Annotated in this window: 59 protein-coding genes and 2 pseudogenes (2 of these 61 cut by a window edge); 26 read left to right on the top strand and 35 right to left on the bottom strand. The window is 49.6% G+C overall.

All coding sequences use genetic code 11. The annotated features are described in order from the left end of the window. On the bottom strand, positions 1 to 2,063 hold the 5' portion of the coding sequence (locus tag QMZ65_RS01275; RefSeq protein WP_283215243.1) for a YdbH family protein. The gene continues 556 nt to the left of window position 1, outside the view; 2,063 of the gene's 2,619 nt are visible here — the first part of the coding sequence; its start codon is at positions 2,061 to 2,063; its stop codon lies beyond the left edge, outside the window. A gap of 165 nt (positions 2,064 to 2,228) precedes the next feature. Between QMZ65_RS01275 and QMZ65_RS01280 the strand changes: the two genes are divergently transcribed. Next, positions 2,229 to 3,221 (top strand): 2-hydroxyacid dehydrogenase, encoded by a 993-nt coding sequence (locus QMZ65_RS01280; RefSeq protein WP_034821521.1) that lies wholly within the window; start codon positions 2,229 to 2,231, stop codon positions 3,219 to 3,221. Positions 3,222 to 3,237: 16 nt separating this feature from the next. On the opposite strand, the gene QMZ65_RS01285 is transcribed toward QMZ65_RS01280, so the two are convergent. After that, positions 3,238 to 3,510: a putative hemolysin gene (locus QMZ65_RS01285; protein WP_283215244.1), complete on the bottom strand. Its 273-nt coding sequence runs from the start codon at positions 3,508 to 3,510 to the stop codon at positions 3,238 to 3,240. A gap of 188 nt (positions 3,511 to 3,698) precedes the next feature. On the opposite strand from QMZ65_RS01285, the gene QMZ65_RS01290 reads away from it, so the two are divergent. Next, on the top strand, positions 3,699 to 4,355 hold the full coding sequence (locus tag QMZ65_RS01290) for an MgtC/SapB family protein (RefSeq protein ID WP_034821327.1): 657 nt from the start codon (positions 3,699 to 3,701) through the stop codon (positions 4,353 to 4,355). A gap of 136 nt (positions 4,356 to 4,491) precedes the next feature. Then, on the top strand, positions 4,492 to 8,019 hold the full coding sequence (nifJ, locus tag QMZ65_RS01295) for a pyruvate:ferredoxin (flavodoxin) oxidoreductase (protein WP_283215245.1): 3,528 nt from the start codon (positions 4,492 to 4,494) through the stop codon (positions 8,017 to 8,019). A gap of 37 nt (positions 8,020 to 8,056) precedes the next feature. Here the strand turns inward: nifJ and QMZ65_RS01300 are convergent, their stop codons facing one another. Next, entirely contained in the window at positions 8,057 to 8,257 is a 201-nt protein-coding gene (locus tag QMZ65_RS01300) for a DUF2767 family protein (RefSeq protein WP_034821329.1), read from the bottom strand. A gap of 615 nt (positions 8,258 to 8,872) precedes the next feature. Here QMZ65_RS01300 and QMZ65_RS01305 point away from each other — a divergent pair. Further along, complete coding sequence (locus QMZ65_RS01305) at positions 8,873 to 9,265, top strand: YgiW/YdeI family stress tolerance OB fold protein (protein ID WP_097117058.1); 393 nt, start codon at positions 8,873 to 8,875, stop codon at positions 9,263 to 9,265. A 482-nt stretch (positions 9,266 to 9,747) separates the two neighbouring features. Here the strand turns inward: QMZ65_RS01305 and QMZ65_RS01310 are convergent, their stop codons facing one another. From QMZ65_RS01310 to umuD, 3 genes are all read right to left on the bottom strand, one after another. Next, complete coding sequence (locus QMZ65_RS01310; protein ID WP_176505720.1) at positions 9,748 to 9,912, bottom strand: hypothetical protein; 165 nt, start codon at positions 9,910 to 9,912, stop codon at positions 9,748 to 9,750. Between the two features lie 1,239 nt (positions 9,913 to 11,151). Beyond that, positions 11,152 to 12,414 (bottom strand): translesion error-prone DNA polymerase V subunit UmuC, encoded by a 1,263-nt coding sequence (umuC, locus tag QMZ65_RS01315; RefSeq protein ID WP_160832981.1) that lies wholly within the window; start codon positions 12,412 to 12,414, stop codon positions 11,152 to 11,154. Further along, a complete protein-coding gene (umuD, locus tag QMZ65_RS01320) occupies positions 12,414 to 12,836 on the bottom strand; it encodes a translesion error-prone DNA polymerase V autoproteolytic subunit (protein ID WP_097117057.1) in 423 nt (140 codons plus the stop codon). The genes umuC and umuD overlap by 1 nt, the downstream gene beginning before the upstream one ends. A gap of 100 nt (positions 12,837 to 12,936) precedes the next feature. On the opposite strand from umuD, the gene QMZ65_RS01325 reads away from it, so the two are divergent. The 4 genes from QMZ65_RS01325 (at position 12,937) to QMZ65_RS01340 (ending at position 15,593) form a co-directional block, all read left to right on the top strand. Further along, on the top strand, positions 12,937 to 13,290 hold the full coding sequence (locus tag QMZ65_RS01325) for an SH3 domain-containing protein (protein ID WP_160834697.1): 354 nt from the start codon (positions 12,937 to 12,939) through the stop codon (positions 13,288 to 13,290). Between the two features lie 20 nt (positions 13,291 to 13,310). After that, complete coding sequence (locus QMZ65_RS01330; RefSeq protein ID WP_283215246.1) at positions 13,311 to 14,531, top strand: ISL3 family transposase; 1,221 nt, start codon at positions 13,311 to 13,313, stop codon at positions 14,529 to 14,531. 380 nt (positions 14,532 to 14,911) lie between these two features. Beyond that, complete coding sequence (locus QMZ65_RS01335) at positions 14,912 to 15,133, top strand: DUF2116 family Zn-ribbon domain-containing protein (RefSeq protein WP_097117055.1); 222 nt, start codon at positions 14,912 to 14,914, stop codon at positions 15,131 to 15,133. Between the two features lie 289 nt (positions 15,134 to 15,422). Further along, complete coding sequence (locus tag QMZ65_RS01340; protein ID WP_166935051.1) at positions 15,423 to 15,593, top strand: hypothetical protein; 171 nt, start codon at positions 15,423 to 15,425, stop codon at positions 15,591 to 15,593. A 1,525-nt stretch (positions 15,594 to 17,118) separates the two neighbouring features. On the opposite strand, the gene QMZ65_RS01345 is transcribed toward QMZ65_RS01340, so the two are convergent. Further along, on the bottom strand, positions 17,119 to 17,325 hold the full coding sequence (locus QMZ65_RS01345; protein WP_283215247.1) for a hypothetical protein: 207 nt from the start codon (positions 17,323 to 17,325) through the stop codon (positions 17,119 to 17,121). Between the two features lie 215 nt (positions 17,326 to 17,540). On the opposite strand from QMZ65_RS01345, the gene amyA reads away from it, so the two are divergent. Next, positions 17,541 to 19,031 carry an alpha-amylase gene (gene amyA, locus QMZ65_RS01350; protein ID WP_283215248.1) on the top strand — a complete coding sequence of 497 codons (1,491 nt, stop codon included), beginning with the start codon at positions 17,541 to 17,543 and terminating at the stop codon, positions 19,029 to 19,031. A gap of 52 nt (positions 19,032 to 19,083) precedes the next feature. Here amyA and QMZ65_RS01355 read toward each other — a convergent pair whose 3' ends face one another. Continuing rightward, positions 19,084 to 19,314, bottom strand: a complete 231-nt coding sequence (locus QMZ65_RS01355; protein WP_097117052.1) for a helix-turn-helix domain-containing protein — start codon at positions 19,312 to 19,314, stop codon at positions 19,084 to 19,086. A 293-nt stretch (positions 19,315 to 19,607) separates the two neighbouring features. Between QMZ65_RS01355 and QMZ65_RS01360 the strand changes: the two genes are divergently transcribed. Then, complete coding sequence (locus QMZ65_RS01360) at positions 19,608 to 19,817, top strand: DUF3606 domain-containing protein (protein ID WP_283215249.1); 210 nt, start codon at positions 19,608 to 19,610, stop codon at positions 19,815 to 19,817. Between the two features lie 68 nt (positions 19,818 to 19,885). Here QMZ65_RS01360 and QMZ65_RS01365 read toward each other — a convergent pair whose 3' ends face one another. After that, positions 19,886 to 21,259, bottom strand: a complete 1,374-nt coding sequence (locus tag QMZ65_RS01365; protein WP_283215250.1) for a methyl-accepting chemotaxis protein — start codon at positions 21,257 to 21,259, stop codon at positions 19,886 to 19,888. Positions 21,260 to 21,593: 334 nt separating this feature from the next. On the opposite strand from QMZ65_RS01365, the gene QMZ65_RS01370 reads away from it, so the two are divergent. Then, entirely contained in the window at positions 21,594 to 23,369 is a 1,776-nt protein-coding gene (locus QMZ65_RS01370) for a GGDEF domain-containing phosphodiesterase (protein ID WP_283215251.1), read from the top strand. A gap of 904 nt (positions 23,370 to 24,273) precedes the next feature. Here the strand turns inward: QMZ65_RS01370 and QMZ65_RS01375 are convergent. The 5 genes from QMZ65_RS01375 to QMZ65_RS01395 form a co-directional block, all read right to left on the bottom strand. After that, entirely contained in the window at positions 24,274 to 24,498 is a 225-nt protein-coding gene (locus QMZ65_RS01375) for a hypothetical protein (RefSeq protein WP_141398997.1), read from the bottom strand. Between the two features lie 494 nt (positions 24,499 to 24,992). Then, the gene (locus tag QMZ65_RS01380; protein WP_160833575.1) at positions 24,993 to 25,220 is read right to left on the bottom strand and encodes a YgdI/YgdR family lipoprotein; all 228 of its coding nucleotides are present in this window, start codon (positions 25,218 to 25,220) and stop codon (positions 24,993 to 24,995) included. Between the two features lie 13 nt (positions 25,221 to 25,233). Next, the gene (locus tag QMZ65_RS01385; RefSeq protein ID WP_097117047.1) at positions 25,234 to 25,467 is read right to left on the bottom strand and encodes a YgdI/YgdR family lipoprotein; all 234 of its coding nucleotides are present in this window, start codon (positions 25,465 to 25,467) and stop codon (positions 25,234 to 25,236) included. A gap of 492 nt (positions 25,468 to 25,959) precedes the next feature. Continuing rightward, entirely contained in the window at positions 25,960 to 26,298 is a 339-nt protein-coding gene (locus QMZ65_RS01390; protein WP_141398996.1) for a hypothetical protein, read from the bottom strand. Positions 26,299 to 26,937: 639 nt separating this feature from the next. Continuing rightward, the gene (locus QMZ65_RS01395) at positions 26,938 to 27,144 is read right to left on the bottom strand and encodes a hypothetical protein (protein WP_097117045.1); all 207 of its coding nucleotides are present in this window, start codon (positions 27,142 to 27,144) and stop codon (positions 26,938 to 26,940) included. A 335-nt stretch (positions 27,145 to 27,479) separates the two neighbouring features. Between QMZ65_RS01395 and QMZ65_RS01400 the strand changes: the two genes are divergently transcribed. Next, a complete protein-coding gene (locus QMZ65_RS01400) occupies positions 27,480 to 27,794 on the top strand; it encodes a hypothetical protein (RefSeq protein WP_283215252.1) in 315 nt (104 codons plus the stop codon). Here the strand turns inward: QMZ65_RS01400 and QMZ65_RS01405 are convergent. Beyond that, a complete protein-coding gene (locus QMZ65_RS01405) occupies positions 27,784 to 28,023 on the bottom strand; it encodes a biofilm development regulator YmgB/AriR family protein (protein ID WP_160867407.1) in 240 nt (79 codons plus the stop codon). The genes QMZ65_RS01400 and QMZ65_RS01405 overlap by 11 nt on opposite strands. 1,066 nt (positions 28,024 to 29,089) lie before the next feature. On the opposite strand from QMZ65_RS01405, the gene QMZ65_RS01410 reads away from it, so the two are divergent. The 5 genes from QMZ65_RS01410 to QMZ65_RS01430 all read left to right on the top strand — a co-directional run bounded on the left by QMZ65_RS01410 (position 29,090) and on the right by QMZ65_RS01430 (position 31,293). After that, entirely contained in the window at positions 29,090 to 29,272 is a 183-nt protein-coding gene (locus QMZ65_RS01410; RefSeq protein WP_097117042.1) for a con-10 family general stress protein, read from the top strand. A gap of 464 nt (positions 29,273 to 29,736) precedes the next feature. Beyond that, the gene (locus QMZ65_RS01415; RefSeq protein WP_160833580.1) at positions 29,737 to 29,991 is read left to right on the top strand and encodes a hypothetical protein; all 255 of its coding nucleotides are present in this window, start codon (positions 29,737 to 29,739) and stop codon (positions 29,989 to 29,991) included. A gap of 269 nt (positions 29,992 to 30,260) precedes the next feature. After that, positions 30,261 to 30,503, top strand: coding sequence for a regulatory protein YcgZ (gene ycgZ, locus QMZ65_RS01420; RefSeq protein WP_039328007.1), 243 nt, complete (start codon positions 30,261 to 30,263; stop codon positions 30,501 to 30,503). Positions 30,504 to 30,607: 104 nt separating this feature from the next. Next, a complete protein-coding gene (locus QMZ65_RS01425; protein WP_097117040.1) occupies positions 30,608 to 30,880 on the top strand; it encodes a hypothetical protein in 273 nt (90 codons plus the stop codon). A 146-nt stretch (positions 30,881 to 31,026) separates the two neighbouring features. Beyond that, the gene (locus QMZ65_RS01430; RefSeq protein ID WP_097117039.1) at positions 31,027 to 31,293 is read left to right on the top strand and encodes a biofilm development regulator YmgB/AriR family protein; all 267 of its coding nucleotides are present in this window, start codon (positions 31,027 to 31,029) and stop codon (positions 31,291 to 31,293) included. Between the two features lie 216 nt (positions 31,294 to 31,509). Here QMZ65_RS01430 and QMZ65_RS01435 read toward each other — a convergent pair whose 3' ends face one another. The 3 genes from QMZ65_RS01435 to QMZ65_RS01445 form a co-directional block, all read right to left on the bottom strand. Further along, the gene (locus QMZ65_RS01435; RefSeq protein ID WP_160833581.1) at positions 31,510 to 31,707 is read right to left on the bottom strand and encodes a hypothetical protein; all 198 of its coding nucleotides are present in this window, start codon (positions 31,705 to 31,707) and stop codon (positions 31,510 to 31,512) included. A gap of 79 nt (positions 31,708 to 31,786) precedes the next feature. Further along, positions 31,787 to 32,047 (bottom strand): hypothetical protein, encoded by a 261-nt coding sequence (locus QMZ65_RS01440; protein ID WP_283215253.1) that lies wholly within the window; start codon positions 32,045 to 32,047, stop codon positions 31,787 to 31,789. 157 nt (positions 32,048 to 32,204) lie between these two features. Beyond that, on the bottom strand, positions 32,205 to 32,510 hold the full coding sequence (locus QMZ65_RS01445; protein WP_160867412.1) for a hypothetical protein: 306 nt from the start codon (positions 32,508 to 32,510) through the stop codon (positions 32,205 to 32,207). Between the two features lie 240 nt (positions 32,511 to 32,750). Here QMZ65_RS01445 and QMZ65_RS01450 point away from each other — a divergent pair, with 240 nt between their 5' ends. After that, a complete protein-coding gene (locus QMZ65_RS01450) occupies positions 32,751 to 33,050 on the top strand; it encodes a hypothetical protein (protein ID WP_097117035.1) in 300 nt (99 codons plus the stop codon). A 40-nt stretch (positions 33,051 to 33,090) separates the two neighbouring features. Here QMZ65_RS01450 and QMZ65_RS01455 read toward each other — a convergent pair whose 3' ends face one another. Then, positions 33,091 to 34,251: a diguanylate phosphodiesterase gene (locus QMZ65_RS01455; RefSeq protein ID WP_283215254.1), complete on the bottom strand. Its 1,161-nt coding sequence runs from the start codon at positions 34,249 to 34,251 to the stop codon at positions 33,091 to 33,093. Positions 34,252 to 34,821: 570 nt separating this feature from the next. Between QMZ65_RS01455 and QMZ65_RS01460 the strand changes: the two genes are divergently transcribed. Then, the gene (locus QMZ65_RS01460; RefSeq protein ID WP_097117033.1) at positions 34,822 to 35,082 is read left to right on the top strand and encodes a hypothetical protein; all 261 of its coding nucleotides are present in this window, start codon (positions 34,822 to 34,824) and stop codon (positions 35,080 to 35,082) included. Between the two features lie 960 nt (positions 35,083 to 36,042). Here the strand turns inward: QMZ65_RS01460 and QMZ65_RS01465 are convergent. From QMZ65_RS01465 to QMZ65_RS01475, 3 genes are all read right to left on the bottom strand, one after another. Further along, positions 36,043 to 36,255 carry a biofilm development regulator YmgB/AriR family protein gene (locus tag QMZ65_RS01465; RefSeq protein ID WP_283215255.1) on the bottom strand — a complete coding sequence of 71 codons (213 nt, stop codon included), beginning with the start codon at positions 36,253 to 36,255 and terminating at the stop codon, positions 36,043 to 36,045. A gap of 290 nt (positions 36,256 to 36,545) precedes the next feature. Further along, positions 36,546 to 36,854, bottom strand: coding sequence for a hypothetical protein (locus QMZ65_RS01470; RefSeq protein WP_097117030.1), 309 nt, complete (start codon positions 36,852 to 36,854; stop codon positions 36,546 to 36,548). 582 nt (positions 36,855 to 37,436) lie between these two features. Next, positions 37,437 to 37,976 (bottom strand): VOC family protein, encoded by a 540-nt coding sequence (locus tag QMZ65_RS01475; protein WP_283215256.1) that lies wholly within the window; start codon positions 37,974 to 37,976, stop codon positions 37,437 to 37,439. Positions 37,977 to 38,129: 153 nt separating this feature from the next. Here QMZ65_RS01475 and QMZ65_RS01480 point away from each other — a divergent pair, with 153 nt between their 5' ends. Beyond that, positions 38,130 to 38,468 (top strand): nuclear transport factor 2 family protein, encoded by a 339-nt coding sequence (locus QMZ65_RS01480; RefSeq protein WP_306439520.1) that lies wholly within the window; start codon positions 38,130 to 38,132, stop codon positions 38,466 to 38,468. A gap of 131 nt (positions 38,469 to 38,599) precedes the next feature. Here the strand turns inward: QMZ65_RS01480 and QMZ65_RS01485 are convergent, their stop codons facing one another. Beyond that, entirely contained in the window at positions 38,600 to 39,010 is a 411-nt protein-coding gene (locus tag QMZ65_RS01485; protein ID WP_160833587.1) for a cupin domain-containing protein, read from the bottom strand. A gap of 136 nt (positions 39,011 to 39,146) precedes the next feature. On the opposite strand from QMZ65_RS01485, the pseudogene QMZ65_RS01490 reads away from it, so the two are divergent. After that, positions 39,147 to 39,348 (top strand): annotated as a pseudogene (locus QMZ65_RS01490) (tyrosine-type recombinase/integrase); the annotation flags it as partial. A gap of 49 nt (positions 39,349 to 39,397) precedes the next feature. Then, complete coding sequence (gene ttcA / locus QMZ65_RS01495) at positions 39,398 to 40,333, top strand: tRNA 2-thiocytidine(32) synthetase TtcA (protein ID WP_283215257.1); 936 nt, start codon at positions 39,398 to 39,400, stop codon at positions 40,331 to 40,333. 52 nt (positions 40,334 to 40,385) lie between these two features. Here the strand turns inward: ttcA and QMZ65_RS01500 are convergent, their stop codons facing one another. From QMZ65_RS01500 to QMZ65_RS01515, 4 genes and pseudogenes are all read right to left on the bottom strand, one after another. After that, entirely contained in the window at positions 40,386 to 40,532 is a 147-nt protein-coding gene (locus QMZ65_RS01500) for a hypothetical protein (protein ID WP_167347098.1), read from the bottom strand. Positions 40,533 to 40,838: 306 nt separating this feature from the next. Then, the gene (gene zntB, locus QMZ65_RS01505; RefSeq protein WP_034821343.1) at positions 40,839 to 41,822 is read right to left on the bottom strand and encodes a zinc transporter ZntB; all 984 of its coding nucleotides are present in this window, start codon (positions 41,820 to 41,822) and stop codon (positions 40,839 to 40,841) included. Next, complete coding sequence (locus QMZ65_RS01510; protein WP_176505718.1) at positions 41,819 to 41,956, bottom strand: hypothetical protein; 138 nt, start codon at positions 41,954 to 41,956, stop codon at positions 41,819 to 41,821. Before QMZ65_RS01510 ends, zntB begins: the two co-directional genes overlap by 4 nt. 79 nt (positions 41,957 to 42,035) lie before the next feature. Then, positions 42,036 to 43,656 (bottom strand): annotated as a pseudogene (locus QMZ65_RS01515) (peptide ABC transporter substrate-binding protein). Between the two features lie 210 nt (positions 43,657 to 43,866). Between QMZ65_RS01515 and mpaA the strand changes: the two are divergent. After that, complete coding sequence (gene mpaA, locus QMZ65_RS01520; RefSeq protein ID WP_160833589.1) at positions 43,867 to 44,580, top strand: murein tripeptide amidase MpaA; 714 nt, start codon at positions 43,867 to 43,869, stop codon at positions 44,578 to 44,580. Here the strand turns inward: mpaA and ycjG are convergent. Continuing rightward, positions 44,549 to 45,535 carry an L-Ala-D/L-Glu epimerase gene (gene ycjG, locus QMZ65_RS01525; protein ID WP_283215258.1) on the bottom strand — a complete coding sequence of 329 codons (987 nt, stop codon included), beginning with the start codon at positions 45,533 to 45,535 and terminating at the stop codon, positions 44,549 to 44,551. The two genes, mpaA and ycjG, sit on opposite strands and share 32 nt — an antisense overlap. A gap of 153 nt (positions 45,536 to 45,688) precedes the next feature. Between ycjG and tpx the strand changes: the two genes are divergently transcribed. Next, complete coding sequence (tpx, locus tag QMZ65_RS01530; RefSeq protein WP_034821364.1) at positions 45,689 to 46,192, top strand: thiol peroxidase; 504 nt, start codon at positions 45,689 to 45,691, stop codon at positions 46,190 to 46,192. A gap of 76 nt (positions 46,193 to 46,268) precedes the next feature. Here tpx and tyrR read toward each other — a convergent pair whose 3' ends face one another. The 7 genes from tyrR to pspA form a co-directional block, all read right to left on the bottom strand. Further along, positions 46,269 to 47,834, bottom strand: coding sequence for a transcriptional regulator TyrR (gene tyrR, locus QMZ65_RS01535; RefSeq protein WP_034821366.1), 1,566 nt, complete (start codon positions 47,832 to 47,834; stop codon positions 46,269 to 46,271). 213 nt (positions 47,835 to 48,047) lie between these two features. Next, complete coding sequence (locus QMZ65_RS01540; protein ID WP_283215259.1) at positions 48,048 to 49,121, bottom strand: YcjF family protein; 1,074 nt, start codon at positions 49,119 to 49,121, stop codon at positions 48,048 to 48,050. Next, a complete protein-coding gene (locus QMZ65_RS01545) occupies positions 49,118 to 50,515 on the bottom strand; it encodes a YcjX family GTP-binding protein (RefSeq protein ID WP_283215260.1) in 1,398 nt (465 codons plus the stop codon). The genes QMZ65_RS01540 and QMZ65_RS01545 overlap by 4 nt, the downstream gene beginning before the upstream one ends. Continuing rightward, the gene (gene pspD, locus QMZ65_RS01550; protein WP_097117020.1) at positions 50,496 to 50,744 is read right to left on the bottom strand and encodes a phage shock protein PspD; all 249 of its coding nucleotides are present in this window, start codon (positions 50,742 to 50,744) and stop codon (positions 50,496 to 50,498) included. Before pspD ends, QMZ65_RS01545 begins: the two co-directional genes overlap by 20 nt. A gap of 57 nt (positions 50,745 to 50,801) precedes the next feature. After that, positions 50,802 to 51,149, bottom strand: a complete 348-nt coding sequence (gene pspC / locus QMZ65_RS01555; protein ID WP_097117019.1) for an envelope stress response membrane protein PspC — start codon at positions 51,147 to 51,149, stop codon at positions 50,802 to 50,804. Beyond that, on the bottom strand, positions 51,146 to 51,373 hold the full coding sequence (gene pspB / locus QMZ65_RS01560) for an envelope stress response membrane protein PspB (protein ID WP_034821383.1): 228 nt from the start codon (positions 51,371 to 51,373) through the stop codon (positions 51,146 to 51,148). Before pspB ends, pspC begins: the two co-directional genes overlap by 4 nt. Positions 51,374 to 51,432: 59 nt before the next feature. Beyond that, positions 51,433 to 52,098, bottom strand: a complete 666-nt coding sequence (pspA, locus tag QMZ65_RS01565; RefSeq protein WP_034821385.1) for a phage shock protein PspA — start codon at positions 52,096 to 52,098, stop codon at positions 51,433 to 51,435. Between the two features lie 163 nt (positions 52,099 to 52,261). Between pspA and pspF the strand changes: the two genes are divergently transcribed. Together pspF and sapA are read left to right on the top strand one after the other, a co-directional pair. After that, positions 52,262 to 53,260 (top strand): phage shock protein operon transcriptional activator, encoded by a 999-nt coding sequence (gene pspF / locus QMZ65_RS01570; protein ID WP_283215261.1) that lies wholly within the window; start codon positions 52,262 to 52,264, stop codon positions 53,258 to 53,260. A gap of 664 nt (positions 53,261 to 53,924) precedes the next feature. Then, a protein-coding gene (gene sapA / locus QMZ65_RS01575) for an ABC transporter substrate-binding protein SapA (protein ID WP_283215262.1) crosses the window boundary here: on the top strand, positions 53,925 to 55,434 show its 5' portion. The gene runs 113 nt beyond the window's last position; 1,510 of the gene's 1,623 nt are visible here — the first part of the coding sequence; it begins with the start codon at positions 53,925 to 53,927; its stop codon lies off the right edge, out of view.

Here is a 55,434-nt window from a genome sequence, read left to right on the forward strand (position 1 = left end):
AGCGTCAACGGCTGGCGCTCTTGCCATGGATAGTGGCCCTGCAGATCGGCAGTGATGTTCTGCAACGCAAACTGGTTTTTGACTTCAGCGATGCGCAGTGAAACCGGACCGCGACGCCCTAACTGCCATTGGTGATCCTTGAGACGGAACGGCAGCGTGAAGTCGATGCCATTGATTTCACTGTCCGGCATCCACACGCTGCCCTTTTTTACTGCCCAGAAACCACCGGCTTCGAAGCCCTGTTTCGACGCCGCAGAAAACGCCATTTGCGCTCTCAGTTCACCTGACTGAATGCGCATCTTCAAATCGCTACTGAGCAACGGCTGGAACACCGTCAGTGACTGAGCTGGCCACCAGGCTTCACCGCGCAAACGTTCACCATCCCAGCGCCCGTGTACCCTTACCGGGCCGATATCTTCAGCAGTTAACTGACCGCGCCAGATAAAACGACTCGGATCGCTGCCTTTGGCCTCAAAACTCAGTTCTGAAGGCGGCAGCCAGCCGCCATAGCTAAACTGCGTCTGACCAGATTTCAGGGTAAAACCCCCGTTGAAAGCCGGACGCGCGACGTCTCGTTGCCAGCGAACCGGTGCGGTTAAGGTCAGGCGCGGTTTGTCGACTTGCACCATGCCATAGGCTAATTGATCAAAGCCGGTATTGAGTGTGTCCAGACTGATTAACGTATCCTGCCAGCTACCCGTGCCCTTCACATCCCATTTGGCATTGAGCGGCTGCATCATTCCATCGCCCCAGTATCGCCAGTTCCAGCGTCCGCTGTCTGGCCAAAAATCGCTGGCGCGTCCATCAAGATGCAGCGTAAAGCGACCGAAGTTGGGATCGTGTGCCTTCAAGATGGCCTGCAGGCGGCCATTAATACCGCGCGAGCCAACGGTGACGCCTGCCAGTGGCCAGCGCGTTTCATCCACTTCCAGCGTCGACAGTAATCGACCGCGCAAACGCAGCAGTGCACCTTGTTTAAGCGTGATTTGTGGATCGGTCAACATGCCGTGCAATATGCCCGGCATGCTGCCGAACAACTGCAGGTCGGCAAACTTACTTTCGCCGGTCAGCTGGAACGGTAACGCGCTGTCGGTAAGGCTCAATGTGCCCGGCCCGACACTCAGCACCAGGTTACCTTTACCGCCGCGGCCTTGGGTAAGCAGATTGAACCGCCCGCTGACCTGGGTGTTTTCCAGCCCCTGCTGCCAGTTGTCGAGGGTGAGCGCCAAACCACCCGACAGCGGTTGGTCAGCTTGCGGCCAGCGCCAATGTCCCTGAGTGATACGTATCTGCTGCGCATCGACCTGCCACGGTAACTGCAACAACGGCTGATCGTCACCCTGCTGATTAATCACCAGCGTGCCTTGCTGCTGCTGCCAGTTAAGCGTCATCGCCAGCGGCTGCGGCCACTGCGTCAGATTGACAGCACCGCTGAGTTCACCCGCCACCGGCAAACCGTTAGCAAAGGTGGGCAGCGTAAGATCACCGTGCAAATCGAGCGGTTTTGGTAGCAAAGGATGACTGATTTGGAGTTGTGCGATCTGCAGTTGCTGCCCCTGCAAACGTGCATCTAGTTGAAGGTTATCGCCCTGATAATGTAACTGCTGGACGCTTTTATCGAGGCTGAGATCAAAACGGCCGGCATATTGCTGCCAGGGTAAAATAGTCAGTTGCTCCAGATGGATATCGGCACCCGGTAACATGTGTTGCCATTCGGCCAGACTGCGCGGTGCACCGCTCGAATCGCTCTGTGGCAGGGCTTGCAGGCATTCACTGTTGAGCTGTACGGCCTGTGCACTGAGCTGCCAGCGTTTATGTTGCCAACCCAGCGCGACATCTTTGACATTCGCCAGCTCGCAGTCACCAGTCAGATAGCTTACCGCCGGAAAATGCACGCCGCCGTTGTGCCAGCGCGGTGAACCATTGAGCTCAACGCGGGTATTTTCCGGCAGCCAGATGCCCGCCAGACGCGGCAACCATTGCGTCAGCGTCAGCATTAATCCCAACAGCAGCAATATCAGCGCCAGTAGCGCAGCAAGTGTTCGACGGAGGCCCCGCGACATGGCAGTTAACTATCCTGTTCTTTACGCAATCCTGACGGAGATGATGTCATGTTATGCCGGGCAAATGAAGGTGTTAGCTATATAGCCTGGCTGAAGATCAGCAAAATGATGCAGAAAACGTTATTCTGTGATGATACCGACGTTGCATTTTTCAGGAGCGAAATAATGAAAGTTGCGGTTTACAGCACCAAACACTATGACCAGAAATACTTTGAACACGTCAATGCCAGCTTTGGATTTGAGCTGCAGTTCTTTGACTTCCTGCTGAGCGAAACCACGGCCAAAAATGCGGCGGGCTGCGATGCGGTGTGCATTTTCGTTAATGATGATGGCAGTAAAGGGGTGCTGGAGGAGCTGGCGGCACTGGGCGTGAAAACCATCGCGCTGCGCTGTGCCGGATTTAATAACGTCGACCTTGAAGCGGCTGCCGCCCTCGGTTTGCAGGTGGTACGCGTACCGGCCTATTCGCCGGAAGCGGTGGCTGAACACGCGGTGGGGTTGATGATGACGCTGAATCGCCGCATTCACCGCGCCTATCAACGCACACGTGATGCTAACTTCTCGCTGGATGGCCTGACCGGTTTCAATATGCACGGCAAAACGGCGGGTGTGATTGGCACCGGTAAAATCGGTGTGGCGACCATGCGCATCCTGAAAGGCTTCGGCATGCGTTTACTGGCGTTCGATCCTTATCCAAGTGCTGCTGCACTCGAACTGGGTGCCGAGTATGTCGATCTGAAAACGCTGTTTGCCGCATCCGATGTGATTACGCTGCATTGCCCAATGACGCCTGAAAATCATCATCTGCTCAATGCACAAGCCTTTAATCAAATGAAAGATGGGGTGATGATCATCAACACAAGCCGTGGTGGCCTGATCGACTCACAGGCAGCCATTGATGCGCTGAAGCAGCAAAAGATAGGTTCACTCGGTATGGATGTGTATGAAAATGAGCGCGATCTGTTCTTTGAAGATAAATCGAACGATGTGATTCAGGACGATGTGTTCCGTCGCCTGTCAGCCTGCCATAACGTGTTGTTCACCGGCCATCAGGCATTCCTGACTGCCGAAGCCCTGACGGCGATTTCCGAAACCACGCTCAGCAATTTACAGCAGCTTGAACGTGGCGAAGACTGCCCGAATCAGGTGAAAGCGTAAAGATGTGGCGCCTGCCTCAGCGGGCGCACTGTCCACCCATCAGCGCCTGCTCGTCACAACGACGGCCATTGGCTAACTGACACATGCCAATACGCGATCCATCCAGCTGGCGTGAAAACGCCAATGTTCCCCCGGCATTACTGCAATTCACTTCGGCCATAGATGCCATAACAACATGCGGTTGAACGTGTGCTGCGGTAGCCTGTTGTGGTGGTTCGTCATCACTGTTGCTGCTGCAGGCAGAAAGTAACAGTGCTGCACCGGCCAGCAGTAAGGTAGCGGCTCTCATCGGTCGGGCTCCGGGGAGTTGGGCTTAAAAGAGCCCCCAGCATATGTCAGGTGCGTCAAGGGATCGATAGGCGACACAGCTTTTTACAAATTTTTTTATCGCCTTTTGCAAGCAGAATTATCCTGATTGGACCTGAACAGCCTTTTTTCACCGAAACAATCTTATTTATCAATGCATAAGGAGGAATCATGCTAACAGACATGTTGATCCGTATTGCGCTCGCCGGCATTTTGGGTGGATTGATTGGCCTCGAGCGTCAGATGCGCGCCAAAGAGGCCGGATTACGCACCCACATTTTGGTGGGCATTGGCAGTGCCATGTTTATGCTAGTGTCAAAGTATGGCTTCGCCGACATGCTTGATAGTGATCACGTGGCGCTGGATCCCAGCCGAATTGCCGCACAGGTGGTGAGTGGGATGGGCTTCCTCGGCGCCGGTACCATCATCATCCAAAAACAAGTGGTCAAGGGTTTAACCACCGCCGCAGGTTTGTGGGTCACCGCCGCGATTGGCCTGGTGATTGGTAGCGGCATGTATGAAATCGGTATTTATGGCACGGTGCTAGCGCTGGTGGTGTTAGAAACTTTCCGTCGCATCAGTCATTGGCTGATTGGCCGCCATCACACGCTAATGGTGCACCTTAAACCCAAAAGCGTGCCGCTGGTGTTGCTGGTGCTGCAACGCGAGAATATCCGTTACGGTCACATTGCTGTGGTAAATCGGGATGAGGAGAATGGCCTGTGTGAACTCAGCGTTGAGGTGACATTGTCACGCAGTGCCGCTATTCACACCATCTACGATAAAGTGATGGAAATCAAAGGCGTTCAATCATTAGAAATGATGTAAAAACCAACAACCTTAGATGGCAGTGCGCTCACCTGTCGCCACCACACAGATGAAAAAGTCCAACCAAATTGCTTTGTTAAAGTGAATTATTACCCCCGTAAAGTTTCGGGTTTCTCAGCGTAGCAAAGGACGATTTATGATTACCGTCGACGGCAACGGTGCGGTGGCTTCGGTCGCTTTCCGCACCAGTGAAGTGATCGCCATTTATCCCATCACGCCCAGTTCCACCATGGCGGAACTGGCCGACAGTTGGTCTGGCGAAGGTCGCCGCAATATCTGGGGTGATATCCCTCGCGTGGTGGAGATGCAGTCAGAAGGCGGCGCGATTGCTACCGTGCACGGTGCGTTACAAACCGGCGCCCTTTCCACCACGTTCACGTCATCGCAGGGCCTGCTGCTGATGATCCCGACGCTGTATAAACTCGCCGGGCAGCTGACACCGTTTGTCCTGCATGTTGCTGCGCGAACTGTTGCCACGCATGCGCTGTCGATATTTGGCGATCACTCTGATGTGATGGCGGTGCGCCAGACCGGTTGCGCACAACTGTGTGCTTCCAGCGTGCAGGAAGCGCAGGATTTCGCGTTGATTTCTCAGATGGCTTCACTCAATAGCCGCGTGCCCTTTATCCACTTCTTCGACGGTTTCCGCACCTCACATGAAATCAACAAAATCGTTCCTATTAGCGATGAAACCCTGCAAGCACTGATGCCAGCACAAGCGATCGCAGAACATCGTGCACGCGCATTGACGCCGGATCGTCCAACCATTCGCGGCACCTCCGCCAATCCTGATACCTATTTCCAGTCACGCGAAGCCACTAATCGCTGGTATGACGCCTGCACCGGCCATGTTGAAGCCGCTATGGACGCGTTTGCCGCTAACACCGGTCGCCAGTATCAGCCGTTTGAGTTTTATGGTCATCCGCAGGCTGAGCGCGTGATAGTGATGATGGGGTCGGGCTGCGGCACCGCCGAAGAAGCGATTGATGTTCTGTTGCAGCGCGGCGAAAAGGTCGGATTGGTGAAAGTGCGCCTCTATCGTCCGTTCTCAGCGGCGCATCTGATCAAAACGCTGCCTGCTTCGGTTCAGCGCGTGGCGGTGCTGGATCGCACCAAAGAGCCCGGCGCAATGGGTGAACCGCTGTTCCTGGATGTGATGACCGCACTGGCTGAAGCCTTTAGCCGGGGTGAACGCCCGACCCTGCCGAAAGTGATCGGCGGACGCTACGGTCTGTCATCGAAAGAGTTTGCCCCTGATGCCGTGCTCGCTGTGTTCCGTGCGCTGCAGCGTGAACAACCGCCTGCGCGTTTCACCGTGGGTATTTATGATGATGTCACGCACTTATCGCTGCCGATGGAGGCCAACATCGTGCCGAACCGGGCGCGACTGGAAGCGCTGTTTTACGGCCTCGGCAGTGACGGCAGCGTGAGCGCCAGCAAAAACAACCTGAAGATCATCGGCAATGCCACGCCGTGGCACGTGCAAGGCTATTTCGTTTATGACTCGAAAAAAGCGGGCGGCCTGACTGTTTCCCATCTGCGCGTCAGTGAACATCCCATCCAGTCGGCTTATCTGGTGCAACAGGCTGATTTTATTGGCTGTCATCAACTGCAATTTATTGATAAATATTCGATGCTTGACCAGTTGAAACCGGGCGGCATTTTTCTGCTGAATACGCCTTATGCCGCTGATGAAGTCTGGTCACGCCTGCCGCAGGAAGTGCAGAGCCAGCTTAATGACAAGCAGGCGCGGTTTTATGTCATCAATGCGGCGCGTATTGCGCGTGAATGCCAGCTCGGTGCGCGCATTAATACCGTGATGCAAATGGCGTTCTTCCAGTTGACGCAGATTTTGCCCGGCGACAGTGCATTAACCGAACTGCAAAACGCCATTGCACGCAGTTACAGCAGTAAAGGCGAGGAGCTGGTGCAGCGTAACTGGCAGGCGCTGGCGATGGCTCAACAGGCGCTGGAAGCGGTGCCGCTACAGGCGGTTGATCAGCAAAGCCCGCACCGCCCGCCGGTGGTATCCGATAGCGCACCGGATTTTGTCAAAACCGTCACCGCCGCCATGCTGGCAGGATTAGGCGACAAATTGCCGGTGTCCGCACTGCCGCCAGACGGCACCTGGCCCGTTGGCACCACACAGTGGGAAAAACGCAACATCGCCGAAGCGATCCCCATCTGGCAACCCGACCTGTGCACGCAGTGTAATCACTGCGTAGCAGCCTGCCCGCACGCGGCGATTCGCGCTAAAGTCGTTGCGCCTGAAGCCATGGACTCCGCGCCTGAATCACTCGCTTCTCTCGACGTCAAATCACGCGATATGCGCGGCCAGAAATACGTGTTGCAGGTGGCACCTGAGGATTGTACCGGCTGTAATCTGTGTGTCGAAGTGTGCCCGGCCAGCGATCGCCAGCACCCGGAGATTAAAGCCATCAACATGCAATCCCGTCTTGAGCATGTTGAAACTGAAAAGGTGAATTACGATGCGTTTCTTGCGCTGCCGGAAATCACGGCGGAACAGCTGGAACGCATTGATATTCGCACCTCACAACTGATCACCCCGCTGTTTGAGTATTCAGGCGCCTGTTCCGGCTGTGGGGAGACGCCGTATATCAAGTTGCTGACGCAGCTGTATGGCGATCGCCTGTTAATTGCCAACGCCACCGGTTGCTCATCCATATATGGCGGTAATCTCCCCTCCACCCCTTACACCACTAACGCTGAAGGACGCGGACCGGCATGGGCCAATTCCCTGTTTGAAGATAATGCTGAATTCGGGCTCGGTTTCCGCCTGAGCGTTGATCAGCAGAAACAGCGTGCGCTACGTCTGTTAGATCAGTGTGCGCCACAGTTGCCTGACGCTTTAGTGGCAGCATTGAAAGAGGAAAATGTCCTGCCCTCTGTTCGTCGCGAGCAAATCGTTGAACTGCGTCAGCAGCTGGCGGCTTCATCATCAGCGCACGCAGGCGAATTGCGGGTTATCGCCGATGCGCTGGTGGAGAAATCTGTCTGGCTGATTGGAGGCGATGGATGGGCCTATGACATCGGCTATGGCGGTCTTGATCATGTGATGAGCCTGAGCGAAAACGTCAACGTGCTGGTTCTCGACACCCAGTGCTATTCCAATACCGGCGGACAAGCCTCCAAAGCCACGCCGCTCGGCGCAGTCACCAAGTTTGGCGAGCAAGGGAAGCGCAAAGCACGTAAGGATTTAGGCGTTGCCACCATGCTGTATGGGCATGTGTATGTGGCCCAAATTTCGCTGGGCGCGCAGTTGAATCAGACGGTGAAAGCGATTCAGGAAGCGGAAGCCTGGCCCGGCCCATCGCTGATCATCGCCTACAGTCCGTGTGAAGAGCACGGTTACGACCTCGCCTACAGCCATGAGCAGATGCGATTGTTGACCACCAGCGGATTCTGGCCGCTGTATCGTTATGACCCTCGACGTGCAGAACAAGGTAAAGCGGCACTGGCGCTGGACTCTCGCCCGCCCACCTCGGTGCTGGAAGAGGCATTGATGAACGAGCAGCGTTTCCGCCAGTTGCAAACCCGTGAACCGGAAGCCGCCGCGCAGATCTGGCAGGATGCAACCGAAGCCGCCAATCAACGCTATCAAAGACTGGCGGAAATGGCCGGTAAAGTAGAGAAAAGTGACTAAATGAACTAAGCCCGGCGCGCTGGCCGGGCTTAATGATTTAACAGGGTTGAAGCTGAATAATTGCCATCTCAACCGCGCGATTGGGCGAGCCGGTTAACTCCCGATAGCGCAGTTGCAGATTACGCAATTCTGTCGCTACCACCTCTTTTTCTGTTGCTGATCCACGCTGTGCCAGCTCGAGATAACATTGCCCGACTAGCCGGCACGCTTCTTCAAAAACCATGTCGTACGTTTGCATCTGCCTCTCCTCACCTTTAGAAACTAAAAAAACACTTCATCCATCCTGTCAGGCAGCGATGCGCACAATCTTTACCCAGATCAATAAATGGGCATATTGTTCTGGCAAAGTGTGCGGTTTTATCGCAGGAATCCTTGAAAAGAGATCACATCAGACTGGCATTCGCCTGCGCAATCCGTACCATACGCACTCATGTCATAAGGGTTCATTGCCGCTGAAGCTTTATTCAGCCGCCAACGACCCTTGCGTTCATTCTCAAGCGTGAAAATAATGTCAGAAAATCAAGAAGTAACCAAAAAGAACAATATAATCTGAAGACATAAGACAGTTACTACAAGTTCTTGGCAGTAATGGATAGCCTTGATATTTCATTCGGTTAGAATATTGCATAAGTACGCAGTTTTACACTGACCGCCAATGACAATGCCCCATTTAGTGCTCTGAAAAAGATATTTGCCCCTGATTTCGCCCCTCGTTTATCTCCCTGAATAGATCGTTAGCTCCCACAATCGCTGCATTATTAATCTTTATGAAACATCAAAACTATGTGCGCATCAGTTATTTTTCCTAAGTTGTGCCAGGCTTAGAGTCGATGCCTCATTAATGGAGATTAAAATGAATAAAGTTGCCTGGCTCGCAGTAATGTTACCTCTCAGTTTTGGCGCTTGTGCTGAAACCGGCGGATTTGAAGCGGGTAAAACACCACCTCCTCAGAGCAAAGAAGATGCAGGTTATAAAGGATCCGAAGACACCGCGGAAACACCGATCACACTGATAAAAGATTTCCGCCAGGGCGGTTATGTCACTCTTGAAGGTTACATTGTTAAAAAAGTGAAGGGCAACATTTATCAGTTTCGTGATAGCACGGGCACAGTAAACATTGACGCTCCAGAGGCTACCTTTAAAGGCAAAACCTTCAATTCTGAAGATAAAATCCGCGTCAGTGGCAAGGTGTTTGGCAAAGGTAAAAATGCGCATTTAAAAGTTTCACGTATAGACGAACCCTGATAAGTAAACGATGGCCCCGCTCATTAAGGGCAGGGGCCTGACCCCTTAATAGCTAGCGCTAGCTCAAACGGCTAGAGTGTGCATCCATAAAATCCCGTGGTTGAAAGCCTGACACCTTCAGCACATACCGAATAAGTTCAATACTACTTTCAATAAACGTCCATCTCTCCCGCTTTAGATTACATGATGGCAAACCTGGTATTTAATGATTGCGAATCTGACTATAGCAAGCTGAATAAAGGATTTTGATTGTTTAACTTTGCTCCTGGTGTAGAGGTAAACTTCACTCGGTTAAGCTAATTATTTTATGGTGTTAGGCCACTAACACTGCTTAGTTTTATCTATGGCAAAGCAGGCATTACCTTAAAAAATTTACTTAGTCATGACTTAATCTTACCGCTTCGCATGCAATCCCATTATCACAGTCTAAACTCTGTTTTATCGCTACCACTTTCCTGTGATATCGATAAAACTCCGTTTGATCATGATTCGCACTCTTTGTGCAGGCCCGGCTCGCCACCAGCTCCGGGCTTTTCTTTTAAATGGAGATTCTCATACACTTCTGTTTTTGAATCTTTCAATATTTCTAAAACGAGCACTAATGGAGCATTTTGAAAAGAGGGTATTAAATCAGAGGTGCTGTACATAAATTAAGCGCACCTTTCCATTTGATGAGAATTTAGCCTTTGAATGCATTTCTGTCCGGTTCAATGCGATTCTTCCGGCTTCAATTGTACTTTTTGAATGACTGTTAGCCAATGCAAGTATTATGTGTTTTTTATTTTCAGGCAATTACAGTGGTGCACAATAACCATATTGACTATACGTTCACTTGCCCCTGACGGGTGTTTTTTTGTACTCAACTGGCAATGGTTGCATCACTACATGCGATACAATGTAAGATGCGTCATATCAGAAAGTACAATCATTATCCCAAAGATTGCCCACGATTAAACTCACCTGTAGTGCGGTCTTTCTTCCTGTATGGTCTACAGTTGTTGGTAAATAAATTCCTCCTGAATGAGAAAACAGGTCCGTATGAGAAACCTGACGATTCCTGCACTAACGACTGTGCTTTTGCTTGCAATAATTTTTCTGCTACAGGCACAATGGATTTCCATGATGTGGTAAAACGCCTTATCATGGCAGAACAATAAAAAAGATAAATGATTATTAGACACTCTCTGCACAGGCTGAACTCAAGGGCATCCTGTGCTTTTTTTTGCGTCAAAGTCTGTGTACTTCATTAAAGAGTCTATTTCATGCTGTTAACGTTAATATCGGATTACTTAAGTAAAAGGCGAAAGATTCTCCACCCGAATTATCCTATCTATCGTTATGTGTCTTTCTTTTGACCTTCTTACACTGCCCCCCTGACTGAATCACCTTCTTCCTGCCATCATCAAACCTCAAAACATCAACTGTTCTCATTCTTTTTGCCGCTTCGCTAGCGTTTAATCAGTTACAGTCTATTTTCAAAAGGTCGCCTTTTACTTCCCTGTTTAGACGACACAACTCTTATTGGAAATGTTTGGCATACATTGATGCCGCCCGGGTGACTGGATTCTCCCGGGCTTTTTATTTACTGCATCAGATTGGCGATCTATCTTGTACCTTTATGGCCGTGACCTCATGAGTAACTACGCCAAGGATAGCCATATCTTCCAGTAAGTCTTCTTCCAGAATCACTCCTTCATCCGTTATTACCCGGTTTGGATGTGTGTATAGGTTTCCCCACTCATACATCCCTAACATATCCAGCAAAACAGTATCACCATCTTCCGGCCGCAGTCGTTCATCAATGATACAGGTCCGCCCCTGAAACTCGACCACATAACATGTTGTGCTTGTGGGTAGCAGCAGTTGAAGAGGATTTAGTAAAAATGTCACCTCGCAACGGGGAGGTCCGAAAAGCGGGTGGTGTAAGCCGGCGACAGCATTTCCCGCTTCATAGCCCATGTTTTCTGCATACCCTGTCCTGCAAACCATAATTTCCCCTTCCCGCTTTGGTTAAGGCCGTCAACGACACGCATCAGCGTTTCACTGTTAGCCTGTGGCTTAAATTCGTCAAAGAGATTGAGCTGAGAAACGCCCTGGCTGTAGAAATCTCCCAGCATAACGCCGGCTTTCATAAAGCGGCATCCATCGAGCCAGATGCGATCCAGTGACTCCATGGCCACGCGGATAATGTCCCGCGTGTCGTTGGAGGGTGTTATCAGCGAGCCCATTGCCTGATTACCGTAAAACGTCTCCCCTACCGCGTGCGGACTGGTTCGGACGAAAACGGCTATCTGCCGGCAGTATTGTCGTTCACTTCTGAGCTTTTCGGCCGCGCGCTCGGCATAAGCACACACCGCCTGACGCATATCCTGGTATTCCGTTATGCGGGAACCGAATGAACGCGAACAGACAATCTGCTGTTTCGTGGGCGCAAATTCCTCCAGCTCGAGGCAGGGTTCGCCACGCAGCTCCCTCACCGTCCTTTCCAGCACCACATTGAAATGCTTACGGATGATGTACGTGCTATGCTCTGAAAGGTCCTTCGCGGTGATGATGCCCATCGCATTCAGCTTTTTGCTAATACGCCTGCCCACTCCCCACACATCCTCGACCTTCACCAGTTCCATCAGCCTGCGCTGGCGCTCAATGTTCGATAAATCCAGCACGCCCCTGGTTTTCGTCCATTTTTTGGCGGCGTGATTGGCCAGCTTGGCGAGCGTCTTAGTGGGTGCTATCCCCACTCCAACGGTCAGATGCGTATCGCGCTTTACGCGCGCGCGAATTTCCCGCCCGTAGTCTTCCAGCACACGGCAATTACGTATCCCGGTCAGGTCCATAAAAGCTTCGTCAATAGAGTAGATTTCAACTGAGGGTGCCATATCTTCCAGAGTGGTCATCACTCTGTTACTCATGTCTGCGTATAAGGCGTAATTGGAACTGAATACCTGAACTTTATGACGCCTGAACTCGTCTTTGAGCTTGAAGTACGGTGCCCCCATAGGCAGCTGCAGTGCTTTCGCTTCTGCCGAACGCGCGATAACACAACCATCGTTGTTAGAGAGGACAACTACCGGCTTGCCACGCAGGTCCGGTCTGAACACCGTTTCACAGCTGGCGTAAAACGAGTTCACATCCACCAGGGCAAACATTAACGGCCCATCGTCTTAATGGAGTGCCGGACAACGCCGAAGATTTCAAACTGGTCGGCATCGGGAATCGGAATGATGGCATGTGCTGCATTCATTGGCTTTAGGTGGAGGACGGGCCGGGTCATCAGTTGCTTCACGGTGAACTCTCCAGAAATTGCAGCCACGATGATGTCGCCATGCTCCGCGTTGACGGAGCTGTCCACCACCAGCATGTCGCCATCGTTAATACCACCCTCGATCATCGAATCACCACTGACCCGGATGAAATAGGTCGAACTGGGATGGCTGACCAACAGATTATTAAGATCCAGCCGCTGTTCGACATAGTCCTGAGCAGGCGAAGGAAAGCCACACGGGACTCTGGCAATAATAAGCGGCAACTCCAGATTGGCGCGGATTTCCGATGGTCTGAAAAACTCCATGATAATAATCCCAATAAACACTGTATGTATAAGGGTCTTCCCCTGTTGTGGTGGCTGTTGTAGGATTTTTGCTGTTTACCGAACAACAGGAGGAGAACACTTGAATAATAATGCTGCTGTTGTCATCAGAGATTACATCTCTGCTTATCCTGACCCCATCGTTATAAAGAAAGACAGTACTGCCTTTATCAGCCATTGTGATCTTGAATATCGCGGATGGGTATGGATAGCGCTTGCCTCCGGTAAAGCTGGATGGGCCCCACAACAAATATTTACTCCCCTCAGTGCAAATGAAGTCGTCTGCCTCGAAGACTATACAGCGCATGAATTATCAGTCAGGTCCGGCGAGCAAATTACTGTTATGAAGTCCCTTAATAGCTGGTACTGGGCGCTCAATGACTCAGGTGAATCTGGCTGGGTGCCAGAAGAATGTGTAAGTATGCCGGGTATCTAATTTTAATCCGGTACGCTCTTATGGATGAAAGATCCCTCTATGCCCACATTCTCAATTTGTCCGGTCCGTGGCAGGTTGAATCCTTGTCCCTTGATGAAAATGCGGGTTCCGTTACTGTCACCGTCGGAATCGCTGAAAATGCGATATTAACCTGTCCTGCCTGCGGCAAATCCTGTCCTGTGCACGATCACCGGCATCGTAAATGGCGCCATCTTGATACCTCCCAGTTCACCACGATTGTCGAAGCCGATGTTCCCCGCATTATGTGTCCGGAGCATGGTTGCCAGACCCTGCCTGTTCCGTGGGCGGGTCCGGGAAGCCGGTATACGCTTCTGTTCGAATCGTTCGTGCTTTCATGGCTGAAAATCAGCACCGTTGATGCTGTCAGGAAACAACTTAAGCTCAGCAGGAATGCGGTTGACGGCATTATGACCCGGGCAGTTAAGCGAGGCCTTGCCCGGATAAAAAAGCCATTATCCGCCCGTCATATGAATGTGGATGAGGTTGCCTTTAAAAAAGGACATCGTTACATAACGGTGATCTCCGATCGCGATGGACGGGCGCTGGCCTTAACGGATGATCGCGGCACAGAGAGCCTTGCCAGCTATCTTCGCACGCTCACTGACGGGCAGTTGCTGGCTATCAAAACGCTCTCCATGGATATGAATGCAGGATATATAAGAGCAGCACGTATCCACTTACCCAGTGCGGTTGAGAAAATCGCCTTCGACCGCTTCCATGTAGCAAAGCAACTGGGCGAAGTGGTGGATAAAACCCGCCAGAATGAACATCCGCACCTCCCTGTAGAAAGCCGGCGTCAGGCAAAGGGAACCCGCTTCCTGTGGCAGTACAGCGATAAGTGGATGACCGAATCCAGGCAGGAAAAGCTGATATGGCTGCGTGCACAGATGAAGCTGACGAGCCAGTGCTGGGCGCTAAAAGAGCTGGCAAAGGATATCTGGAACAGGCCATGGAGCGAGGAAAGACGGAATGACTGGCAGAGATGGCTGGCGCTGGCGGCCAGCAGTGACGTTCCCATGATGAAAAACGCGGCTAAAACGATAGGAAAAAGGCTGTACGGGATCCTGAATGCCATGCGACACAGTGTCTCAAACGGAAATTCGGAGGCACTGAACAGCAAGATCAGGCTGCTGAGGATAAAAGCCAGGGGATACCGAAACCGGGAGCGCTTTAAGCTGGGAGTGATGTTCCACTACGGGAAACTGAATATGGCGTTCTGAGTCTCCCACCATGATCGGGGAAGACCCATTTACACACAGTATTAACGAGTTGGTAATGCTGTTCAAGCCGTACCGCTTGAGACTTTTTAAGCTGATTGAATGCTATAGGAATTAATACGTGAAGGGCATTTGATAAAGGAGATATGGTATGTAAAGAATCTCAATAGCCCATTTCGGCGATGGGTAACCCATGACCGGGAAGGAATATTTAATGCCGGGAATTTGTATGAAAAATCAGCAAATTCAGGCTATTTAAAGCGTTAAACTGCTTATTCATAACAAATGAACTAAGCTGAATGTCTGCGCAGTGAATGGCACCTGAGAACTCAGGCCGAAGAGTGCTCAGTAATACAACATAATGACAATAAGGACTTTAACTAATGGATGACGTGGATCTGGCTCAGGAACGTGAAGAAGCGCATTTAGCGGCCTCTTTGTCTGCCCGTAAGCCGCGCCTGGTAAGCCGAAATGGTAACTGTATCTGGTGCACTGATGAGGCAATAGTGGCTAACACCGCTTTCTGTTCTGCAGAGTGTGGCGAGGACTATCACAAGCATCAGCGTGAGATGAAGCAGAGAATTACTGGTGATTTGATATCTTGAAAAGTATTCACCATAAACACAAAACCCTTTTTATATTGCTTATGTCAGATTAGCTGCTATGCGATTGGAAAATATTACCGCTAAGGCGATGTAGCACTGCCATTAGGAATGATGTCATATTGAACAATAAATTTCTGGCAACCAAAATTATGCCCGTACTTAACGGCCTTTATTACCTGTTAAAATAATTGAAATCAACATTTAATTCTACTCCTGAACTTTGACAGATTTTGTAGAAATTCTATGCTTAATTAGCAACATATCGTTGCCTTACCATGGGAAGCAAATTATGAAAAATTTATTAGGCGGGATGTTCATCATAGCGAGTTTGATTACACTGGCGGGATGCCAGCATGAAAGCCCTGCGGTGGGTAACGATGGCCGCCCACATGCACCGAGTAATGAGTCGGTGCCAGGTGGGCCATTGGGTAAGGGCCCGGTCGGACAACCACAGAGTTAAAACAAACCCTTTGACTAGAATGCTTAACCGCATGAATGTTTTAGTTATGCAGGAAAAACTGGCTTCCCTGCAGTGGTGACTCGACGCATCATTGCTGGCCAGAGATAATTAGGAAAGATTATCTGACACACTTCTCACAGACTGCAGTAATAGCCATCTGTGTTTTTTATTTTCGGATTAGCAATATTTCAGTTACATACTAAACTGTTCCCGTTCCCAGCGGGACGCCATCAATTTAAGGCAAAACTTCTGCCGCCCGGATATCTATCCGGGTTTTATTTCTTCGCGCATGGCTAATCAACACCTTGAGACTCTTCAGCACTACTTGCCTTTGAAATTCATGGCGACAAAACATCTCTTATTTTCAGTGAGTGGCTTTCTGAGACAACCAACTAAAAACAGGAAATGATTTTATTTTAATCGTACTTTCAGAACGTATCAAAGCACTTCAATACATACTGAGGAGGTTTCAAACACCAAGGCCGGGTAGGTTCCTAACTTGGAAATTCAGTATCTGCACGAACACCTTCGAGTTGCTGATAAGTGATGGTGGCAATATCGAAGGGCATTTGAATTTTATCAAAAATACGTTTTTTACACTTTTATAAAAATATACTCCATAGCATCAGGACGAATGAATTTTGAAATAATCGAAAAAACCTTTCAATTCTTAATTAAGATAGACGCAACAAATTTTAATGAATCTGCTTTTTAATTTCGATCAACCGGATTTTTAAATGAATTTAAATATCCTTTTGGCTTGACCGCTGCTCGCGCAGTCTTTTTCGATAATAAATGACTGTATTTAGTCGGCTCTTTATTCTGAAATTGGCATGGTTTATCACTTTTGCCCATCGGGGGTCAACGGTGTTCCGATTATAAGTTTTAAGAGCATCCAGTAAGGTACTCCACTGGCGGGCCTGGTAAGATTTGTCATCCCTCAGGTTAATTCGCATATGCTGTATGGTAGAATCAACCTGCCTTTTGGCTTCCAAAAGACTCAAACCCGACTGATGTGCCGCGGCTATTTTTCTGATCTCAACGACGTAAAACTGCAGGTCAAGTCCGTTTTCTCTCACTAACCCCACCACTCACTGCTAATTATTTTGAATATTAAATAGCAGAAAAAATCAAAAAATAAAGCGAAGCCGTGAATTTAAAAAGTCTAGCTTTTGGAGTAACTATTAGATGCGCAATTTTCAAACTTGACAATTTACTTGATAGTAATCAACTAGTTCAGCGTTAACGACCTGGCACTTTAACTTCACGAGATTGATTTAAATATAAATAATTTGAATCATTCACACTAAATTCATCTAAGAATTTTTATTAAATCATGCTGCTATGTACGGAAGAGTTCAATAGCAATGAAAAAGAAATGTACAATTGATGTCATATTGTATAACTTTGGGCCGCGGCTATCGCCGCATGTAACGAATGGTGCATTGCATCACCTCTGTAAGTGTTTAAGGATTTCCACTTATAGAGGTTTTTTTAGAGTTAATCAATCTAAACAAGCGCAGCTTTAGATTTTAAATTCACCACATGCAAATTTCCCTTCCCCAATTTCATTAGAACTATTTGGCAAGAAGTCATTCATAACGCATAAATCGATTGCTACTTCTTTTTCCTCACTTAGATTTCGACCACGCTTCAACATCTTTTCGTTATGTCGCATATCACCAAATGATTTAGAAATCGTCACAATAAGATAAATTTTATTTATCGACATCCAGCAACACATTAAAGGAGTTTAAGTAAAGATAAAAGACTCGTTTACGGCATTTTGCTTATACAATTCTAAAGAGCCCTGCTGCTTTTCTCACGACCAATCAATTTTTATTTCTTACGAGTTGTCAATGAAAAAAAGTAAAATATAAAAAACCTTCCGCGCTGCAAAAATCATTTTTCACTCCATAATTAAAATGTCTAAACATGGAGAAAAAAATGAAGAATCCAACTCTGCTACAGGCATTCCACTGGTATTACCCTGAAGGTGGCAAACTCTGGCCTGAACTCACTGAGCGAGCGTCAGACTTGAAGGAATCTGGAATAAACATGGTCTGGTTACCCCCTGCCTATAAAGGCGCCGGGGGTGCAGCTTCCGTAGGATACGACACTTATGATCTGTTCGATTTAGGAGAATTTGACCAGAAAGGTAATATTTCAACAAAATATGGTAATAAGGAAGATTTACTCAGGGCTATCAGCTCATTGAAAGATAATGATATTGCTGTTTTATTAGATGTTGTTGTCAATCATAAAATGGGGGCTGATGAAAAGGAGGCAGTTCAGGTCAATAGAGTGGATGAAAACGACCGTACAAAAATTGACGAAGAAGTTGTTAACTGCGAAGCCTGGACACGCTATACCTTTCCGGCGAGAGCAGGAAAATACTCTCAGTTTATGTGGGATTTTAAGTGTTTTAATGGTGTAGACCACATAGAAAACCCATCAGAGGATGGGGTATTTAAGATAGTTAATGATTACACGGGTGAAGGCTGGAATCAGCAGGTTGATGAAGAAATGGGTAATTTTGATTACCTTATGGGCTCAAACATCGACTTCAGAAATCACGCAGTAACTGAAGAAATAAAATACTGGGCGCGCTGGGTCATGGAGCAAACCGGATGTAACGGCTTCAGACTTGATGCGGTAAAACACATTCCCGCCTGGTTCTATAAAGAATGGATTGAACATGTACAAGCTGTATCAGATTCGCCACTATTTATTGTGGCTGAATACTGGTCTTTTGAGTTAGACAAATTACAACAATATATAAACCAGGTTGAAGGGAAGACAATGCTCTTCGACGCACCTCTCCATATGAAATTTCATGAGGCATCTAAACAAGGTAGTGATTATGATATGAGCCGAATCTTTGAAGGCACATTAGTTGAAGCCAATCCTTTTCATGCGGTCACGCTGGTTGCTAATCATGATACTCAGCCCCTGCAGTCTTTAGAAGCCCCGGTTGAAGCCTGGTTTAAACCGCTGGCATATGCGCTTATCTTATTGAGAGAAAATGGCGTTCCTTCAGTATTTTACCCCGACCTCTTTGGAGCAGACTATGAAGACACAGGTAATGATGGTGAAACCCATCGTGTAGACATGCCAGTCATAGATAAACTCGATAAGCTAGTGCTGGCACGTCAGCAATTCGCGCATGGCGTCCAGACATCCTGGTTTGATCATCCTAACTGCATTGCATTCAGCCGGAGTGGCACGGCGGAACAACCAGGATGCGTTGTGATAATGTCAAATGGTGATGATGGTGAGAAAACGCTTAATCTTGGTGAACCCTTAGCTAATCGTATCTGGCGAGACTTCCTTTTTAATTCCGATGAAGTTATCAAGACTAATGAATCAGGTGAAGGCGTGTTTAAATGTAAAGCGGGTAGCGTAAGTGTCTGGGTTCTCGAAGAATTTATTTCCTGATAAGCTGCCCCCCACATTACTGTGCCGGCAGAATGCATACTGCCGGCAACAATTATTTGGTGGAAAGCTGATATTCTGGGTGTTTTCCTGCCAGCAGTAGTAAAAATTCGTATTCTCCCTGACTGAGTTGAGCAGGTTTCGAAAGCGACTCTTTCATCTGCCACACTCTCAGGCTCAGATTAAATCTTTCGGCTGCATTAGCCTGAGTCATACCCGCTTCAATGCGCAAGCTGCGAATGTCATTCTGGGCGGACATTACCGGTACAAAGTTGTTTTTCTTCATAACTTATCTCTGGCGTTAGTCTATGGTATGTGTAGTGGTCAAACAGATTTATAAATAACTTCACTTTCAACTGTTTAAGGCTAATATTTTTTAGTTATCGAATTAAAAAATATCGCTTCGCTTATGCTTCCATCCCGCCTCGCTTAATAGCCGTCTCTATATCAGAAACATCCCATAAATAGTTTTAGACATTTAATAGGGAATATTCTGCTTTTTAGTTTTATCAAATCATTCAGAATCTGACACCCCAATGAGCCCCAATTAAATCAGAAAAATATCATATGAGGTTAGTCATGAAAGACCCAATTCAACGTCGCATTCCCCATGATTTGACGCAGGTAATAATAAATGAGCACTGGCAAATTACCTACTGGACTCTTACACTCCAAACCACTCAGGAAAGATTAACCAGAGCTATCAGAGAGGTTGGCTCAAATAGAGAACTGATACGAACATGGCTCAGGGAGCATCCCCCTCTCATAACCCCCAAACCCATGATTTAATTATCTGTAATTAAGCGAGAGTTTATTATCATTTGAATCAGTTATGCCAGGCCGTCGATTAATATATCTCACACCTGTGTGGTTGCCGGTAATGCGAAATGAATGATGGTCTTAGCCATGTCTTCGGTTCTGGTATTGAGCCTTACGGCTGAACTTGCAACATGCCTTACCAATGTGGAATTTTGCTGTGTGACCCGTTCGATATCGGTAACTGCTTGCGTCACCTGAATGATCCCTTTGCTCTGTTCATTTGAAGCATAAGAGATTTTCCTGATGAGTTCATCTACTGAAGAAACGCATTGGGTCACCGCTCCCATGGTGTGCCCGGCACGGTCTGCGACCTCTTTGCCCTCATTCACACGAGCGAGAGTTGTATTGATTAATCCTTCAATTTCTTTGGCTGCACTTGCGCTGCGTTGTGCAAGTGTACGTACTTCTGTAGCAACAACAGCGAACCCTCTGCCCTGCTCGCCTGCCCGGGCTGCTTCAACGGCAGCGTTTAACGCCAGTATATTTGTCTGAAATGCGATACTGTTCACTGTGGCAGTAAACTGCCGTATTTTTTCGGCTTCCTCGGCAATACCATTCATCATGAGGCCAACTGAGTTCACCAGCTTTTCGCCTTCTCCGGTGATATATGCCGTTTTCTCAGCAAGACTGCTTGCTTCATCAGCACTTAATGCATTTTGCTGAACGTTCGCGCTCAGCTGGGTAATACTATGTGCGGTCTGCTCTAAGGAAGTTGCCTGTTGAGTAGTCCTTACAGAAAGGTCAGTATTGCCCGCTTCGATGTCTGCAGCCTCACGCTTCAGCAGGTCCGTATTTTTCCTGATGGAAAGTACAGTTAATAAAAGACTGTTTTGCATGGCTTTCACCAGTGGTACCAGCTGCCCTACACAATTTCTACCCAAATCTTGCAGTGGATTAGTCAGTTCACCGGAAGCAATTCCTCTGAAATGTTCCCTTAAGGTTGCCAGAGGCTCAACGAGGTGCACGACCAGAAAGCGGTCGCAGAAAACCAGTAACATAAAGATAAATAATGAAGCAACGGTGAATGCTAACTCCAGTTTTTGACAATCATCGTTGAATGCATTCTCTTTGTCAGCCAGTCTCTCCTCGAGGAATTCTAAACGCTCTTTTGATGCTGAATTAAAATTTATATCAGAACCGGTCAAGGCTGTTCGAAATTCATCCCAGTCCGGTGTAGCAGGAACTTCTTCTGCTAAGGTTCTCTTTATGGAATCGTCACCTGATTTCATCGTATTACCTGCTCGGGTCAGAAAGATGAGTTGAGCAACCAACTTTCCCTCACGCTGCGTTTGTTTATGTAGATCTCTTAAGATTTCTGAACCATATAAGCCTGCAAGAGCAACAATAATAAAAGCGGCAACGAGAATGCACTGCACTACCCGGCGAATAGTAAAATTCGTAAGAAAGTTCATTTAATTACCTGGTGTTGTGATTAATTTAGACAAAAATAGTAACCATATAAATTATTTTAGTAGTGCGCTATTAGATTGCGCACAAGTGCGTTATCAGTTAGAGTCTGGCAGGCATTTAAAAAAAAGGAAATATTCCAGCAAGAAATATTTTTCTCAAACAGATTGCCCCTTTTAATTAAACTAAAAAAAACAGGACGAACTCAAGGGGCTGTCTTATGATGGCGAAAGAGACAACAAAAAGCGTAATCTTCAGTCAGTTTTTAGCTTCTTCTTCCGGTCGGTTATTTTTCTTTCACTTTTACGTTCCGGTTATTAGACCCGGCACGGGGGATTTATGGTAAAAAATTTAAATGCTACTAATGAACGTCGAAAACGAGCGCTTGACGCCCTTCTCGCACCTGATGAAGGAAGGGACAGTGTTCTGAGAAAATTTGTTCATTTAGCCAATCAGGCGCTGGGTATCCCAGGAAGTTTCATTTCAGTTTTAGATGAGGAGTTCCAATACATTCGGGCCTCACATAATTTCTCACTGAAACACTCAAAAAGAGATGAGTCTTTATGCCAACATGTTGTTAATGACGACAATGCTCTCATCGTTCCAGATACATGGCTGGATGCTCGTTTCTTAACCCACCGCTTTGTTACTGGTGAACCCTACATACGTTTTTATGCGGGCGTTCCGCTCAAAGATCGTGAAGGCCACGTATTAGGTACTTTTTGCGTAACTGACCGGGAACCACATCCGTTCAGCGATATGCAACTCGCGACACTACAACAGCTTGCTGAGTTGGTTATGTCATTTCTCGAAGCCTGGCATGCCACCGGTTTTAATGACCCTGTCACTCTCTTGCCCAACCGCTCCCGACTAATCAGCGATATGCAGTCGCTCGCTGCAGAAGGAGATAAGGTCAAGCGTCGTCTTATTATTATTGATTGCCTGAAAATGGCTCATGCTTATGACTTGGCTAAAACAGTTGGAATGGTGCCGGTTGAAGAACTTCTCAGGGATATAGCTATAAAATTGCCTCGCCGAATACGTCCTCAAAACGGTGAGATGTTCTATGCGCTTTCCACTGGACGTTTTGCCATTCTGGTGCGCGACGAAAGCCGCCTGGACGCCTCGTGGATTGCAGGGCGTATGGAAGGCATCTGTGCTGAGTTAGGTAATGGGATATCAATAACTCTTACTTCCCATGCGGGCCAAACGGATTTTACGGCGATTTCATCCAAAGCCTGTGATGTCGTTCGCCGTGCCTCGGCTGCGCTTGAAGAAGCGATCGATAAAAATTTACCCTCAGTGATGTATAAAGAGTCTGAAGAAATAAAACATTCAAATGATTTTACTCTTATGAATGAGCTTTCTGATGCAATACGTTTTGATAAAGGCTTATACCTTGTATATCAGCCTAAAACCTGTCTCACATCGGGTCAGCCCGTCGGCCTGGAGGCGCTGATACGTTGGACACATCCTGTCAGAGGGGAACTGTCACCCGCGGCATTTGTACCCATGGCTGAACAAACGGATCTACTTCATGAGATGACGGAATGGGTGATTGACAAGACGATAGCCTGCCTAAAGCGATTCAATCGACAGAATATTCAATTGCCCATCACAATCAACGTCAGCCTGAACGATTTCGCGAAAAACAATTTTGCAGATTTATTAGAATCAAAAATGCTGGAAGCACGTTTATCTAATAATCTCTTGGGAATTGAATGCCTGGAAACTGAGCGGATTATAGAAAATGCACAGGCACTAACCGGTTTGCATAGACTTTATGAAAAAGGGTTTACCATATCTCTGGATGATTTTGGGACAGGCTATAGTAACATCAGTTATCTGAGACGAATGCCGCTGGATATAATAAAACTTGATCGCTCACTTATATCAGGTGTTTTAGAAGATACCTCCTCGCTTATCATCGCGCGCAGTATTATCAGAATGTTAAAAGAGCTGAATTATACGGTGCTTGCGGAGGGTGTAGAGGACGCTGAAGTAGCAATTCTTCTGCGTGATTTTGGTTGCGACCAGGCTCAGGGGTATTTCTTCTCTAAGCCGCTATCTGATCCCGAACTGGACATATGGCTTCAAAGACGCTTAAAGAACTGAAAGCACAAATTTAGTTAACTAGATACCTACTATGACTTGGTTGCGCATTACTCCATTAACACTGTTCCTGTAGCTCACTTTGATAAATTATAAGATTCATCCTGGACGTTTTAATCACAAAAAGCACTATAATTTTTTGCTTAATACAGATAATTAAGCACCCTCTAGAGGGATGAGTAGCTTTAAGAATCGGTTATAAAAACAACTTTTAAATCCAGCTTTTAACCCGCTATTGCGGGTTTTTTCTCAGCAGTAAAACGTTCAAAGCAATTCTTACATCACTCGTAGAAATACGTTTTTTAATTTAAGCTATTGTTTAACGACTGGATGCGCGTAAAACATCGTATTAATATGTAACAGCTTAAAATTCGAGTTGGCCTATGGCTGCTATTCTCACCCCACTTTGTTGCTTTCAAAAGCGTTCCCAAGGAAAATTTCTTTGCATGTAACTAAAGCAATGGTTAAATTGTGAAGGATTTATTGCAAAGGATGGCTGATATGAAACTTGCTTAGAAACACTATAGATTATTATCAATAATTAAAGAGAGAGGATCAGTACTCTCCTCCGTCAAACCCGTTGTCAGGAAAGAGTTATCAGAGATGGGGCTTGTTGAGTTTCTCTTAGGCGATGAATGGATGCGTGACAAAGAGCGATATAAACTTACTCCGCGCGGGAGAGAAATATTGGATGAATATGACTTTAATCTGGCCGCAAATGCGTTTAAAAGCACCTGTCAGGGAAAACGAAACTCCAGTTAAAATCTATAGATCATTGTATTTTATAAAGTATTCAGAGATAGCCATACACATCTTTATTAGTTAATTACCAGTAAAATAGTACCGATTATTGTAAATACGCCCCCAGAAAGTAGACCAACCAAAGAACTATCGAGAATAAACCAAGCTATTTTTGCTCAAACAGATTAAGAATTTCGGCATAATATATTGCTTCCATTGGACATATAACATTTTCAAGCCTTAACAATAGTCGCGAAATCATGGCACGTCTGTTGACACAACGGCGTTCACGCAGCAATTCATGCACCAGTTCACCAATCATAATCTCTGTTGGGGGTAATACTACCCTTTGAATATTTTCACCGCCTTCATCAAGATAATGAATATTCATTTTTTTTCCAAAAAATTAACTAATAGTTCATAAACTATAGATCATATGACCAGAGTGGCCTTAATGAAATCAGGTCATATTTAACTAAATTTTAAATAATTGACATACCTCACAGAATTCCGATTATTTTTTCAATCCATTCCAATCACACAACACTTACCTCTCATTTAATCACTGAGTAACCAAGACCTTGTATGATTACTTGACTAAATTTAATAATCGGCCACAAAAAATCCTTGTTTGGACTTAATATTTTGATGATAGTTTCACTCAAAATCTACATTTATTAGGTAAATTTAACAAATTCCAGTTAAACCTACTCCTTCAAATCTCCTCTGTTCATTGTTGTAATGTTTTTTTAGCAGATTGATACCTGATTCAGCTTTGAATTGAATCCAATGTCGGAAAGGCTTAATTTTTAATAGTCTGGGAAGTATTTTTACATTGTAACTAGGAATGTAAAAACACCGCCAGAGGTGACGGTGTTTTTTTGATTAATGTGGAATTTCTGATACTTCTTTGACTTCCTGCTTATTGATCTGTTGCTTAACACCGTTGGCATCAGTGTAACCTAGCAATCCTGCATCAGTCTCTGTAGGCTTACCATCGCTGACAATAGTTTTGCCATCATTAGTATGGATAGCATAGCTTGTCCGGGTACAGCCCGTTAACGCTGACAGCGCGATAATCGCGGCTAATGATGAAAAAATAATTTTTTTCATGAACTAATCCTTATCAATTATTTAATTCACTCATATTGGTGATTTTGTCGCGGTTGATTTGTTCAGTTCTTCCTGACTGTGCATCTTTGTAAGATACTAAACCCGTATCACTGTCAATTTGAGGTTTACCGTCTGTAACGATTGTACGACCGTCTGTGGTTTTGATAGCCTGATTTGAAGAACATCCCGCGACTGAAACTGCAAATGCTGAAGCAATTAACAGGAAACCTATGCCTTTTTTATTCATTACTGATCCCTCTTTTGGAAAAAAATTTTACTAACTGTTCAATAATAGATGGTTTCTAGCAATCTGCTTCAGAATTGTACTCATACCCCACGAAATGCAAAAAAGATATGCCAGTGAGGATTCCGGTTTTGATCTTTTTTATGAGTCAATCTCCATGCGATGCAGTAAAGACCTTAAAATTATGATGTTACCTTGTTGCTGGCGATTGGTCGTTCCAGAGAGTATTAAGCAGGTCTATTAAGTTGGACGTAACTATTTGTTGTGAAGCAGACTAACTGCGTTCCTTCACAGAGCAATTCGTAATACTCCCTTTTCGCTATTTTTTTGATTATGAGCATATGCATATCCTGATTATTATGCTACGAGATGAATATTCGCTTATTGTTTGGAACCTGAGGATAAGTATGCTGAAGTAAAGAGTGTAAAATACTAACTAACACTACGGATTTAAATGCTGTTAGTTCAGATTGGTTAAATCGAGGCTCATTCAATTCAGGCTACGCTCACCGGCTTCATCCACAGACCTTTCTTTTCTGAAAGAGCCCTGATGATTGGTTCAGAAAGGTCGACTTCTCTGGACAGTTTTTCAGACTGCCAATAGCGTTCGAGTGTGAGTCTGCCTGTCAGGTCACATGTACAATCCATGGTTGCTATGATTTTGTGCCGGGCGACGTTACCCTGCATCGTAGGTACAGAACATACGACTGCAGAAAAATAGAGCTTCTCATCAAACAGGATCCACATACGGCCCGGTTCATGCTCAATGGTGCCGAGCATTTCAAAACGACGGTAAACTGTACTGGTGCTGTAAGACATTGGAATGACGTTCATGTGTATCAATCACTCAGGTGCGAATAGTAATAATTATGAACACGTTGCCGAGTATTCACTCGACACGATACCTTTAACTATAGGTTTAGAATATTTTTTTAATTCTATCCACCCCTATAATTCTTTATGGCGATTTTTTAATCACTCACTTGTACTGAATACTTGCCCTACCCACTCAAATAAGTGTGTAAAACCTCATTCGTTGTAAGCATACAATCCTTTTTGAAAGGGGTTTAAAAAGCTATCGTGCACATCCCAACGCTAGCCATAACCCACTAATCTCGGCGACTATGCACTTCTGATAAGCACTGAATAGTGAATTTTACCTGAAAGAGTTAAGCCCAACACCTGCTTCATTCCACAGCCAATATTTATAATAGGAATGCCCGCATTAATTATGGCTGGCAAATTAGGGTGATTCTTATGCAGGCTGTATGCGGATTACACAAAATATCTTTGAACAGAGTGCTCTTGCGGACTTTTAGAGAAAGATTCTAATCAGGACAAATATTTTTTTGAATAAACCAGTATTTTGGCCTACCCTCAATCGGGCTTGGAATAGTTCCGGCTTTGGGTGAAATGGAAACAGAATTTTTTCCCGGGAATTGTCCCGGGATTTTTTTTGCACTTAAGAAGTGGCTATTGCTTCCCCACTCCATGGCTGTCTGGTAAAGGAAACCAATGCGATACGCGATATTGCCTGAATGTAGCGTCCCCCGGCATAAGAATTTGGGTGAAATTTTCAAATGATGCCTCATATTTTCCGCTTCCTACCCCTTCATCCGTACATATTGCAACTACCTGGCCGTCTGCGGGCTTTTCAACTTCATAATCAATCCAGTTCATACATTCTCCATTTTAGCTGGCTTAAAATATGGACTGCCTTTCCCCTTATCGCAAAGACAAATTCAATTTTAAGATAAACGGAAAATCGGTATCTGCTTTTTGTGGTTTCGGCCGATGATGGCCGCCTAAATCGTACAGAGTGAATCTCGTGTGCTTAAAAAAACAAAGTCGACGTAGGTGCTATGATCATAATTCGGAGAACCCGCTTTATATAGGCGATATGTTAAAGGCATTTGGCAGGCAGAAGCGATTCTGACTGCGGCTTTTTGGAGTCACCGGGAGACACCGGGGAACTTACCTATGTTGAAGAATGTAAAAGCGCTACGGAGGTGGCCATGCTCTGGATGGAAGAGGGTCTGTATCTAAGGGTGGAAGAGTTGCCGGGCGGCCCGCGGCCGCTGCCGATGCTGAGCGGGTTCAACCTAACTACCGCCTATCGGGCGCTAGGGTGTTTTAATCCGTCGGAAACGTCGGACGCCTATTTCATTCTTTCCAACGATCGCGATGAGGTCTGGTTTATTTGTAACCGGCACCTTAGAACCGTTGTTATACGCCGGGACTGCACGGCATTCCGGTTGCCGCTCTCCTTTTTCGGCAAGGATACTTTAACCGGCACCCTGTCGGCAGTCCTCCCCAGACTTAGCGATTAAAAAGCATCCTGAGCAGAACCATCAGATGTGCCGCCTCGGTTTCATCACTGGTCGCGTCAAGCCGCGCTATCATTTTCAGGCACACAGCAGTCCGAGTCAGCCGGCGCTCCTGTCGCAGGATCTCAACGGTAATGCGGCCCAGCAGCGCAATCTGGCAGGGATGGGTAACCTGGCTGAAGTAACCGGTGAGCCCGGCATCTTTAACAGGTGGTAGTCCGTCCTGTCGCATGAAATACCCGTATGGAGTGAATAAGTTCGGGCGCAAAATAACCGATGTAATGGCGCGTGTACAGCAGTAATCCGGCAGTGCTAAATTCTTTAAACAAAACCTGGCATTACTTCATTAAATTCATAAAGTTAAATTTACGCTCCGGTTATCAGGGAAGCTCATAGATAAAAATAATAGCGGCGGACGACAGCATGCCCATTACCCTGCACGATAACATCTTCAGTCAGGTACTGAATCCGGAAGACACCAACCGGGCCGATACCCGGGTATTTCTTGCCGGCGATGCAAAGCCTTTACGCTGCCCTATTAATCTTGTACGGCTATTCCCTATGGCAGTACGCAGCAGAACGGCAGTTCAGGCTGTACACACAGGAGCCCTAGCCGGAAACCGTCTATGCGGTGACTGGATGACAATGAAGACTACACCTCGCCCTAGCAAGCCAGCATATAGGTAAAGATATGGCGCAAAAGCCAGCCGCTGCATTAGTATACGCTGCATGGCCTGGCACGACGAGTTTTCTGCAATTTGCTGCCTCGCTGGTCGATCATCATTACCGACAGCGCGCAGACCAACGCGGCAGAAGTGATGTGGATGAGAATGGTAGCCTGGGCCCTGCGCGACCCGGAGCACCACGTGTACGTGTGGGACGGCACAGGTGAATCGGGCTGCCTGTACCCGGTACGCAGCTGGCTGGCATTTTGAGACCGCTGGCCCGCCTTTCTGCTGGGGCGTCCAGCCTGAAAGTCATCTGTGGAGACGGGGTGTTGTTAGCACACAGCCCCTAACGCTGCGCGGAACTGACACAGTTGCGGAACGGCACGGCCGCGAAACAGCTCTCCATCGGAGGGTTGTCACGCACCGTTCCGCGCACAAAGCCTGGCGCATTACCATGAAATGGCAAGCCGCACGCGCTGTCAGGCGCTCATTTCAGATACAGCCGTCCTGCAACTCGTGTCCGCCGTCGTATTCCTGAAAAAAAGCGTGCCGAACTCAGGCAGTCCTGTGCCGACGTGCCACAATTTAACTGCCTGAAATGCAGGACATCTTTTAACTGAGGAAGACATCATGACAACAACAAGACGCGGTGGTGCTGGAAACTTTGCGGCCGATCCCGCACGTGCCTCCGAAGCAGGGAGTAAAGGCGGCGCCGCCAGCGGCGGCAACTTTAAAAACTGTCCCGACCGCGCACGCGAGGCCGGCCGTAAGGGCGGACTTATCAACCGCCGGGGTTCCAAATCTAAAATTTAATTGAGCTGAACATACGCGCGACGAGGCTAATATTACATCCCGGCGCGCTTATTTAGGGAATCTTCATTTCCTAAATACTTTTTGATTCTGATGCAGAATAATCTCCGCGTTTTTCTCAGTAATTTTTTTCTCGCCCGTCTCGAACTTTTAAAGGGTTAACCTTACAGCCTGACAGATGGTTAGCCGTAACACTTTCAATCCTCGGATGAAATTAAATCTCATATTACCCCGATTCCTTTAGATGAAATCGATTTCAGGTAACACTTAAATTTTATTCAGTATTTTCCGACGGTTAACCCTGATAGCCTGTCAGGCATCTGAATTCATGATGTTTTTATCTTCTGACGGAAGCTTTTATTTCAGGCTGGCCGGACAATGCGCTGAAAATAATGATACGGAAGAGGACTTCATTGCATTAAACCACTACACTGAAATACCGCTATAAGACTGAGAGTGAGCTGAACATGTTTGAAGACTTTCATAACGGAAACCAGCTGATTATTGGCGAGGCTGCGGTTCACCTGGCGATGAATAATACGGATATCACCGTTAATTCACTTATCCGGGAACTGGCTGATATGGCCGCAGCTGAAGAAGATCCTTTGCGCTGCGTGCAGATAAGAGGGGCGAAGCGCTGGCTTCGTGGGTTTAAATCATTACCGGGCAACCGGGACGAGCTGAGATGGGTCACCGGAGCGGGCCGCACCTCACCGCACTAAATAGTTTCCGCCTGTCCGCGACATACCGGGCAGGCATCTTTAATGACATCTCATCTGAACATCCTTCCTGTTGTACAACCTTTCCATTGAATCATTCACTCATTATTTGCGCACAGATACTCATCTAACTTACTGAATAATAATTGGAAGCATTTTTTGCACAAAAATAAAAGTTGTACAACAACACAATTGCTGTACAAGTTTGATTTAGTTGTATAACTTTACTGTCAGACAGAGCCGACTACATTTCAACCATTGAGAGGTTCACCATGCGTCAGAACGTTACGAAATTCCCGGACTCCGCCAGCGACATTGCGCATTACTTCAGCAAGGCATCGGCGCCGACCCAGCAGGAAACGCTGGGGCAGATTGTCGTTGAAATTCTGCGCGCAGGCAAGAACCTTAACCGCAAGGCCATCTGCACCAAACTGCTGCGCCGCCTTGAAGTGGCGGCAAATCAGGAAGAAGAGCGTCATTATCAAACACTAATCGGCATGCTGTTTGAACGCTGAGTTTTTTCGCTGTAAGCAGGTGATGCCCGCAGCGTGCATTCAGGACCGCCCGGAATAGTTGTCCTGCTACCCTGCCTGGAGGGCATTAACCTGAAGATGCGGGTATGAAAAATAAAGATTTAATACGCCTTGCCGATGTCGTCCTGGGTGAGGCCGTGGTAACGCTGCTGAGCATCGAAGACGGAATCAGCGCAGACAGCGTGGCTCGACAGCTCCGGGCTATGGATAGCAGTGAGACGACTCCGGACAGGCGAGAAGCTATAGCCTTGGCGCTGGGCGAGGTGCAGACGGAATTTATACAGTCCAGGGAAGGCCGTGATGCAGCAGTGCTGGCATTGGGTGCCCTTAATGGATCGGGTAGTAGTACAAAGAAATAATAGTAGCCGATTAACCCAGGACGAATCTCCGTATTTTCGGAAAGTGGCAGGACGCCCGCAGGATGTGGCTACCCAAGGGGTGGCCGTTATTTATTTCAGGCTATAAGCCTGGTCACTTTAGCCCGCAGGGCCTGACGGATAACACTATGCAGCTTAATGAACAACACACCTCTACAGAAGCAAGCATCATTCAGCACTTCCGTAGCTGCGGCGACGAGCTGGCCGCAGAAACTGCCGTGCTGGACGCAGTTATCCGCGACATCGTCATACATGGTAAAAAGGTGACCAGCAAAGCGATTATACTTTATCTGATCGCCGAGCTGGAGAGCACGACAGATGTGGGTGAGCTTGACATACTGCGCAGCGCGCTGGAAATCGTGGTGGGCAAAACGCCTGACGATGAAGGTTTTTGAAATTAATTCTGCTGCGTGACGTGCGCGGCGGCCATCGCAGCCGGGGAGTCAAATCCCCCCTGCGAAGCCCACACGGAGCAGCTGATAGCGGCGGCAAGACTTACAACAATCCAGACTTTCACTGGCTTCTCCCGGCTTAAAAGTTTAACACTTCATAGTGTGGCACATCACCGTCAGTGAGCCAGGATGTATGTCAGAACAGGAGGAATCTGAAAGTCAGTGCATTTGCTCTGCCAGAAGCCTGATGGCGCGTTCGCAGCTTAGGCGCATTCCGGCAGTGCCGACCACTTCACTCATGCTGTGCAGGGCGCTGGTAATCTCGTGGAGAGTGAGGTGCTGGTCCGGCTTAAGAAGGCGAGCCACTACCGTTCCGATAACGGCGTAGATATCTTCGGCGGTGGTGTCATCATTCATATGACCTCCGTCCGTAAGGTGGATGAGTGTACAGTATAACAGAAAGGGGCAGTATCAGATACCGCAGCCCCCCATGGAGTCAGTGAAGCTTCTGCTCTGTCAATCCGGCAACCCTTTCCCCCCCTGTCTTTTCACCATTACGAATATGCATTTCCCGCCGTACTTCTTCAATAGCGCGCAGACCTGCGCGAATCCGATCTTCGTCCGTTTCAATTTCAATGGCCGATCGTAAGCGATCCGTCAGGGCCGCCCAGCTAATGGCCACGTCCTCATCCAGCAGCGCCGTGACGGCTTCGCCAAGCATAATGTCGGCCATTTTATCTTCAAAATCATTTTTCATGGGGTTATCCGGCAGCAGGTTTTGGGCGCAGAGCTTAGCACAGTGCAGCTGGCCCGAACATGAACGGGAAGGATACCTATAGAAAACATTTACGCGGCAGTGTTAACACGCGTCACGTCAGGGGAGTCCAGCAGAGCTAAGCTGTGCTGAAGGTACCTTACTCCAGCGCCGGTAATTTCTTTCTGCGGCCGCGCTGCTTTGCTACGGGCGATGAGGCTGCCGCCACCTGTGAAGGCTTTTCAAGGCGATACAGGCAGACGTCGCCCCGCTCCGCCAGGCTTGCCGGCCAGATCATAGCCGCGTTCCCGTCCTCAACGTAAAGCTCGCCCAGCGGTTGCACCACGGCCCAGGGGGCACCTAGCATACGCCGCAGTTGCAGGATCTCCAGCGCCATGGCCACAGCTTCCGCTTCATAGCTGCCCTGATTTTCTGCGATTTGATTCAAACGATCTTCACTGAGCATTACTGACTCCCCTCTCAGTTATTCCCTTTTGCACTGATAGCCCGCCAGCGGATTGCCGGATACGCACCTCAGGTTCATGCTATAGACGTCTGCGGTGTTGATAAGTCTTTTAACCCGCTGCCTTTACGAAATTTTTACGAATAATAATGTGCCGTTAGCTTGCAGAGTCCGCAACCAGTTCTACGCTGGGCAGACCAGTGAAAAAAGTCTTCCAACTCTAAAATAACAAAGGCGAAAAAGATGATTCTAAGTGAGTTTATGCTGAGGTTAAACCGCTGGCCTCGCATGCATTTCACAGCAATTGAAAGCGAGCAACGTGATACCGGTATTGAGATTTATGCCATCGACTGCACAAACCAGACCAAAAGCCGGCTGCTTATTTATCGCACGCCCGACACACAACACGCTTCCGCAATGATGACGCATTTCATTAGCTGGCTTGAAAAAGCGAATCGTGGCAGAACTTTGCGGTATGAGAAGGCACAAATAACGGCTGTCATGGCCGAGCAGCCAGCAACCAACCTTACCGCAACCTCCTAATCCTGTTGGGCCCGCTTTGGGCCCTTTTCTTTCCTGTATCTCAAACAGCCTCTCGGGTCTCCGGCCAGGCAACGGCCGCGCCTTTTGCAGTGAACAGGGCACCCTGGAAATCAGTGACACCAGCCGCCTCCAGCCACATCCATTCCTCAGGCTGTTCGATACCCGCTGCAATGACGTTTATCTCCAGCGCTGAACAACAGCGAAGCACTGCGTGTACCACCGCCTGACGGGGACCGCTGCGGTGAATATTGCGCACGATCGCTGCGCCGATGCGCACGCGGTCCGGCTGGACGTGCGCCAGCAGAGACAGTCCTGCCGAACCGTCACCAAAGTTGTCGATAGAGATACTGATACCGGCTTGCTTCAGTTGGCGTACCGCCTGAGTGAATGATTCCAGCTGAGAGATAACCTCTGTTTCACTGACGCCGAGTATTATTTGCTGCGGCACCAGCTCAGCACGGTCAATTGCGTTAATGAGCCGGCTAACGGCATCCGCAAGATTAACCAGCGTCATGGGCAATATGCTGACGTATAACATGATGTCGTCGGGACACGATCTGCCTGCCTTGTTCAGCGCCTCTGTGACGACGCTTAGGTTATACGCATACAGCGCCTCGCCGGTCAGTCCATCCGGGGCTTCATCGGGTATGGCCTCGATGGCTGTGACCTTACGACCCAGAGGATCAACCACCGGGCGGAAGGTGACGCCCACCGCCGGGAACGGGGGACCGTTCTCATCCGGTACAAAGTCCCAATAGTCAGCGGGCAAAACCTCGAAGTAGTTTTCTTTCTCACGGGCTTCCACGAAGGTGCGTAAGAACTGCAGGCCCCGATCGTCGTATGTCAGACGATATTTAGACGTGCCGCGGTCAAGCACCGCCTGCAGCACACTGCCACTGTCATGGCGGCGCAGGTCAAACAGCTCCATTCCATGGTTGCCGAAGCGGCGCGACGGTGAGTAGTCGCGCATCAGCTCAACCACATTGTGGTGACGCCGGTCGGCGCAGATACGACCATAAATGTCCAGTACGCCCTCCTCCGGGCCCTCAAGAATCTGGAAGAAGTGCGTGCCGTTAAAGAGCAAGATCCCCGTAACCTGATGCCGGGCGTTGAGCAGGCTGGATTTCTCCACCATACCCGGCAGGATGCTTATGGGTACCTCATCGGCAAGATGGCTTCGGTAAATAATTGTTGTAAGCATTTCTGGCTCCCTATTACCGCAGATTGTCACGGGCACCATAGCAGTTGGCTGACCATTCTCAAACCGGACCGGTAGTCACTCTCACCGCACCGCGACTTAAACGACGTAGACATCATTAAGCCTTTTTGTCCTCAACACAGGTATTAATTCATGCGGGTGCCGCGCTTCACAAAGCCAGTACGCATAGTAGCGAAGCATTTGTACGCAAAGTAATATCTTTCGATTTGAGCGCCTCCTGCATGCGTTTACCCAAAATCCTTATTAACAGTACTCAACCTGCGCGCCGCGAAAGGCTCAAGGTTACCGGCAGCACACGTCCACATTAACGCATGCAAAATCTGACGGATTGAACAGCCTGATTTAATTGTCAGAAAATAAATTTATCCGGCCACGGTTAATTCTTCGTGGATTACTTAAGTGGATTTTTTTGCATAAAGGGCCCAATAAACTCAGCAATTGATACAAATTATTACGAATTCAGCTTTTTTCAGAATAACCTACGGGCACTTTCACCATCTGCGACTACTTGTGACGTGAGGCTGTCATCAACGTGAAACGGAGGTAGCTAATTTGTCTAATCATCACGACGGGAAAGGGCACGTCATTATTGGCGAAGCGGCATTAAGTCTTGCGCTGGGTGAAAAAGAGATAAGCGTGCATTCGCTTATTTCTGAGCTTGGACGCATGGCAAAAGCCGGCGGCAGCGATAACAGGCTCACGGAAATTTCGGAAGCCAGAAGCTGGTTGAAAAGCTTCAATGAGCCTGAACAGGCTGTCCGGTATCTGCCGTACCTGCAGACTTTTGCAGACCTGAACGACGAGAAGAACTGACGCCAAAGGACGTAGTCCGGCTCTGGCCGGAAGACGACGATGAAGATGACCTCACCGGTCTCGCCCAGGCGTGCACCGGCCGGAGAACCTGTCAGGGACGACACCCTTCGGTAGTACCGGCTTAAATCGCTTATAAAAAATGAATTTCACTACCTGACATCCCAGCATACAGTATCTCTTTTAACCAGAAGGAAACACGTATGTCCCGGTTTTATTACCTTCTCAATGCAGGACAGCATTACCAGTTACACGCCAGAGGATGCGTATGCCTGGAAGATCATCCAGAGCGTCAATTTCTGGGGTCTGCCCTCACCTATAGGCACGCCTATCAGATTGCATCGCAACGTATGAATGTTTGGGCCTCCATCTGTCGTCTGTGTATCGATGACAACATGTCTGATACGCGGGACTCTACGCTCACACTTCATGCGCGATGAACTTTTTTAATCCTAAGTCACATTACGGATAATGATTCACACTCAGTAAAGTAACGCAGCTAAACTTAATGTCATCTATTTAAAGGTGACGGGAAGAACTATGTCAGAACATTTTATTCATGATGTAGCTATACCGCTGCCAGGTCATGAAGACGAAGCACCTGGCGGCAATCACGATATTCCACCTGACCGGAAATCCCTTTACTGATTGAACTGCTATCAGACTGTTTTTTTCCGCGCATGTTTATCAGCACCGCTTATCGCGATACACTGTATATATCCCCAATAAGCGGAGCGCATCTGAAAAACGGAAATGAAATAGAGAACCTTATGCACCAGGCTGTGGCTGTCGCGCTGAAGCAATTGCTGCGTCCCAGCGGGACCGTACATGTGCATGAACTCATCGCTGCCCTCTGGCGCCTGAAGGAGTCCGCCCCGGACAAAATAATGCGCGACTCCTGTGAGCGGGCTATCAGGTTACTGGCAAAAAAACTCAACTGAAATTATGCGGCGCCAGCCGCTTTCAGACACCGGGATCGTCCGGCGTATATCCCACGATCAACTGGAGCAGAACGCGCAGGATTTCCTGCCTTTCGGCGTTATTTTCAACCATGAGCTGATTCATGATATGCCGCATAATGGTTTTGTTATTCACCGGTGACCCTATATAAATAAGGTTGTGGATAATGTCGTCCAGCGTTTCTTTCTGTAATGCATAACGGTCACCTTTAACCATAAGGCATGCCTGTATGTGTGCAACCGTATTGGTTTCTCTCATGCTGTGATGATCCCTGAATGCTCGCGCGATTCGCGTTGGTTTAAATTGCGCATTGGCTGGATTAAAGGTTGAAGATTATAGTCCTGCAGTCATAAATACTGCCGCTATAGTGAAGTATATGTCAGTAAATGTATTGCGGAGCGAGCAAGCGCAGATTCAGAAAAAGCAGCTATTTGGGTAATTAAAACCCTGGCACTGACACATACGAAAGCGACAGGCATTACCTTACCTGCCGCCACAGTATGTGGTTATCTTAAGTCATCGTCATCTGCCATCAAGCGTAAGGTACTTTCCTGTGATGCAGTGCCTGAATGGCCTGCATCTGGTAAAAGCCACCTATCTTCACCAGTAGATTTAGCGCTAATACTACGGTGTCCTCGCAACCACTTGATGGCTTCCCTGATTGACAACTCTCTTGAGTGACTACTGTCTGCCTTAAGCATCGCGGCCAATTCAGAGATAAGCGCATCGACGGTTATATCCTGTTCACGCACGGCTAGATTGACTGCTGCTTCACCAATAATTGCGTGACCGGTCATGTCTTCGCTGTACAACACGTTTGTACCTCGCTTATGAATTAGAGAACATTGTTTACTACGATAGTATTATAGCATTAACCTCCCCGGCCATATTATTTACCCGATAGGTTATGCCTATTCAAATATGCAACTCAATGTTGGAACTTTTCTCAACCTCTCTAAATAATAGAAATATTTGGATTACCTTGCAGCATGTAACAATCTCATCATTTATTTATAATAATGGTAGATAAGAGGTACCTTAGAGTTTTCTATTGTTTAACTCTCACTTATGACGTTAAGGGATCGAAATTTCTCAACGCTTATGTAAACGACTTAATTAAATGTCTGGCATCATTAATGATTAGGTGACTAATCTAATAAAGTATTAACTAGCATAAGTAAAAGCAAGTTAATAACGAGATGTAATAGCAATGTGAGTCAATAAACTGCTGATCTGAGCATAACTCAGAAGAGACATCTGATGATGAAAGTAAGAGGGGCTAGCTACATAGCTGACACAGTGCGTAAGTCAGCTATGGTTAAGTGTTTGCCAGTTTTAAGACACGTGCTGCGTGAATGGGCGCAGGTTTAGCTAAGCACCCTTACCTGAGATGATGACTACGGCGCAGGTATCCATGTCTCTGCTTCGCTATCATCGGGATAATAGTAACCATTCGGTATTGATTGAAGTTCAATCAGGCTGCCCCACGGAGCCTGAAAGTATACGCTAGCATTATTTTCGGTATCTTCATGACGGGAGTTACCATGTATTTCTGAAAGAAACCTTCCTCCCGCTGCCCTGACCCTTTCCACCGCATAATTTATATCGTCCACATAAAGAGAGATGTGATTCCAGCCAATATCCTGCAGCCTTACAGGTTGCTCCTGTTCTTCACTTTTTATCTCAAAAAGCTCGAGATTTGGACCATTACCAATCCGTAGCAAGCGCTGCTTGATAATCATTGTCCCGGAGCTTAAGCCTAATTGTTTCTCTGTATCTGCTCCCTGTCGTGGATGATCATGCTCTGTTAGGCCGTTATAGACAAATTTAGCGTCCAGCGCCTTCTGTAAAAATTCAGTTGCCTGTTGCAGGTCGGGAACGGTAAGCCCTACATGGTTTATGCCCCTGGTTGGCGCGCGCGTCGGTATATTTTCCATACATATCCTCCAGTTAGAATTATGATAACTTCTACAAAGAGTAGTACTTTTCTGCCCAATGAGCGGCGCGATAACTCATTGACACCCTTTCAATGCAAAAAAAACGTCCTGTCAGATCATTAAGGGTTAATTAGAATGCTCCTTGAAAAGCTCATGTTGCTTGAATGCAGCCTTCACGGTGACAAACGCAACGACCGGGATTGGCTCGAGCATCTTCTTCATCCTGAATTCCGGGAGATTACACGTTCAGGCATGATGGTCGATCGCTCAGACACGATCATGTCGCTATTGAGCGAGAAAACTGCAAGTCCAATCATAAGCAGCAATTTCCGGTTAACCGAAATAAATGAAAGTTGCGCGATACTTCTTTACCGTACGTCTGATGCTGACGGGAGCCGACCTGCATTACGTTCCTCTTACTGGCTACTTTCGAAAGAGGGCCAGTGGTCTCTGATTTTCCACCAGGGTACGCCTGTACCGACGCGTGCTTAGCTAATTAGCCGCACTATTGTTTTCAGGTGTGATGCCCGGCAAATTCGAATATGAAATGAGTTCGACGGGTCGGTGCAACACAACCCTCACCAAAATGGACGGCAAAATTCTGAGTACTGTGGTCTTTTAAATCAGGCCTGGTATTCAGGTTTCTCTCCAGGAAGAGGTTCTGAAAGCTCCTGACCTTCAACTCCTGCGTAAAAAATTACCAGTTCAGCCCCCTGTTCAGACGTATACCCGCGGTGTGCGCTATTTACCGTTTCATTGATCGCCTCACCCGCATTAACGCGATATGTGGCGCCTGTATTCATGTCTTCAATTGTCAACTGTCCCGACAGGACGTATGCCGTGTTAGGCATGGCATGTGTGTGCCAGGGCAGCTCGCTATCAGGAGGTAAAGACATGCGCATTACCGAAATGAGTGGCTTGCCTTTGGAATACGCTTCATAAGGCTGCTTATTCCATGCTGTCCCACTCTGAAGAATAAGTTTATGTTCGATCTTATCCGAACCTTTATTTGGGGTCAGCTCTGCGTTTGCCATTGTCTATCCTTCTAATTGTGTATTTTCATGCTTTCAGACAAAATTTTAGCAGAAGCAGAAAGATTGCTTTTTAAGCTCAACGCCAAAACAGCTTCAGAGCCGGACGTTGAAAATTCAAATTAATAATCAGATTGGAGCTGGAATTCGTCGCCGTAATCCGTACCATACGCGACATACTTTTGCCTGCTGGCTTTTTGTCGGCTGGCGCCAACCCGTCATTCATAGCGAATCAGATGGGGCATGAAAACGCGCAGATGGTATATGAAATCTACGCGACATGGATTGAAGAGATGAATGGCGAACAGGTTGACATGCTCAACAGCAAACTGGCTATCTGATAACAGTTGCCCCCCTGTATGCCCCTTTTGGTTTCTGAGACAGTAAATAATGCATGATAATCAAGAAGTAACAAGAAAAGAGCAGTACAACCTGAACAAGCTTCAGAAGCGTCTGCGTCGTAACGTGGGCGAGGCCATTGCTGATTTCAACATGATTGAAGAAGGCGATCGCATCATGGTCTGCCTGTCTGGCGGTAAAGACAGCTACACCATGCTGGAAATTTTGTGCAGTTTGCAGAAGAGCGCGCCGGTGAACTTCTCACTGGTGGCGGTCAACCTCGACCAAAAACAGCCAGGATTCCCGGCACATATTCTGCCAGCGTATCTGGAAGAACAGGGTGTCGAGTATAAAATCGTTGACGAAGATACTTACTCCATCGTTAAAGAGAAGATTCCGCAAGGCAAGACCACCTGTTCGCTCTGTTCACGTCTGCGTCGCGGGATCCTTTACCGCACCGCTACCGAATTAGGCTGTACCAAGATTGCGCTGGGCCATCATCGCGACGATATCCTGCAAACCCTGTTCCTGAACATGTTCTACGGCGGCAAAATGAAAGGTATGCCACCAAAGCTAATGAGTGACGATGGTAAACATATTGTCATTCGTCCGCTGGCCTATTGCCGCGAAAAAGACATCATCCGCTTCGCTGAAGCGCGCCAGTATCCGATTATTCCGTGCAATCTGTGCGGTTCACAGCCGAACCTGCAGCGTCAGGTCGTCGCGGATATGCTGCGTGACTGGGATAAACGCTATCCGGGCCGTATCGAAACCATGTTCAGTGCGATGCAGAACATTGTGCCTTCCCACATGGCGGACATTAATTTGTTCGACTTCAAAGGCATTCAGCACGGCGATGAAGTGGTCGACGGCGGCGATATTGGCTTTGATCGCGAAACATTGCCGGTGAAACCTGCGGGCTGGCAGCCGGACGAAGAAGACGCGCCGGAAATGAGCGTGCGACTGGATGTGTTAGAAATTAAGTAATTTGTAGACGATTCTAATTAAGGCGCAGCGCTTCGGCTCTGCGCCTTTTTTATTACCGGTGAGGTGGCGGATCGATGATCGGTGGAAACTCGGGATCGTAGGGAGGATCGGGTTCCGGAATTGGCTGCGGATGAGGAATCGGTTCTGGAATCGGTGGCGGATCGGTTGGAATGGGATCGCTGGCAATGAGTTCTTGCATGCCCTGCTCCTTATCGCTGAATGTCCTTTAAGCATAGGAAAGGAAACACAGCCAAGCCAAGCGGGCAAAAAAAAGCCGGCGGATTAGCCGGCGTTGTACGAATCAAATGTGCTATGCAGTAATTCTAAAAAAGGAAGTAAGACAATATGGAGCGCAACGCCCATCGCTTGACGTTGCATTCACCTGCGAGAGAGAGTTTGCCCCTGTTAGGCGATCCACTTATTGATATCGATCAGGTTTTTCCCGCTTTTTTGCTTACAGCACCTTATTTAACAGCGGGTTAACGCTTATAACCTGAGACTTACATTACAACCAGTTGCGTCGTTTGAGCCATATCGCCACGCCCACCACCATCACCAGCAGTAGTACGCAGAACGCGGTAAAGCCCAGCGGCCAACTACCACCCGGAATACCGCCAAGGTTGACGCCAAACAATCCTGTCAGGAATGTCGCTGGCAGGAAAATCATCGCCATCAGCGACATGGTATAGGTGCGGCGGTTCATCGACTCTGCCAGTAAAGACGCGACTTCATCGGCCAAAATCCCGGTACGCGCTACGCCTGCATTGAGGTCATCCAGTCCGCGTCCCAGACGATCAGCAACGTCCTGCATACGACGACGGTCGTCATCATTCATCCACGGCAGTTTTTCACTTGCCAGACGGGCATATACATCACGTTGCGGCGCCATATAACGACGCATCACGATCAGTTGCTTACGCAGCAGCGCTAACTCGCCGCGTGCCGGAACCTGCTGATCCATCAACGCATCTTCCAGCTCGATAATTTTGTCGTGCATCTCTTCGATAAATTCGCTGGCGTGATCGGTGAGCGCATCGCAAACATCCACCAGCCAGCTACCGCCATCCACCGGGCCGTTACCGTTTTGCAAATCAGCCAGCACTTCGTCAATGGCATACACTTTGCGGCGACGCGTGGAGACGATCACTTTGTCGTTGATAAACACGCGCATGGCGACGAGTTGATCCGGTCGTGAATCGGCGTTGTGATTGACACTGCGCAGCACTATCATAAAACCGTCGCCCAGGCGCGTGACGCGTGGGCGCATGCTGTCGCCCGCTAACGCATCACGCACGGAATCGGGGATCAGCGGGGTATTTTGCAGCCACTCGGCACTTTGCCGTTGGGTGTAGTTCAGATGCAGCCAGCACGGACGCTCACAGTTGATGACATCTTTATCTTCAATCGGGATAACCCCGCCTTTGCCGTCGAGCTGGCAGGAGATAATGGCATCCGAAACTTTTAACGCTTTTCCTTCAATGACGTTCACTGACTCGCCTCACTTTCAAAATCAATACGATACAGTCTAGCGTGGCGCAGACGAGTTGCAATCATCAGGCTGTGAGCAAAGATGACAAGATAAAGGTGAGCATCCGCAGAAAGCGAGAGCGGCGACATCGTCATTGGATGCGTCTCCTTAATCCGTTGCTACGGTTATGGAGACGCACACAATCACACCACTCTGCTGATTAGCGTCGTTATATCAGTGCTTTTCGATCCACAGTTCGCGGCTGTAGGCGACATCTTCGGGATTGGTGATCGGATAACCTTTGACCCACGGTTTGATCAGTCGCCCGTTGGTATATTGGTAGATCGGGGCGATCGGTGCCTGATCGGCAATGATCTGCTCCGCTTTGTTGTAGTCGGTATTGCGGGCAGCCACGCTGGTTTCCATGCTGGCTTTGGTCAGCACCGCATCATAATCCGCGCTGTGGAAACGGGCGATATTGCCGGTGTGTGTTGAGGTCAGCAAACTCAGGAAAGTGGAAGGTTCATTGTAATCCCCGACCCATGACGCACGAATCACGTCAAAGTTACCGCTGTTGCGGCTGTCGATGTAGGTTTTCCACTCCTGGTTTTGCAGCGTAACGTCCACTCCAAGGTTCTTTTTCCACATCGACGCCACGGCGATGGCAATCTTCTGATGGCTTTCCGAGGTGTTATACAGCAGCGTCAAATGCAGCGGCTTGCCGGGACCGTAGCCCGCCGACGTCAGCAGCGCTTTTGCCTGTGCATTCAATTCCTGCTGGCTGTGCTGTTGCAGATAACTTTGCTGAGGTGTAAAGCCTGCGGTGACATCCGGTGTAAAGTGCCAGGCCGGTTTTTCGCCGGTACCCAACACTTTCTCGGCGATAATGCGGCGATCGATACTCCATGACAGCGCTTTACGCACGCGCACATCGGCGGTCGGTCCCTTTTCGGTGTTAAAGGCGTAATAATAGGTGCCCAACTGATCCGGCGTATACACCTGTCCCGGCAGCTCTTTTTTCAGCAGCGCATACATATTTTTCGGGAAAGATTCGGTGATATCGATATCGCCCGCGCGGTAACGTTTGGTGGCGCTGGACTCTTCATTGATGGGGATAAAGGTCACTTTGGTGAGTACGGAATGGCTGTTGTCCCAGTAGTGTTGATTGCGCACCAACACAAATTTTTTCGTTCACCACGCGATCCTGCAATTGATAGGCGCCGTTGCCCACCAGTTTACCGGGCGACGTCCAGCTATCAGGATTTTGCTCAATCACCTTCTGCGATACCGGATACATCGCGGCATTGGCTACCATGCTCGGGAACCACGGCACCGGGCGTGACAAGGTCACCTTGAGATGATTGGCATCGGTGGCTGTGACACCCAACTTATCGGCACTCATTTGCCCTTTGGTGATGGCATCCGCGTTTTCGATACCGCTCAGCGCGGCAAACCACGCAAAGGGAGAACTGTTTTTCGGCTCCACCAGGCGCTGCCAGCTATAAACGAAGTCCTGCGCTGTCACCGGTTCGCCATTAGACCAGCGCGCATCTTTACGCAGCGTGAAGATCCATGTTTTGTTGTCATTGCTGTGCCAGCTTTCGGCCACGCCCGGCACGATTTTGCCGTGTGCGTCCTGATTGGTCAGCCCTTCAAACAGATCGCGCATCACCTGAATTTCTGGCAGCCCCACGGCTTTCATCGGATCCAGCGAGGCGGGTTCGTCTTTGATATGGCGAACAATTTCCTGTGTCGGCGCTAACTGTGCGCCCGCTGGCACATTAGCGGCAAACACCGGTGAGAAAACACCAGCAATCATTACGGCGGCCAGCGTCATGCGGAAAGTTAATGTCATCACCACTCCTTTACCCAAAAAAAATGGCGACTGCGAAGAGGTCTGCGTCGCCAGCGTCTTTGGTGACTCTATCGCAAATTGCTGATTGATATATAGCTATTTCCCTGTCTGCTGTTTACCGTTATGTTGAGGCTGAATTATCGGTCACATTTTTAATCCTGAACGCCAACCCAATTCAGGCTCTTTTGCACGATTTCAGAGAGGAATGTCATGTCGTCACACCATCCCCGTCCGCTGCGCGGCAAACTTGACGCGGTCTGGCAACAATATGGGCAATCGGTGCTGGGTGCGCCGCTGCTGTGGTTTCCCGCCCCGGCGGCCGATGCTGATAGCGGATTGATCATTGCCGGCACACACGGTGATGAAAATGCTGCCGTCGCGACCTTATCCGGTGCGATGCGCACGCTGCCGGAGTCACTGCGCCGCCATCATGTGGTGCTGGCGGTGAATCCGGATGGATGCCAGTTGGGCCTGCGTGCCAATGCCAACGGTGTCGATCTCAATCGCAATTTCCCGGCCGCCAACTGGCAAAATGGCGACACGGTGTATCGCTGGAACAGTGCGGCTGATGAGCGTGATGTGGTGCTGTCGACGGGCAGCAGCCCCGCTTCCGAGCCGGAAACGCGCGCGCTTTGTCAGCTGATCCACCAAATCAAGCCGAGCTGGGTGGTGTCCTGGCATGAGCCTCTGGCCTGCATTGACGACCCGCACCACAGCCACCTTGCGCAGTGGCTGGCAGAACAAACGCAATTACCGGTGGTGAGCAGCGTGGGCTATGCCACGCCAGGTTCTTTTGGCAGCTGGTGCGACGATCTCGGCTTGTTGTGCATAACCGCCGAGATGCCGCCCATTTCAGTGGATGAAGCAACTGAAGTGTACCTTGATGCGATGATTAACCTGCTGCGCTGGCAGCCGCAGGCTTAAGCACGCCGTGTGAAAAATGCAGCGACGGCTCAACATCGGCAGCCAGCCAGGTTGGGCCGTCAAGATCGGCGAATTTTGCGATCGGTGTCAGCGGTAACGCCGCGCGGATCGCCCGTGAAGTACACAGCATACAGCCGAGCATCACTGCAAACCCTTGCTGACGCGCCTCTTTTGCCAGCGCCAGGGCTTCCGTCAATCCACCGGTTTTATCCAGCTTGATATTCACCATCTCATAGCGCCCTGATAACTGCGGCAACTGGTCCCGTGTATGACAACTCTCGTCAGCGCAAATGGGCAACGGATGCACAAAGTTCTCCAGCGCGGCGTCTTCGGCTGCAGGCAGCGGTTGCTCCAGCATGACGACGTTGAGATCCGCCAGTAATTGGCAGCGCGCCGCCAGTCCCTCTGCGTGCCAGGACTCATTGGCATCGACAATCAAGGTGGCTTCGGGAACCGCGGTACGAATCGCCACCAAACGCTCACTGATCAGGTGGTTGTCGAGTTTGATCTTCAGCAGGCGCGCACCATGTTGCCACAACGCTAACGCGCTGCTGGCCATCGCTTCCGGTGTATCGATACTCACCGTATGCGCCGTAATGATTTCCTCTGCCAACTCAACACCGCACAGCGCCTGCAAACTTTTATTCTGTTGCTGGCGTTCCAGATCCCATAAGGCACAGTCAAGCGCATTCCGCGCTGCACCGGCCGCTAATGCCTGTTGCAACTCCGCTCGCGTCATACCATTTTGTATCGCAGGCAACTGCGTGGCAATTTGTTGCAGCACTGAGTCTTCACTTTCGCCATAGCGTGCGTAAGGAGTCCCTTCACCTACCCCTTTCAGGCCGTCCTGTTCAATCTCGACCACCACAACATGCGCTTCCGTCCTGCTGCCGCGTGAAATAACAAACGGCGAATGTAACGGCCAGGCCTCTGGATAACTCTTCACTGTTCTCATTAATTCTCCTTAAATCCGTGGCTTAATTGCGATGTGCTTCTGCTATCGCGACGAAATGCGCTCGTAAACCCTTCAAAATTATGTCATAAACAAACGCTATATCTGCTCTGGCAGGCTTAATGCCAGACTTTTTCATCGCTAAAAGGAAATCGTATGTCTCAGAATGTTCACTTTCAGGGCAATCCGGTCCCGGTTGCAGGTCACTTCCCGCAGGCTGGCGAACAGGCAAAAGCTTTCTCTCTGGTCGCAAAGGACCTGAGTGACGTCTCCCTTTCTCAGTATGCAGGTAAACGCAAAGTTCTGAACATTTTCCCAAGTATTGATACCGGCGTGTGCGCGGCATCAGTGCGCAAGTTCAACGAGCGTTCTGGCGAATCCAGCAACACTGTGGTGCTGTGCATCTCTGCCGATCTGCCGTTTGCCCAGTCTCGTTTCTGCGGTGCAGAAAACGTGAGCAACGTGGTGACCCTGTCTGCGCTGCGCGGTGCTGAGTTCAAAGAAGATTACGGTGTGGCGATTGCTGATGGCCCACTGAAAGGCCTGACTGCCCGTGCAGTAGTGGTACTGGATGAAAACGACAAAGTGATTTACAGCGAATTGGTGAACGAAATCACCGAAGAGCCCAACTATGATGCGGCACTGGCTGCACTGAAGTAAGTATTAAGATGATGTGATAAGGGCGCACTTCATAAAGTGCGCCCTTTTTTATGGCAGTGAGATAAGCGCTGTAAAATTACTCGCTCTCGCCGCGCTTCTGCCCCAACCCGTATTCTCGCAGTTTATTGGCAATCGCGGTATGCGACACTCCCAGGCGTTTTGCCAGTTTGCGCGTGCTTGGGTAAGACAAGTAGAGCCGCGTCAGCACCGAACGTTCGAAGCGGCTGGTGATCTCATCCAGCGAACCTTCCATCGCTTCTTCGCCCAGCGTCACGTCTAACGCCTGCTCAGGCAGAATGATGTCCTGAGGACGTAACTCGTAGCCTTCCAGCTGCGTCAGTGCGCGATACAGCGCATTTTTCAACTGCCGCACATTACCCGGCCAGTTATAGCGTGTCAGGAACGGTGCCAGCTGCGGTGACAAACGCGGACGCGGCAGTCCCTGCTCATCGGCAAATCGCGCCACAAACATCTCTGTTAGCGGCAGGATGTCCAGCGGGCGCTCACGTAAAGGCGGCAAATTGAGCGTCAGTACATTAAGGCGGTAAAACAGGTCTTCACGGAACTCACCCCGTTGCACCAGCTCGATCAGGTTCTTCTGCGTGGCACAAATGACGCGCACATCCACATGCACTTCATGTTCTTCACCCACGCGACGGAAAGTGCCATCGTTGAGGAAGCGCAGCAGTTTTGTCTGCATGCGCGGTGACATCTCACCAATCTCATCCAGCAGCACCGAGCCGCCATTGGCCTGTTCAAAGAAACCTTTCTTGCCTTCCAGCGCGTTCGGATAAGCGCCCGCCGCGTGACCAAACAGCTCACTCTCGGCCACATCATCCGGCAGAGACGCACAGTTAAGCGCCAGAAAAGGTTTTTTACCGCGTGCGCTGCGCAGATGGCAGGCGCGTGCCAGCATATCTTTGCCGGTGCCAGTATCGCCGACAATCAGCAGTGGCGCGTCGTGCATCGCCAGTTTACGAGCCTGATCGATCACCTGACGCATTTTTGGCGTCACCGCCACGATGTGGTCAAATTCCGACTCATCCGTCACGGTGAGATTTTGCAGCTGACGGCCCATACGGGCGGTGGATTTCAGCGTGATCATTGCGCCGACGGGCTGATCGCTCTGCCCCTCTTCTTCCGCCAGATAAATTGGTCGGGCTTCCATCAGGAAATCACGGCCCTGAATAACAACGTGATGTGCCTGGGCTTCCACACGCTCATTCTCGATCCAGCGCTGGAAATTGAAACCGGTGATCAGAGTCGCGGCGTTCTGATTACGCAGCTTCTGTTCATCGAGATTAAACAGGTTTTGCGCTGCCGGGTTGGCGAGTTCCACCTTGCATTTAAGGTCGATAGAGAACACCGGCTCCGGCATAGCAATGAGTAATGCACTTAACGCGCGATGTTCACGCTCAGAGGGCATGTAGCTAACGGTGCGCACATCTGTTACGCCAGGTGTACGACGGATTTCCGCCATCAGTGTACTGAAGGGTTCGAATTCAAGGGCAGAAAAGTTGAGATAGATGCGACCGAGCGGCGCAATTTCAATACCGCGCAGGTCGATGTTGCGCGCAACCAGCAGGTCGAGTAGCTCGCGCGCCAGACCGATGCGGTCCTGGCAGAAAACTTCCAAACGCATTGCGATGAGCCTTAGTCAGGTTTTGATTTTAGTGATAATACGCTAACTTGCAGCGCCTCAGAAGGGGGCTGTCATGAAAAGTTGACAGTTTGAGGCAGGTGACGCGAAGAAGTGTAGCGGAACGACGCACAATAATCCCGCCAAATATCACATTTAACAAAGATAGTTTCACCTTTCACCCAGTTAGCAGCGTGAAAGGTGAACAAAGAGATGTTATTTAGCAGCCTGCCCTGCTTTATCCCCACTCTTAGACAGGGATTCTTTCAGCTGAACCAGTAATTCCCGACGGAAATCCCCAAGACGCGGCTTATCATCTTCCAGCCAGGGCAGTGGACGGCATAATTCCATGGCTTTGATGCCTAATCTCGCGGTCAGCAAACCGGCACCGATACCCTGTGCAGCGCGTGCCGAAAGGCGGGCCGCGATATCCTGCGACATCCAATCCATCCCCACTTCACGCACCAGTTCTGAGGCACCGGCGAAGGCCATATTCAGCAATACCAGGCGAAACAGGCGGATGCGGCTGAAATAGCCCAACTCAATGCCATAAATAGCCGCAATACGGTTGACCAGCCGCAGGTTGCGCCAGGCAATAAACGCCATGTCCACCAGCGCCAGTGGGCTCACCGCAATCATCAGTGTCGATTCCGCAGCGTGGCGGCTGATCTCACGATGCGCCTGACGATCCAGCACCGGTTGCACCAGTTGCGCGTAAAGCATCACTATTTCGCGATCGTTATGAGTTTCATGCAGCGCCGCGTGCCAGCGCTGCAAAGCCGGATGCGCCTGATCGAGCTGCGCCTGCTGGGCTAGCTTTTCGCAAAAAGCGCGGCCTTTACCGATACCGTGGCTGTGCAGTAATTCCCGCCCGATATCCCGCTCTTCGGCTCGCTGGCGCAGTCGATAAAGACGACGCCATTCGCCAATTAATGCCCCGGCTCCGGCAATCACAATCAGGCCTCCAGCCACACCGGTGCCGAGTGAGAACCAATCACGCGTGATCCAGGCATCGTGCATCCACTGAGCGCCCTGCGCGACCACGCTGATGCCAAAAATCCCCAGACCCAGACCCACCAGCTTGCGCCAGAGACTGCGTTTGGGGCGTAGCGCGGCCTCAACCACTTTTTCACCTTCGCCCTCTGCCAGCGGCTCTGACTCTTGAGTGGCAAGAAACGCGCTCTCGCTTTCCTTACTAAAAGTTTGCGCCGCACGTAGCGGTTTCTGCGCCTCATCTTCGAGCGGTCGTGCAAAATCAATGCGCGGTTTTAATGGGGTTTCGTCGCTCATCGCAATTTATCTCCAAGTAAAAATTCCAGCGCGGCATCCATGCGAATGTGCGGCAGCGGCCGATCGACATCCAACTGCTGCGGCCGGAACTGTTCAAACTGAAATCCCTGCTGCTGCCAGAACTGATACCCGGGCAAACGTGGCGGCACTTCGCCGGGATAGAAGGTCAGCGCTTCGCCGTCATGAAGACGATGACCGCGCAGCGCGGGCAGCTTTTCGCCACGATGATCCACCAGCCCACTTTCGGTGGCCTGCACCGACGCCAGTCCAAGACAATCCATGCTGATCCCTTCAAACGCCGCGTTTTGCCAGGCATCCTGAACCAGCTGTTGTAACAGCGACACCATATTGGCGTGCTGATCGGCCGTGATATGGTCGGCTTTGGTGGCGGCAAACAAGAGTTTGTCAATCACCGGGGAAAACAGACGACGGAACAACGTGCGCTGCCCGTAATGGAAGCTTTGCATCAACTGCGTCAGTGCCAGCCGCATATCATTGAACGCCTGCGGCCCGCTGTTTAACGGTTGCAGACAATCCACCAGCACGATCTGGCGGTCAAATCGCAGAAAATAATTTTTGTAGAAACCCTTCACCACATGCTGGCAGTAATAGTTGAAACGTTGCTGCAGCACGGCAAAGTTACTGCCTGCGGGAGCCTGCAACAGCTTGCTGGCGTGAATCTCATCCAGCTGTGGCCAGGGGAAGAACTGCAGTGCCGGGGCACCTGCCATATCACCCGGCAGCACGAAGCGGCCAGGCTGGATAAAGTGCAATCCCTCGGTTTTGCACTGATGCAGATAATCCGTCCAGGCCGCGGCAATATCCGCCAGACGATTTTCGTCCGCTGCAGCAAAAGGATCGAGATCCTGAGATAGGCTATGCCAGCGCGCCGCCCATTGCTGGCGATCGCCCTGCAGCAAGCCCATCATCTGTCGTGACCAGCTGAGGTAATCCTGCGCCAGCATCGGCAGATCGAGCAGCCATTCACCAGGGTAATCGACAATTTCCAGATAGAGCGTGGCGGTATCTTTGAAGTGGCGCAGCAGTGATTGCTCTGGCCGATAGCGCAGCGCCAGACGCATTTCACTGACGCCGCGTGTCGGCGTTGGCCAGATGGGAGGCGTGCCATAGAGTTGCGCCAGCCCTTCGTCATAGGTAAAACGTGGCGTGCCCAGCTCACGCTGCGGCACACGTTTGACGCCCAGCAGGCGCTCTTCACGCACAACGGAAAACAGCGGCAAACGGGCGCCGCTGTGTACATTGAGAAGTTGGTTCACCAGCGAGGTGATAAAGGCGGTTTTGCCGCTGCGGCTCAGACCCGTTACGGCAAGGCGTAAGTGGCGGTCAACACCGCGATTCATCAACGCCGCCAGTTCATTTTGCAGTCTTTTCATCCATCTCCCTGACGAAACGTGCTGACAGGCGTTTGAATACCTTACTCAGCAACGGTTCCAGGGCGGCCGCCAGAAGCAGGCGCAACGGGCGACGCGCCACCGATTTCACTGCCCAGCCAGCTAATCCGCCGGGCCCATAGGTTACTGCACTGATGATGATGAATTTCCCCGCCGACTTCAACGCAGGTGTTGCGCGGCGGCGCAGAGCAGTCATACGCGAATTGTACATCTCCACTCCTTAAGAATATGCGGTGAAGCGGACCCGCAGTGGGCCCGGCGGAAAAAATCAGATTTGACGGAAGCGGCTGCGCACGCTGAAGGTCTCGGAGGTGACGTAGCGTTCGATATCTCGCACGTTACGCTCATCACTGTTCAACGATGTTTCCAGCTCATCCAGTAAATCACGTGCAGTTGGCGTATGCTGGTCTGGTGCATCTGCGGGCTTTTCATCCAGCACAAAGCCCAGGATGAAGTACGCCACCACGGTAAACATGAACAACCCGAAAAACAGCGACAGCACCACAATCACACGTAACAGGCGCACCGGAATATCCAGATATTCCGCCAGACCGGCACAGACGCCGCGCACTTTGCCTTGCTGCGGGATGCGCCACAATTTGCGGCCATTCATCATGGTTGCCTCCAGTTTGGATGCTCCGCATCCAGAATGGCTTCGAGTGCTTCCACACGTTCACGCATGCGGCGCGCGTCTTGCGTCAGCTGTTGCAGACGCTGCATATCGCCTGATGACAGTTCCGCGCCACCGTTGCGTTTGTTGCTGTAGTGCAGCCATAACCAGATCGGCGCCACAAAGAGCACGAAGATCGTCAGGGGTATGGCGAGAAAAAGTGCGCTCATTGACTCTCCTTAATCATTAACACTCTGGTCGAGGGGCTCAGCGTCGAGCCCTACGTCCCTTACTCGCTGCGGTTCATTTTGGCTTTCAGCGCGGCCAGTTGCTGGCTGATTTCGTCGTCAGCTTTCAGCTCGGCAAACTCCTGGTCGAGACCTTTTGGCTTACCAAAACGCTGACTCTCCGCTTCCGCTTCCATGTGGTCGATACGACGTTCGAAGGACTCGAAGCGCGCCATGGCTTCATCCAGCTTACCGCTGTCCAGCTGACGGCGCACATCGCGGGAAGAAGATGCCGCCTGATGACGCAGCGTCAAGGCCTGCTGGCGTGCACGAGTTTCGCTGAGTTTTTTCTCCAGCTCACCGATCTCGCCTTTCATGCGATCCAGTGTTTCTTCAACCTGAATGGCTTCTTGTTTGAGTGCTGCAATCAGATCGGTTAGTTTCTGTTTTTCAATCAGCGCAGCACGCGCTAAGTCTTCTTTTTCTTTGCTGATGGCCAGCTCAGCTTTTTCCTGCCATTCAGCCTGCTGAATTTCGGCCTGCTCGATACGGCGCAGCAGCTGTTTCTTTTCTGCCAGCGCGCGCGCTGAGGTGGAGCGAACTTCCACCAGCGTGTCTTCCATTTCCTGAATCATCAGGCGTACCAGTTTCTGCGGATCTTCGGCGCGTTCCAGCAGGGAATTGATGTTAGCGTTCACGATGTCGGCGAAACGAGAAAAAATACCCATAATGATGTTCCTCTATTTGTCATGTGGTTGCGCGGTGCACGGTTTCTTAATACAAATGCCGTGCCAACTTTTAATTTGTTGATTTTGCTTGTTTTGCATATTTTACTTTCACGTAAGCATCTATTAATGTAGTGAAATTGATTAACCAGTGGCGAAATTCATCATGGCAAATGGTAACGATAACCTGTTGGGCGAATCGAATAACTTTCTGGAGGTGCTGGAGCAGGTTTCCCGTCTCGCGCCGCTGGAAAAACCGGTGCTGGTCATTGGCGAACGCGGAACCGGTAAAGAGTTGATTGCCAGCCGCCTGCACTATCTCTCCGATCGCTGGCAAGGGCCTTTTGTGTCGCTGAACTGCGCGGCACTGAATGAAAACCTGCTCGATTCCGAACTGTTCGGCCACGAAGCCGGGGCGTTTACCGGCGCGCAAAAACGTCATCTTGGCCGCTTTGAGCGTGCTGACGCCGGCACCTTGTTCCTCGATGAGCTGGCGACCGCGCCGATGCTGGTGCAGGAAAAGCTGCTACGTGTCATCGAATACGGCCAGTTAGAGCGTGTTGGCGGCAATCAGTCCTTGCAGGTCAATGTGCGTCTGGTGTGTGCCACCAATGAAGATCTACCCGCACTGGCTGCGGCAGGAAAATTCCGCGCCGACCTGCTCGATCGCCTCGCTTTTGATGTGGTGCAACTGCCGCCGTTGCGCGAACGCCGCAGCGATATCCTGGTGATGGCCGAACACTTTGCTATCCAGATGTGCCGCGAACTCGGCCTGCCATTATTCCCCGGTTTCAGCGAACGTGCTCAGCTCACGCTGCTCACCCACAGCTGGCCGGGCAACGTGCGCGAATTGAAGAATGTGGTGGAACGCTCGGTGTATCGCCATCACAGCGCAGAAGAAGAGCTGGATAACATCATCATCAACCCTTTCGCCCCGCGCAACGCCGCGCCTGAAACCCACTCTGAACCCAACACCAGCGGCTTACCCGCCCTGCCACTTGATCTGCGCCAGTGGCAAAATCAGCATGAGCGCGACCTGGTCGAAGCCAGCTTGCAACAGGCAAAATACAACCAACGCCGCGCCGCCGAGCTACTGCGGGTCACCTACCATCAGTTACGCGCCATGATGAAAAAGCACGGCATTCAGGCGCGGGACGAAGATTGAACACCAAAGCGCGTGCTGCAAACGCTGCGGCGCCGAATTACTGCGGATGACGTACCAACAATTACGATAAATTATGAACAAGCACGGTATCCGGCACGTGATATGGATTAGCCTTAGCCACATAAGATGAAAATGTGCACCCTGGTGATTATTAGGGCGTACATCGTGGCTTTGCTGCTAGCGGAGAAGTCCCCACATCATCGTTTAACTGGTCGAAAGATTTTCCAACGACAGCTCAGGTGTGGGTCGGTTTTCCCTAAAGCTTTTGTGCTGATGCAAGGCGACAAGTGCACTAATCCCCGGGAGCATACATCAGTATGTGACTGGGGTTAGTGCGCGCAGCCAACGCAGCAGCAGTGCAAAAGATGACGGGAAAAACGACACACAAAAAAAAGCCCGCACTAGGCGGGCAACTTAATACTGGAAGCAATGTGAGCAATGTCGTGCTCTTCTTCGGTAGAGCCACCGTCGAAGCGCAGAAGAATAATAATCATTCTTATTATCATCTGTAAAGCCCTAATTGAGAATTTTTCTCATTTCCACACTAACATTGTGATTACCCCTTCGCCAGATTGGCGAAAAACAGCGCAGAACCATCATGAATTTGGGGAGTGCGTGACGTTTGCGATACACTCACGCTATTGCCTCAGAATCGTTGAGTTCTATGCCAAAATTATTCTCCTCGCTGCTGCTCGGTCTCAGCGTATTGAGTGCGTCTGCGCTGGCCGCACCAACCAATAACATCCGTAATAGCGGTTTTGTTTATTGCGTCAATGGCACGGTCAATACCTTTAATCCACAAATGGTCAGCAGCGGCCTGGTTGTGGATACGCTGGCGGCACAGCTCTATGACCGCCTGCTGGATGTGGACCCTTACACTTATCGCCTGATTCCTGACCTGGCACAGAGCTGGGAAGTGCGTGACAACGGTGCCACTTATCGTTTTCATCTGCGCAAAGATGTCTCTTTCCAGCACACTAACTGGTTTAAACCCACGCGAAAAATGAATGCCGATGACGTGGTGTTCAGCTTTGCGCGCATGTTTAACCGCCAGCATCCGTGGCATAACGTCAACGGTGGCAGCTATCCCTATTTCGATAGTTTGCAGTTCTCTGACTCGGTACAAAGTGTTAAAAAACTGGACAACGACACGGTAGAAATCCGTCTCAACAGTCCGGACGCCTCTTTCCTCTGGCACATCGCTACGCATTACGCGCCAATCCTGTCACAGGAATACGCCGACAAGCTGACGGCAAAAGGACAGCAGGAGCGTCTGGATCGCGAACCGGTGGGTACCGGACCGTTCCAGTTGAGCGAGTACCGCACCGGACAATATCTGCGCCTTGCGCGTAATCCGCAGTACTGGAAAGGTGTGCCGCGTCTGCAGCAAGTGGTGATCGATCTTGGCGTAGGCGGAACAGGACGTCTGTCGAAGTTGCTCACAGGTGAATGCGATGTGCTGGCGTATCCGGCGGCCAGCCAGCTCTCCATCCTGCGCGATGATCCACGTCTGCGCATGACGCTGCGTCCTGGCATGAACATCGCCTATTTAGCGTTCAATACGCGTAAACCGCCACTGGATCGCACGGAAGTGCGTCACGCGCTGGCACTGGCGATCAATAACGAACGCCTGATGGAATCGATCTATTACGGCACTGCCGAAACCGCCGCCTCCATTTTACCGCGTGCTTCCTGGGCGTATGATAATGATGCGCGGGTCACTGAATACAATCCGGCGAAAGCTCGTGAAGCGCTGAAAGCACTTGGGCTGGAAGATCTGCACTTGCGACTGGTGGTGCCTACCACCTCTCAATCCTGGAACCCCAGCCCACTGAAAACCGCTGAACTGCTGCAAGCCGATTTGGCTCAGGTTGGCGTGCGCGTCACCATCGCGCCGGTGGAAGGCCGTTTCCAGGAAGCGCAGTTGATGGCGATGAATCATGATCTGACGCTGACCGGCTGGGCAACAGACAGTAACGACCCGGATAGCTTCTTTCGGCCGCTGTTGAGCTGTGCAGCCATCCGCTCGCAGACCAACTTTGCGCACTGGTGTTCACCGGCCTTTGATGAATCATTGCAACGGGCGCTGTTGTCGCAACAACTTTCGGCGCGCATCGACAGCTACGATCAGGCACAGCAAATTCTGGCGCAGGAATTACCGGTATTGCCGCTGG

This window comes from Pantoea sp. EABMAA-21, from assembly GCF_030053335.1.
In the GTDB taxonomy this organism is placed as follows: Bacteria; Pseudomonadota; Gammaproteobacteria; order Enterobacterales; family Enterobacteriaceae; genus Pantoea; species Pantoea communis.

What these genes read in the sequence shown, in the direction of transcription:
- QMZ65_RS01280 (WP_034821521.1), top strand. Translation starts at nt 2,229, where the DNA reads ATGAAAGTTGCGGTTTACAGCACCAAACACTATGACCAGAAATACTTT.
- QMZ65_RS01285 (WP_283215244.1), bottom strand. Translation starts at nt 3,510, where the DNA reads ATGAGAGCCGCTACCTTACTGCTGGCCGGTGCAGCACTGTTACTTTCT.
- QMZ65_RS01290 (WP_034821327.1), top strand. Translation starts at nt 3,699, where the DNA reads ATGCTAACAGACATGTTGATCCGTATTGCGCTCGCCGGCATTTTGGGT.
- nifJ (WP_283215245.1), top strand. Translation starts at nt 4,492, where the DNA reads ATGATTACCGTCGACGGCAACGGTGCGGTGGCTTCGGTCGCTTTCCGC.
- QMZ65_RS01300 (WP_034821329.1), bottom strand. Translation starts at nt 8,257, where the DNA reads ATGCAAACGTACGACATGGTTTTTGAAGAAGCGTGCCGGCTAGTCGGG.
- QMZ65_RS01305 (WP_097117058.1), top strand. Translation starts at nt 8,873, where the DNA reads ATGAATAAAGTTGCCTGGCTCGCAGTAATGTTACCTCTCAGTTTTGGC.
- QMZ65_RS01310 (WP_176505720.1), bottom strand. Translation starts at nt 9,912, where the DNA reads ATGTACAGCACCTCTGATTTAATACCCTCTTTTCAAAATGCTCCATTA.
- umuC (WP_160832981.1), bottom strand. Translation starts at nt 12,414, where the DNA reads ATGTTTGCCCTGGTGGATGTGAACTCGTTTTACGCCAGCTGTGAAACG.
- umuD (WP_097117057.1), bottom strand. Translation starts at nt 12,836, where the DNA reads ATGGAGTTTTTCAGACCATCGGAAATCCGCGCCAATCTGGAGTTGCCG.
- QMZ65_RS01330 (WP_283215246.1), top strand. Translation starts at nt 13,311, where the DNA reads ATGGATGAAAGATCCCTCTATGCCCACATTCTCAATTTGTCCGGTCCG.
- QMZ65_RS01335 (WP_097117055.1), top strand. Translation starts at nt 14,912, where the DNA reads ATGGATGACGTGGATCTGGCTCAGGAACGTGAAGAAGCGCATTTAGCG.
- QMZ65_RS01340 (WP_166935051.1), top strand. Translation starts at nt 15,423, where the DNA reads ATGAAAAATTTATTAGGCGGGATGTTCATCATAGCGAGTTTGATTACA.
- QMZ65_RS01345 (WP_283215247.1), bottom strand. Translation starts at nt 17,325, where the DNA reads ATGTCGATAAATAAAATTTATCTTATTGTGACGATTTCTAAATCATTT.
- amyA (WP_283215248.1), top strand. Translation starts at nt 17,541, where the DNA reads ATGAAGAATCCAACTCTGCTACAGGCATTCCACTGGTATTACCCTGAA.
- QMZ65_RS01355 (WP_097117052.1), bottom strand. Translation starts at nt 19,314, where the DNA reads ATGAAGAAAAACAACTTTGTACCGGTAATGTCCGCCCAGAATGACATT.
- QMZ65_RS01360 (WP_283215249.1), top strand. Translation starts at nt 19,608, where the DNA reads ATGAAAGACCCAATTCAACGTCGCATTCCCCATGATTTGACGCAGGTA.
- QMZ65_RS01365 (WP_283215250.1), bottom strand. Translation starts at nt 21,259, where the DNA reads ATGAACTTTCTTACGAATTTTACTATTCGCCGGGTAGTGCAGTGCATT.
- QMZ65_RS01370 (WP_283215251.1), top strand. Translation starts at nt 21,594, where the DNA reads ATGGTAAAAAATTTAAATGCTACTAATGAACGTCGAAAACGAGCGCTT.
- QMZ65_RS01375 (WP_141398997.1), bottom strand. Translation starts at nt 24,498, where the DNA reads ATGAATATTCATTATCTTGATGAAGGCGGTGAAAATATTCAAAGGGTA.
- QMZ65_RS01380 (WP_160833575.1), bottom strand. Translation starts at nt 25,220, where the DNA reads ATGAAAAAAATTATTTTTTCATCATTAGCCGCGATTATCGCGCTGTCA.
- QMZ65_RS01385 (WP_097117047.1), bottom strand. Translation starts at nt 25,467, where the DNA reads ATGAATAAAAAAGGCATAGGTTTCCTGTTAATTGCTTCAGCATTTGCA.
- QMZ65_RS01390 (WP_141398996.1), bottom strand. Translation starts at nt 26,298, where the DNA reads ATGAACGTCATTCCAATGTCTTACAGCACCAGTACAGTTTACCGTCGT.
- QMZ65_RS01395 (WP_097117045.1), bottom strand. Translation starts at nt 27,144, where the DNA reads ATGAACTGGATTGATTATGAAGTTGAAAAGCCCGCAGACGGCCAGGTA.
- QMZ65_RS01400 (WP_283215252.1), top strand. Translation starts at nt 27,480, where the DNA reads ATGCTCTGGATGGAAGAGGGTCTGTATCTAAGGGTGGAAGAGTTGCCG.
- QMZ65_RS01405 (WP_160867407.1), bottom strand. Translation starts at nt 28,023, where the DNA reads ATGCGACAGGACGGACTACCACCTGTTAAAGATGCCGGGCTCACCGGT.
- QMZ65_RS01410 (WP_097117042.1), top strand. Translation starts at nt 29,090, where the DNA reads ATGACAACAACAAGACGCGGTGGTGCTGGAAACTTTGCGGCCGATCCC.
- QMZ65_RS01415 (WP_160833580.1), top strand. Translation starts at nt 29,737, where the DNA reads ATGTTTGAAGACTTTCATAACGGAAACCAGCTGATTATTGGCGAGGCT.
- ycgZ (WP_039328007.1), top strand. Translation starts at nt 30,261, where the DNA reads ATGCGTCAGAACGTTACGAAATTCCCGGACTCCGCCAGCGACATTGCG.
- QMZ65_RS01425 (WP_097117040.1), top strand. Translation starts at nt 30,608, where the DNA reads ATGAAAAATAAAGATTTAATACGCCTTGCCGATGTCGTCCTGGGTGAG.
- QMZ65_RS01430 (WP_097117039.1), top strand. Translation starts at nt 31,027, where the DNA reads ATGCAGCTTAATGAACAACACACCTCTACAGAAGCAAGCATCATTCAG.
- QMZ65_RS01435 (WP_160833581.1), bottom strand. Translation starts at nt 31,707, where the DNA reads ATGAATGATGACACCACCGCCGAAGATATCTACGCCGTTATCGGAACG.
- QMZ65_RS01440 (WP_283215253.1), bottom strand. Translation starts at nt 32,047, where the DNA reads ATGAAAAATGATTTTGAAGATAAAATGGCCGACATTATGCTTGGCGAA.
- QMZ65_RS01445 (WP_160867412.1), bottom strand. Translation starts at nt 32,510, where the DNA reads ATGCTCAGTGAAGATCGTTTGAATCAAATCGCAGAAAATCAGGGCAGC.
- QMZ65_RS01450 (WP_097117035.1), top strand. Translation starts at nt 32,751, where the DNA reads ATGATTCTAAGTGAGTTTATGCTGAGGTTAAACCGCTGGCCTCGCATG.
- QMZ65_RS01455 (WP_283215254.1), bottom strand. Translation starts at nt 34,251, where the DNA reads ATGCTTACAACAATTATTTACCGAAGCCATCTTGCCGATGAGGTACCC.
- QMZ65_RS01465 (WP_283215255.1), bottom strand. Translation starts at nt 36,255, where the DNA reads ATGGTTAAAGGTGACCGTTATGCATTACAGAAAGAAACGCTGGACGAC.
- QMZ65_RS01475 (WP_283215256.1), bottom strand. Translation starts at nt 37,976, where the DNA reads ATGGAAAATATACCGACGCGCGCGCCAACCAGGGGCATAAACCATGTA.
- QMZ65_RS01480 (WP_306439520.1), top strand. Translation starts at nt 38,130, where the DNA reads ATGTTGCTTGAATGCAGCCTTCACGGTGACAAACGCAACGACCGGGAT.
- QMZ65_RS01485 (WP_160833587.1), bottom strand. Translation starts at nt 39,010, where the DNA reads ATGGCAAACGCAGAGCTGACCCCAAATAAAGGTTCGGATAAGATCGAA.
- ttcA (WP_283215257.1), top strand. Translation starts at nt 39,398, where the DNA reads ATGCATGATAATCAAGAAGTAACAAGAAAAGAGCAGTACAACCTGAAC.
- QMZ65_RS01500 (WP_167347098.1), bottom strand. Translation starts at nt 40,532, where the DNA reads ATGCAAGAACTCATTGCCAGCGATCCCATTCCAACCGATCCGCCACCG.
- QMZ65_RS01510 (WP_176505718.1), bottom strand. Translation starts at nt 41,956, where the DNA reads ATGACGATGTCGCCGCTCTCGCTTTCTGCGGATGCTCACCTTTATCTT.
- mpaA (WP_160833589.1), top strand. Translation starts at nt 43,867, where the DNA reads ATGTCGTCACACCATCCCCGTCCGCTGCGCGGCAAACTTGACGCGGTC.
- ycjG (WP_283215258.1), bottom strand. Translation starts at nt 45,535, where the DNA reads ATGAGAACAGTGAAGAGTTATCCAGAGGCCTGGCCGTTACATTCGCCG.
- tpx (WP_034821364.1), top strand. Translation starts at nt 45,689, where the DNA reads ATGTCTCAGAATGTTCACTTTCAGGGCAATCCGGTCCCGGTTGCAGGT.
- tyrR (WP_034821366.1), bottom strand. Translation starts at nt 47,834, where the DNA reads ATGCGTTTGGAAGTTTTCTGCCAGGACCGCATCGGTCTGGCGCGCGAG.
- QMZ65_RS01540 (WP_283215259.1), bottom strand. Translation starts at nt 49,121, where the DNA reads ATGAGCGACGAAACCCCATTAAAACCGCGCATTGATTTTGCACGACCG.
- QMZ65_RS01545 (WP_283215260.1), bottom strand. Translation starts at nt 50,515, where the DNA reads ATGAAAAGACTGCAAAATGAACTGGCGGCGTTGATGAATCGCGGTGTT.
- pspD (WP_097117020.1), bottom strand. Translation starts at nt 50,744, where the DNA reads ATGTACAATTCGCGTATGACTGCTCTGCGCCGCCGCGCAACACCTGCG.
- pspC (WP_097117019.1), bottom strand. Translation starts at nt 51,149, where the DNA reads ATGATGAATGGCCGCAAATTGTGGCGCATCCCGCAGCAAGGCAAAGTG.
- pspB (WP_034821383.1), bottom strand. Translation starts at nt 51,373, where the DNA reads ATGAGCGCACTTTTTCTCGCCATACCCCTGACGATCTTCGTGCTCTTT.
- pspA (WP_034821385.1), bottom strand. Translation starts at nt 52,098, where the DNA reads ATGGGTATTTTTTCTCGTTTCGCCGACATCGTGAACGCTAACATCAAT.
- pspF (WP_283215261.1), top strand. Translation starts at nt 52,262, where the DNA reads ATGGCAAATGGTAACGATAACCTGTTGGGCGAATCGAATAACTTTCTG.